General features: G+C 64.5%; 61 protein-coding genes, 1 pseudogene and 2 riboswitches (1 of these 64 only partly in view). Of the genes and pseudogenes, 43 read left to right on the forward strand and 19 right to left on the reverse strand.

Annotation, left to right across the window (positions count from 1 at the left end; all coding sequences use genetic code 11):
• The 4 genes from KO516_RS14540 to minE form a co-directional block, all read left to right on the forward strand.
• Positions 1-207, forward strand: a 207-nt coding sequence (locus tag KO516_RS14540; protein WP_216002816.1) for a transposase, incomplete at its 5' end; no start/stop codon positions are given.
• Between the two features lie 356 nt (positions 208-563).
• Positions 564-1,313, forward strand: a complete 750-nt coding sequence (minC, locus tag KO516_RS14545; RefSeq protein WP_216004508.1) for a septum site-determining protein MinC — start codon at positions 564-566, stop codon at positions 1,311-1,313.
• Positions 1,310-2,152 (forward strand): septum site-determining protein MinD, encoded by an 843-nt coding sequence (gene minD, locus KO516_RS14550; protein WP_216004509.1) that lies wholly within the window; start codon positions 1,310-1,312, stop codon positions 2,150-2,152. The genes minC and minD overlap by 4 nt, the downstream gene beginning before the upstream one ends.
• Positions 2,149-2,454, forward strand: coding sequence for a cell division topological specificity factor MinE (gene minE, locus KO516_RS14555; RefSeq protein WP_216004510.1), 306 nt, complete (start codon positions 2,149-2,151; stop codon positions 2,452-2,454). The genes minD and minE overlap by 4 nt, the downstream gene beginning before the upstream one ends.
• Before the next feature lie 51 nt (positions 2,455-2,505).
• Here minE and KO516_RS24320 read toward each other — a convergent pair.
• Together KO516_RS24320 and cobO are read right to left on the reverse strand one after the other, a co-directional pair.
• A pseudogene (locus tag KO516_RS24320) lies at positions 2,506-2,637 on the reverse strand (IS5/IS1182 family transposase); the annotation flags it as partial.
• A gap of 517 nt (positions 2,638-3,154) precedes the next feature.
• On the reverse strand, positions 3,155-3,766 hold the full coding sequence (gene cobO / locus KO516_RS14560; RefSeq protein WP_216004511.1) for a cob(I)yrinic acid a,c-diamide adenosyltransferase: 612 nt from the start codon (positions 3,764-3,766) through the stop codon (positions 3,155-3,157).
• A gap of 37 nt (positions 3,767-3,803) precedes the next feature.
• Positions 3,804-4,013: riboswitch (cobalamin riboswitch) on the forward strand.
• Between the two features lie 93 nt (positions 4,014-4,106).
• On the opposite strand from cobO, the gene KO516_RS14565 reads away from it, so the two are divergent.
• Genes KO516_RS14565 through cobJ form a run of 7 tightly spaced genes read left to right on the forward strand, consistent with a single transcriptional unit; the run spans position 4,107 to position 12,120 of the window.
• Entirely contained in the window at positions 4,107-4,526 is a 420-nt protein-coding gene (locus tag KO516_RS14565) for a DUF1636 domain-containing protein (protein ID WP_216004512.1), read from the forward strand.
• Positions 4,519-5,577, forward strand: a complete 1,059-nt coding sequence (cobW, locus tag KO516_RS14570; protein WP_216004513.1) for a cobalamin biosynthesis protein CobW — start codon at positions 4,519-4,521, stop codon at positions 5,575-5,577. Before KO516_RS14565 ends, cobW begins: the two co-directional genes overlap by 8 nt.
• A gap of 6 nt (positions 5,578-5,583) precedes the next feature.
• Entirely contained in the window at positions 5,584-8,889 is a 3,306-nt protein-coding gene (cobN, locus tag KO516_RS14575; RefSeq protein WP_216004514.1) for a cobaltochelatase subunit CobN, read from the forward strand.
• Positions 8,886-10,010 carry a cobalamin biosynthesis protein CobG gene (locus KO516_RS14580; protein ID WP_216004515.1) on the forward strand — a complete coding sequence of 375 codons (1,125 nt, stop codon included), beginning with the start codon at positions 8,886-8,888 and terminating at the stop codon, positions 10,008-10,010. Before cobN ends, KO516_RS14580 begins: the two co-directional genes overlap by 4 nt.
• Positions 10,011-10,016: 6 nt before the next feature.
• Complete coding sequence (locus tag KO516_RS14585; protein WP_216004516.1) at positions 10,017-10,646, forward strand: precorrin-8X methylmutase; 630 nt, start codon at positions 10,017-10,019, stop codon at positions 10,644-10,646.
• Entirely contained in the window at positions 10,643-11,371 is a 729-nt protein-coding gene (cobI, locus tag KO516_RS14590; protein ID WP_216004517.1) for a precorrin-2 C(20)-methyltransferase, read from the forward strand. Before KO516_RS14585 ends, cobI begins: the two co-directional genes overlap by 4 nt.
• A complete protein-coding gene (cobJ, locus tag KO516_RS14595; RefSeq protein WP_216004518.1) occupies positions 11,368-12,120 on the forward strand; it encodes a precorrin-3B C(17)-methyltransferase in 753 nt (250 codons plus the stop codon). Before cobI ends, cobJ begins: the two co-directional genes overlap by 4 nt.
• On the opposite strand, the gene KO516_RS14600 is transcribed toward cobJ, so the two are convergent.
• Positions 12,093-12,848 carry a cobalt-precorrin-6A reductase gene (locus KO516_RS14600; protein ID WP_216004519.1) on the reverse strand — a complete coding sequence of 252 codons (756 nt, stop codon included), beginning with the start codon at positions 12,846-12,848 and terminating at the stop codon, positions 12,093-12,095. The two genes, cobJ and KO516_RS14600, sit on opposite strands and share 28 nt — an antisense overlap.
• On the opposite strand from KO516_RS14600, the gene cbiE reads away from it, so the two are divergent.
• The 11 genes from cbiE to KO516_RS14655 all read left to right on the forward strand — a co-directional run bounded on the left by cbiE (position 12,847) and on the right by KO516_RS14655 (position 21,777).
• The gene (gene cbiE, locus KO516_RS14605) at positions 12,847-14,046 is read left to right on the forward strand and encodes a precorrin-6y C5,15-methyltransferase (decarboxylating) subunit CbiE (protein WP_216004520.1); all 1,200 of its coding nucleotides are present in this window, start codon (positions 12,847-12,849) and stop codon (positions 14,044-14,046) included. The genes KO516_RS14600 and cbiE overlap by 2 nt on opposite strands.
• Entirely contained in the window at positions 14,043-14,405 is a 363-nt protein-coding gene (locus tag KO516_RS14610; protein WP_216004521.1) for a cobalamin biosynthesis protein, read from the forward strand. The genes cbiE and KO516_RS14610 overlap by 4 nt, the downstream gene beginning before the upstream one ends.
• Positions 14,402-15,196, forward strand: coding sequence for a precorrin-4 C(11)-methyltransferase (cobM, locus tag KO516_RS14615; RefSeq protein ID WP_216004522.1), 795 nt, complete (start codon positions 14,402-14,404; stop codon positions 15,194-15,196). Before KO516_RS14610 ends, cobM begins: the two co-directional genes overlap by 4 nt.
• Entirely contained in the window at positions 15,189-16,523 is a 1,335-nt protein-coding gene (locus KO516_RS14620; protein WP_216004523.1) for a cobyrinate a,c-diamide synthase, read from the forward strand. The genes cobM and KO516_RS14620 overlap by 8 nt, the downstream gene beginning before the upstream one ends.
• A complete protein-coding gene (gene cobA, locus KO516_RS14625; RefSeq protein WP_216004524.1) occupies positions 16,520-17,245 on the forward strand; it encodes a uroporphyrinogen-III C-methyltransferase in 726 nt (241 codons plus the stop codon). Before KO516_RS14620 ends, cobA begins: the two co-directional genes overlap by 4 nt.
• Complete coding sequence (gene cobF, locus KO516_RS14630; RefSeq protein ID WP_216004525.1) at positions 17,242-17,997, forward strand: precorrin-6A synthase (deacetylating); 756 nt, start codon at positions 17,242-17,244, stop codon at positions 17,995-17,997. The genes cobA and cobF overlap by 4 nt, the downstream gene beginning before the upstream one ends.
• Before the next feature lie 46 nt (positions 17,998-18,043).
• Positions 18,044-18,238, forward strand: a riboswitch (cobalamin riboswitch).
• A gap of 144 nt (positions 18,239-18,382) precedes the next feature.
• The gene (locus tag KO516_RS14635) at positions 18,383-19,168 is read left to right on the forward strand and encodes a DUF4198 domain-containing protein (protein WP_216004526.1); all 786 of its coding nucleotides are present in this window, start codon (positions 18,383-18,385) and stop codon (positions 19,166-19,168) included.
• Positions 19,169-19,175: 7 nt separating this feature from the next.
• Complete coding sequence (cbiM, locus tag KO516_RS14640) at positions 19,176-19,787, forward strand: cobalt transporter CbiM (protein ID WP_216004527.1); 612 nt, start codon at positions 19,176-19,178, stop codon at positions 19,785-19,787.
• Entirely contained in the window at positions 19,784-20,344 is a 561-nt protein-coding gene (locus tag KO516_RS14645; RefSeq protein ID WP_216004528.1) for a cobalt ABC transporter permease, read from the forward strand. Before cbiM ends, KO516_RS14645 begins: the two co-directional genes overlap by 4 nt.
• Before the next feature lie 3 nt (positions 20,345-20,347).
• Complete coding sequence (cbiQ, locus tag KO516_RS14650; protein ID WP_216004529.1) at positions 20,348-21,136, forward strand: cobalt ECF transporter T component CbiQ; 789 nt, start codon at positions 20,348-20,350, stop codon at positions 21,134-21,136.
• Positions 21,127-21,777: an energy-coupling factor ABC transporter ATP-binding protein gene (locus tag KO516_RS14655; protein ID WP_216004530.1), complete on the forward strand. Its 651-nt coding sequence runs from the start codon at positions 21,127-21,129 to the stop codon at positions 21,775-21,777. The genes cbiQ and KO516_RS14655 overlap by 10 nt, the downstream gene beginning before the upstream one ends.
• Positions 21,778-21,904: 127 nt before the next feature.
• Here KO516_RS14655 and rplT read toward each other — a convergent pair whose 3' ends face one another.
• From rplT to KO516_RS24790, 5 genes are all read right to left on the reverse strand, one after another.
• Positions 21,905-22,270, reverse strand: a complete 366-nt coding sequence (gene rplT / locus KO516_RS14660) for a 50S ribosomal protein L20 (RefSeq protein ID WP_216004531.1) — start codon at positions 22,268-22,270, stop codon at positions 21,905-21,907.
• Between the two features lie 18 nt (positions 22,271-22,288).
• The gene (gene rpmI, locus KO516_RS14665; protein ID WP_092426082.1) at positions 22,289-22,489 is read right to left on the reverse strand and encodes a 50S ribosomal protein L35; all 201 of its coding nucleotides are present in this window, start codon (positions 22,487-22,489) and stop codon (positions 22,289-22,291) included.
• 119 nt (positions 22,490-22,608) lie between these two features.
• A complete protein-coding gene (locus KO516_RS14670; RefSeq protein WP_216004532.1) occupies positions 22,609-22,833 on the reverse strand; it encodes a hypothetical protein in 225 nt (74 codons plus the stop codon).
• 294 nt (positions 22,834-23,127) lie between these two features.
• The gene (pyk, locus tag KO516_RS14675) at positions 23,128-24,573 is read right to left on the reverse strand and encodes a pyruvate kinase (protein WP_216004533.1); all 1,446 of its coding nucleotides are present in this window, start codon (positions 24,571-24,573) and stop codon (positions 23,128-23,130) included.
• The gene (locus KO516_RS24790; protein WP_216004574.1) at positions 24,570-24,668 is read right to left on the reverse strand and encodes a hypothetical protein; all 99 of its coding nucleotides are present in this window, start codon (positions 24,666-24,668) and stop codon (positions 24,570-24,572) included. Before KO516_RS24790 ends, pyk begins: the two co-directional genes overlap by 4 nt.
• Positions 24,669-24,721: 53 nt before the next feature.
• Between KO516_RS24790 and KO516_RS14685 the strand changes: the two genes are divergently transcribed.
• Together KO516_RS14685 and KO516_RS14690 are read left to right on the forward strand one after the other, a co-directional pair.
• Entirely contained in the window at positions 24,722-25,468 is a 747-nt protein-coding gene (locus KO516_RS14685) for an N-formylglutamate amidohydrolase (protein ID WP_216004534.1), read from the forward strand.
• 33 nt (positions 25,469-25,501) lie between these two features.
• On the forward strand, positions 25,502-25,813 hold the full coding sequence (locus tag KO516_RS14690; protein ID WP_216004535.1) for a DUF1244 domain-containing protein: 312 nt from the start codon (positions 25,502-25,504) through the stop codon (positions 25,811-25,813).
• A gap of 20 nt (positions 25,814-25,833) precedes the next feature.
• Here KO516_RS14690 and KO516_RS14695 read toward each other — a convergent pair whose 3' ends face one another.
• Entirely contained in the window at positions 25,834-26,343 is a 510-nt protein-coding gene (locus tag KO516_RS14695; protein ID WP_371742090.1) for a DUF3576 domain-containing protein, read from the reverse strand.
• Positions 26,344-26,619: 276 nt separating this feature from the next.
• Between KO516_RS14695 and KO516_RS14700 the strand changes: the two genes are divergently transcribed.
• The 6 genes from KO516_RS14700 to KO516_RS14725 all read left to right on the forward strand — a co-directional run bounded on the left by KO516_RS14700 (position 26,620) and on the right by KO516_RS14725 (position 32,335).
• Complete coding sequence (locus tag KO516_RS14700; RefSeq protein WP_216004536.1) at positions 26,620-27,603, forward strand: porin; 984 nt, start codon at positions 26,620-26,622, stop codon at positions 27,601-27,603.
• Positions 27,604-27,699: 96 nt separating this feature from the next.
• Entirely contained in the window at positions 27,700-29,157 is a 1,458-nt protein-coding gene (locus KO516_RS14705) for a sulfotransferase (RefSeq protein WP_216004537.1), read from the forward strand.
• The gene (locus KO516_RS14710; RefSeq protein WP_216004538.1) at positions 29,148-29,801 is read left to right on the forward strand and encodes a YggS family pyridoxal phosphate-dependent enzyme; all 654 of its coding nucleotides are present in this window, start codon (positions 29,148-29,150) and stop codon (positions 29,799-29,801) included. Before KO516_RS14705 ends, KO516_RS14710 begins: the two co-directional genes overlap by 10 nt.
• A gap of 91 nt (positions 29,802-29,892) precedes the next feature.
• Complete coding sequence (locus KO516_RS14715) at positions 29,893-30,825, forward strand: bifunctional riboflavin kinase/FAD synthetase (RefSeq protein WP_216004539.1); 933 nt, start codon at positions 29,893-29,895, stop codon at positions 30,823-30,825.
• The gene (locus tag KO516_RS14720; RefSeq protein ID WP_216004540.1) at positions 30,822-31,292 is read left to right on the forward strand and encodes a YcgN family cysteine cluster protein; all 471 of its coding nucleotides are present in this window, start codon (positions 30,822-30,824) and stop codon (positions 31,290-31,292) included. Before KO516_RS14715 ends, KO516_RS14720 begins: the two co-directional genes overlap by 4 nt.
• Positions 31,292-32,335 (forward strand): low specificity L-threonine aldolase, encoded by a 1,044-nt coding sequence (locus KO516_RS14725; protein WP_216004541.1) that lies wholly within the window; start codon positions 31,292-31,294, stop codon positions 32,333-32,335. Before KO516_RS14720 ends, KO516_RS14725 begins: the two co-directional genes overlap by 1 nt.
• Before the next feature lie 57 nt (positions 32,336-32,392).
• On the opposite strand, the gene hspQ is transcribed toward KO516_RS14725, so the two are convergent.
• Complete coding sequence (hspQ, locus tag KO516_RS14730; protein ID WP_216004542.1) at positions 32,393-32,719, reverse strand: heat shock protein HspQ; 327 nt, start codon at positions 32,717-32,719, stop codon at positions 32,393-32,395.
• Between the two features lie 270 nt (positions 32,720-32,989).
• Between hspQ and KO516_RS14735 the strand changes: the two genes are divergently transcribed.
• Positions 32,990-33,583, forward strand: a complete 594-nt coding sequence (locus KO516_RS14735) for a lytic transglycosylase (protein ID WP_216004543.1) — start codon at positions 32,990-32,992, stop codon at positions 33,581-33,583.
• Between the two features lie 36 nt (positions 33,584-33,619).
• Here the strand turns inward: KO516_RS14735 and KO516_RS14740 are convergent, their stop codons facing one another.
• On the reverse strand, positions 33,620-34,204 hold the full coding sequence (locus tag KO516_RS14740) for an outer membrane lipoprotein carrier protein LolA (protein WP_216004544.1): 585 nt from the start codon (positions 34,202-34,204) through the stop codon (positions 33,620-33,622).
• Positions 34,205-34,750: 546 nt separating this feature from the next.
• Here KO516_RS14740 and KO516_RS14745 point away from each other — a divergent pair.
• From KO516_RS14745 to KO516_RS14765, 5 genes are all read left to right on the forward strand, one after another.
• A complete protein-coding gene (locus tag KO516_RS14745) occupies positions 34,751-36,904 on the forward strand; it encodes a YjbH domain-containing protein (RefSeq protein ID WP_216004545.1) in 2,154 nt (717 codons plus the stop codon).
• A gap of 11 nt (positions 36,905-36,915) precedes the next feature.
• Positions 36,916-37,548, forward strand: a complete 633-nt coding sequence (locus KO516_RS14750; protein ID WP_216004546.1) for a YjbF family lipoprotein — start codon at positions 36,916-36,918, stop codon at positions 37,546-37,548.
• 631 nt (positions 37,549-38,179) lie between these two features.
• A complete protein-coding gene (locus tag KO516_RS14755; RefSeq protein WP_216004547.1) occupies positions 38,180-38,413 on the forward strand; it encodes a hypothetical protein in 234 nt (77 codons plus the stop codon).
• Positions 38,414-38,571: 158 nt separating this feature from the next.
• The gene (locus KO516_RS14760) at positions 38,572-39,942 is read left to right on the forward strand and encodes a polysaccharide biosynthesis/export family protein (protein WP_216004548.1); all 1,371 of its coding nucleotides are present in this window, start codon (positions 38,572-38,574) and stop codon (positions 39,940-39,942) included.
• 67 nt (positions 39,943-40,009) lie between these two features.
• The gene (locus KO516_RS14765) at positions 40,010-40,783 is read left to right on the forward strand and encodes a metallophosphoesterase (RefSeq protein ID WP_216004549.1); all 774 of its coding nucleotides are present in this window, start codon (positions 40,010-40,012) and stop codon (positions 40,781-40,783) included.
• Between the two features lie 120 nt (positions 40,784-40,903).
• Here KO516_RS14765 and KO516_RS14770 read toward each other — a convergent pair whose 3' ends face one another.
• Both KO516_RS14770 and mscL read right to left on the reverse strand, forming a co-directional pair.
• A complete protein-coding gene (locus KO516_RS14770) occupies positions 40,904-41,791 on the reverse strand; it encodes a cation diffusion facilitator family transporter (RefSeq protein ID WP_216004550.1) in 888 nt (295 codons plus the stop codon).
• Between the two features lie 85 nt (positions 41,792-41,876).
• Complete coding sequence (gene mscL / locus KO516_RS14775) at positions 41,877-42,299, reverse strand: large conductance mechanosensitive channel protein MscL (RefSeq protein ID WP_216004551.1); 423 nt, start codon at positions 42,297-42,299, stop codon at positions 41,877-41,879.
• Between the two features lie 482 nt (positions 42,300-42,781).
• On the opposite strand from mscL, the gene KO516_RS14780 reads away from it, so the two are divergent.
• The 6 genes from KO516_RS14780 to KO516_RS14805 are packed head-to-tail and all read left to right on the forward strand — an operon-like array spanning position 42,782 to position 49,307.
• Positions 42,782-43,828, forward strand: coding sequence for a rod shape-determining protein (locus KO516_RS14780; RefSeq protein ID WP_216004552.1), 1,047 nt, complete (start codon positions 42,782-42,784; stop codon positions 43,826-43,828).
• Positions 43,829-43,867: 39 nt separating this feature from the next.
• Entirely contained in the window at positions 43,868-44,782 is a 915-nt protein-coding gene (mreC, locus tag KO516_RS14785; protein ID WP_216004553.1) for a rod shape-determining protein MreC, read from the forward strand.
• The gene (locus KO516_RS14790; protein WP_216004554.1) at positions 44,775-45,314 is read left to right on the forward strand and encodes a rod shape-determining protein MreD; all 540 of its coding nucleotides are present in this window, start codon (positions 44,775-44,777) and stop codon (positions 45,312-45,314) included. Before mreC ends, KO516_RS14790 begins: the two co-directional genes overlap by 8 nt.
• Positions 45,311-47,230, forward strand: a complete 1,920-nt coding sequence (gene mrdA / locus KO516_RS14795) for a penicillin-binding protein 2 (protein ID WP_216004555.1) — start codon at positions 45,311-45,313, stop codon at positions 47,228-47,230. Before KO516_RS14790 ends, mrdA begins: the two co-directional genes overlap by 4 nt.
• Positions 47,227-48,366, forward strand: a complete 1,140-nt coding sequence (gene rodA / locus KO516_RS14800; protein ID WP_216004556.1) for a rod shape-determining protein RodA — start codon at positions 47,227-47,229, stop codon at positions 48,364-48,366. Before mrdA ends, rodA begins: the two co-directional genes overlap by 4 nt.
• An 8-nt stretch (positions 48,367-48,374) precedes the next feature.
• Positions 48,375-49,307, forward strand: a complete 933-nt coding sequence (locus KO516_RS14805) for a glyoxylate/hydroxypyruvate reductase A (RefSeq protein ID WP_216004557.1) — start codon at positions 48,375-48,377, stop codon at positions 49,305-49,307.
• A gap of 20 nt (positions 49,308-49,327) precedes the next feature.
• On the opposite strand, the gene KO516_RS14810 is transcribed toward KO516_RS14805, so the two are convergent.
• The 6 genes from KO516_RS14810 to ccrA form a co-directional block, all read right to left on the reverse strand.
• The gene (locus tag KO516_RS14810; RefSeq protein WP_216004558.1) at positions 49,328-49,723 is read right to left on the reverse strand and encodes a PaaI family thioesterase; all 396 of its coding nucleotides are present in this window, start codon (positions 49,721-49,723) and stop codon (positions 49,328-49,330) included.
• Entirely contained in the window at positions 49,720-51,252 is a 1,533-nt protein-coding gene (locus KO516_RS14815; protein ID WP_216004559.1) for an ATP-dependent RecD-like DNA helicase, read from the reverse strand. The genes KO516_RS14810 and KO516_RS14815 overlap by 4 nt, the downstream gene beginning before the upstream one ends.
• A gap of 48 nt (positions 51,253-51,300) precedes the next feature.
• Complete coding sequence (locus tag KO516_RS14820) at positions 51,301-51,936, reverse strand: acyl-homoserine-lactone synthase (protein WP_216004560.1); 636 nt, start codon at positions 51,934-51,936, stop codon at positions 51,301-51,303.
• A gap of 179 nt (positions 51,937-52,115) precedes the next feature.
• Positions 52,116-52,844 (reverse strand): LuxR family transcriptional regulator, encoded by a 729-nt coding sequence (locus KO516_RS14825; RefSeq protein ID WP_216004561.1) that lies wholly within the window; start codon positions 52,842-52,844, stop codon positions 52,116-52,118.
• Positions 52,792-52,989 carry a hypothetical protein gene (locus KO516_RS14830; RefSeq protein ID WP_216004562.1) on the reverse strand — a complete coding sequence of 66 codons (198 nt, stop codon included), beginning with the start codon at positions 52,987-52,989 and terminating at the stop codon, positions 52,792-52,794. The genes KO516_RS14825 and KO516_RS14830 overlap by 53 nt, the downstream gene beginning before the upstream one ends.
• Before the next feature lie 216 nt (positions 52,990-53,205).
• Complete coding sequence (gene ccrA, locus KO516_RS14835) at positions 53,206-54,492, reverse strand: crotonyl-CoA carboxylase/reductase (RefSeq protein ID WP_216004563.1); 1,287 nt, start codon at positions 54,490-54,492, stop codon at positions 53,206-53,208.
• Positions 54,493-54,861: 369 nt separating this feature from the next.
• Here ccrA and KO516_RS14840 point away from each other — a divergent pair, with 369 nt between their 5' ends.
• Positions 54,862-54,876 carry the start of a protein meaA gene (locus KO516_RS14840; protein WP_256444181.1) on the forward strand. Its footprint extends 2,001 nt past the window's final position, so 15 of the gene's 2,016 nt are visible here — the first part of the coding sequence; the start codon lies at positions 54,862-54,864; the stop codon falls past the right edge of the window.

The following is a 54,876-nucleotide window of genomic DNA, read 5'->3' on the forward strand; positions in this document are numbered from 1 at the left end:
GACACCGGTCAAGTACCCCTCTCGGGACATTGCTTTGCAATGCCCTGCCGGGCAAGGGACAAGCGCAGATACAAGCGGCGCAACCGCATCGAGATCATGTTCGGCAGGCTCAAGGACTGGCGGCGGGTGGCGACACGCTACGATCGCTGTCCCAAGGTGTTCCTCTCCGCCATCGCTCTCGCGGCTCTAGTCATCTATTGGTTATGAATCCTGACCCTAGTGCGGTTTCGGGGGGAACAGCTTGCACGACGGCCGACATCATCCGCATCGCCTGATGTCCATGGCAGCCGGAGCCGGCCCACCTTGGGCAGGAGGTCTGCAAAACCGCCCATTCCATTTAGCGGCTCAACCTGAGCAGATTGCGCCCGGTTGACACAAATCAGCCCTCACAAAGATGCGCAAGAATTCGCCAGCGGTACAACTTTGCATATTGACGGCGAAGGCCTGCTGCCAAACTCTGTAGAGAAGGATTTCGGTGGCGCGCGGCGGCAAGATCTGTAGAAGCGGCGAAACGAAAAGCGTGGTCAAACGCAACAACCACAGAGCAGGAGCGCAGTTTCCCTGTGCAGGATAATGACGCAAGGCATTGGCCCACAGGTGGTTCGGTGCGAACAGAGCCGTTTCAGGTTCGCGGTCGCTTTCTTACAGCCATCGCGATCAGAATCGACGTCGAGTCGCCAGACGAGAGCTTTTATGCCGCGCTGGATGAAAAGATCAAAACCGCTGCCAATCTGCTGATCGGCGCCCCTGTCTTGCTGGATCTCGCTGCGGTGCCGGGACTGGTGAGCCGGGATCTTCTGCACAATGTGATCCGGGCGATCCGCTCCAAAGGGCTTTTGCTTTTCGGTGTGCAAAACGCCAATCCGCAGCAGAAGGCCCTCGCCGAAGAACTTGGCCTGATTCAGGTTCTGATCGGCCGGGACACGCCGCTGCAGCAGCCAACGCGTGCTGCGCCGCCGAGGCGGCAGCGTCTTGTTGAGCCCCCTGAAAACAAGATCATACGCAGGCATGTACGGTCCGGTCAGATGGTCGTGGCCGAACGTGGCGATCTGACGATTGTCGGTTCGGTCTCTTCCGGTGCGGAAGTTGTGGCCTCTGGCAATATCCACATCTATGGCACCCTGCGCGGCCGCGCCATGGCGGGCGCCACCGGCGACGCAAGCGCCAGAATCTTCTGCAGCAAGCTCGAGGCCGAGCTTCTTGCGATCTCGGGACTCTTCAAAACAAGCGAGACGATCGACTCTGACCTGCGAGGTTGCAACGTTCAGGCTTTTCTCGAAGACGAAACACTCTGCATTGAGAGGTTTGTATGACACAACTGAAAGATAAAGATCCGCTTGGCAAAGTGATCGTCATCACGTCGGGCAAAGGTGGCGTGGGCAAGACAACCTCTGCCGCAGCGATCGCTGCCGCACTGGCAAAACGCGGCCACAAGACGGTCGTGATCGATTTCGACGTCGGCCTGCGCAATCTCGACATGATCATGGGCTGCGAACGTCGCGTCGTCTTTGACTTCATCAATGTCATTCAGGGCGAAGCGCGCCTCAAGCAGGCGCTGATAAAAGACAAACGGCTCGATACGCTTTCGATCCTGCCGACCTCGCAGACCCGCGACAAGGACGCCTTGACTCAGGATGGCGTCGAGAAGGTGCTCAATGAGCTGAAAGAGCAGTTCGATTACATCATCTGCGACAGCCCTGCCGGGATCGAACGCGGCGCGCAACTGGCGATGTATTTTGCCGATGAAGCCGTTGTGGTCACCAATCCCGAAGTGTCGTCCGTGCGCGACAGCGACCGGGTTCTGGGCCTTCTGGCAAGCAAGACCAAGCGGGCCGAAGACGAAGGCACAGAGGTCAAGGCGCAGGTGCTTCTGACCCGCCATGACCAGCGCCGGGTCGATGCCGGCGAGATGATGACGATCGACGACGTGCTCGAAATTCTTGCGGTGCCGCTGCTGGGCGTTGTGCCCGAAAGCCCGGCTGTGTTGCGCGCCTCGAACGTCGGCATGCCCATCGTGCTGGATGAGCCCTCTGAGGCGAGCAGAGCCTACGAGGCTGCCGTGGCGCGTCTGCTTGGCGAAGAAGTCGACATGAGCATGAGCAAAGAGAAGAAACCCGGCTTCTTCAGCCGTCTCTTTGGAGCGCCGGCATGAGTCTCTTTGGTTTTTCGCTCAGACCACGCCGCGCCAAAACCGCGCAAACGGCAAAGGACAGGCTGCAGATCCTGCTTGCCCACGAGCGCCACGATGGGTCGGATGGGCCGGATTACCTGCCCATGCTTCAGGCCGACATTCTCGCGGTTATCGGCAAGTACATGCAGATCAAGGAAGATGACGTCGACATCCAGATGGAACGGAACGACGAGATTTCCAGCCTTGAGATCAACATCGAAATCCCGTCGGCAAAGCAGGAAAAACCCGTGGCCTCCGGGCTTAGAGGCAGAAGAGCAAGATAGCAGGGTTTTTGTCGCGCAGACCGGGTGAACTGCCCTCTTCCTCAGGCGGATTTATCCTACGGTCACGGTGACCGCTATGCCACGCGCACAATAACGTTTGAGCGCTGCGATACGCATTTGGATGTCCGCGACCTGGCGGTCGAAGTCCCGTGCCATGAAAGATTGGCCCATCCGTTTCCGGCAGAGCCTCCGCTGTCCGACCAGAACGAAGGGCGCGCATTGCATGGCAATGTCACGACAGGTTAGGTCTCTACCGTCTTCGGCAGGGATATCCGCTCCAGCATCGCCGAGGCAGTCCTGCGGCTGACGTCGACGGCTTGATGGGTGCCGGACGGCACGAGCGGGCTGACCGCCGCACGACGTGGCGCAATTCCCAGCGCGACACGGCGCTGGTGCCCCGTCTTCGCTGAACCTGCGGCCCGGGCCTGGGGCCGCCCGTGGCCGAGACCATCTGGACGGAGTTCCTGCGGTGGGTGTGCGTACCTCGCCCTGCTTTAATCGACGATGTGTAGAGCATCTTGAGCGTGGGAAGGTCTTTCCATCGGTCATACCGACCTGACTGCGGCACTCGTCGGGCAGCTTGCGCACCCCTTTCCGCGCCATCGAAACACCGCGATTACCAGCGGCGCGGCCCAGACACCGGCATGGAGGCGCCGAGGCCGGAGCCGGCGCCCTGAAGCCTCAATGCCTGCGCCATGGCTTACATCTCCACGCCGTTCTGCGCCTTGATACCATCGCGGAACGGATGCTTGACCAGCGTCATTTCGGTGACAAGATCCGCCGCCTCAATCAGTTCGGGTTTCGCGTTGCGCCCGGTCAGGCAGACATGGGTCATCTCCGGTTTCTGATGCAGCAGGAAATCGACGACCTCGTCGATATCCAGATAATCATACCGCAGGGCGATGTTGATTTCATCAAGCAGTACAAAGCGGATCTTGGGGTCGAGGATCTGCTCCTTGGCGAGTTTCCAGCCGTTTTGCGCCGCCGCGATGTCGCGTTCGCGGTCTTGGGTTTCCCAGGTGAAGCCTTCGCCCGAGACGAAGAACCGGCATTCATCGGCAAAGCGTTCGCGCAGGAACATCTTTTCGCCGGTCACCCAATTTCCCTTGATGAACTGAACCACGGCGCAGGGCATGCCATGGGCGATGCAGCGCATGATCATTCCGAACCCCGATGAAGACTTGCCCTTGCCGGTGCCGGTATGGACGATGATCAGACCCTTCTCTTCGGTTTTGGTCTGCATCATCTTGTCACGGGCCTGCTTGATCTTGCGCATCTTTTCCGCGTGGCGCGTGTTTAGCTCATCGGTCATTGACGGTCCTTGTTCTTGACAATGCAATCGGATTGCGAGCATCTGCACCCGTGTTGGTGCCTGTGTAAACAGGTGAAAAGGGAATGTGCACCCGAAGCTTTTCGGTCAAGCACAGCCGCCCCCGCGACCGTGAACGGAAGGACTGGGGATCACCGCCACTGGCCGATGGCTGGGAAGGCAGATCCACCGCAGGGCATTGCCCAAACCTCTGTGAGCCGGGAGACCTGCCAGCGCGTTTTGCCACGACCGGACGGGGTGTTCCGGTGTCGGGGATCGCTCTGCTGGTCAGTGCCGCCTCGCCATCAGACCCGCGTTCCATTTTAAAATGGGACCGAGGACCATGACAGACATACAAGACCCCGCCAGTGGGGATGGCCCGGCGACGCAGCTTCTGGTCTGCGTCAAATGCCGCCGGGGCCGGGATATGCCGCCGGACGGGCGCCGCCCCGGACAGGCGCTTTATGAGCGGATCAGGGCGCTGGAGCTGCGGCCCGGCATCAGCGTTGCGCCGGTCGAGTGCCTGCAAAACTGCGATCACGGCTGCACCGTTGCCCTGCGCGGCGGCGATGACAAATGGACCTACGTCTTTGCCAATGTCGACGAGGCGGATCATCCACAGATGATCCTCGACGGCGCCGCGCGCTATCACGCCACCAGCGACGGGCTGATCCCGTGGCGCGAGCGCCCCGAGCATTTCAAGCGCAATTGCGTCGCCCGTATCCCCCCGATGACCCTACCCGAAGAGGCCCTCAATGACTGATCTTGCGAAACTTCCCGTCACCGTGATCACCGGGTTCCTTGGCGCGGGCAAGACCACGCTGATCCGCGGGCTGATGCAGAACCCCGGCGGCAAGCGTCTGGCGGTGATCGTCAATGAATTCGGCGATGTTGGCGTCGATGGCGACATCCTCAAAAGCTGTGCGATCCCCGAATGCCCGGCGGAAAACATTCTCGAACTGGCCAATGGCTGTATCTGCTGCACGGTCGCCGATGATTTCATCCCGACCATCGAGGCGCTGATGGCGCTGACCCCGCGCCCCGATCACATCCTGATCGAAACCTCGGGTCTGGCCCTGCCCAAACCGCTGCTCAAGGCGTTCGACTGGCCCGATATCCGCTCGAAGATCACCGTGGACGGGGTGATTGCCCTTGCCGATGCCGAAGCGGTGGCGGCGGGCCGGTTTGCGCCCGACGTGGCGGCGGTTGATGCCCAGCGCGCGGCCGATGACAGCATCGATCACGAAACGCCCCTGTCCGAGGTGTTCGAGGATCAGATTTCCTGCGCCGACATCATCTTGCTGACCAAGCCCGATCTCGCCGGTCCCGAAGGCGTGGCCAAGGCCAAGGCGCTGATCGCGGCCGAAGTGTCGCGCCCCTTGCCGGTGATCGAGGTCGCGGAAGGCGCCATTGATCCGCGCATTCTCCTTGGGCTCGAGGCCGCTGCCGAAGATGACATGGACGCCCGGCCCAGCCATCACGATGACCACGGTGATCACGAGCATGACGATTTCGATTCCATCGTTGTCGATCTTCCCGAACAGGCCGATCCCGCCACGCTGGTCGCCGCCATCGAAGGTTTGGCACGCGATCACAACATCCTGCGCATCAAGGGCTATGCCGCCATCACCGGCAAGCCGATGCGCCTGTTGGTGCAAGCGGTGGGCGCGCGGGTGCGCCATCAGTATGATCGCCCGTGGCAGCCCGGCGAGGCCCGCCAAGGCAGGCTGGTGGTGATCGCCGAACATCACGACATCAACCCCGACGTGATCCATGCCGCCCTTGGCGCAGCCCGGCCCCGGGCGGCGGAGTAAACCCCGATGCATGTCGTCTTTCGCGAAAGCCACGGGCTGGAAGAGACCGAAACGCCAACCGATCTGGGGCAGGATGCCGCGGATCTGGTGGTGCTGTCGCTGTCGGATTCCGATCTCGGGGCCTTTGCGGAAGGCTGGCACAGGGGCGGCGGCCCCGAGGGCCGTCTGCCCTCGCTCAGGCTGGCCAATATCGCCGCGCTCAAGCATCCGCTGTCGGTCGATACCTATGTCGAGAACACGCTGTCCGGCGCAAAGGGCATCCTGATCCGGCTGATCGGCGGCGTGCCCTATTGGCCCTATGGGCTGCAACATATCCAGTCGCTGGCCCGCACCCATGGCATCGCGCTGGCGGTCCTGCCCGGCGACGGGCGGGCCGACAGCCGGCTGGACGAGCTGTCTACCCTGCCGATATCCACCCTGCGACGTCTGGCGCATCATTGTGACACCGGCGGGGCCATCGCCGCGCAGGCGGCATTGGCGCAACTGGCGCTGGCGGCGGGGCTCTACGCCGGCCCGGTGCAAGGCCCCAAGGCGCTGCCCTCGGTCGGGGCATGGACACCGGAAACCGGGCTGACCTGCCCTGCCGCAGTGCAGGCGCTGACGGGGCAGCGCCGCATCGTCATCGTGTTTTACCGATCCTATCTGGTCGCGGCCGATCTGGCGCCGATCAAGGCATTTTTCCACGCGCTTCGCGACCGCTGCTGCGATGTGGTGGCGCTGTTCGCCCCATCGCTCAAGGCACCAGAGGCCGCGGGCTGGCTGCGCCGCCAGATCGCGCGTCTGCGCCCGGATGCGATCCTCAACGCCACCGCCTTTTCCGGCAAGGGCGGCGATGGTCGCTCGCCGCTCGATGCCGCCGGGGTGCCGGTGTTTCAGGTGGCGCTCGCCACCTCGACCCGCGACGCATGGGCTATGGGCGAGCGTGGCCTGTCGCCTGCCGATCTGGCGATGCATGTGGTTCTGCCCGAGGTCGACGGGCGCATTCTGGCCGGGGTGGCCTCGTTCAAGCAGCCCGGCCCGCGCGATGCGCATTTGCAGTTTTCCCGCCACGCCCATCAGCCCGACCCCGAGCGGATCGACGCCATCGCCACCCGCGTCATGGGCTGGCTGGACCTTGCCGACAAGCCGCCGGTCGAACGTCGCGTCGCGCTGATCCTGTCGACCTATCCCGGCAAGGACTGGAACATGGGCCATGCGGTCGGCCTTGATGCGCCGCAATCGGCGCGGGTGATCTGCGAGGATCTGGCTGCTGCGGGATATGACACGGGCACTGGCAGCCCGCCCTGTGGCGATGTGCTTCAAACCGGGCTCGCCGCGCGCCAGACCCGCTGGCCTCTGGCGGAATACCAGAGCGCGCTGGCACGGCTACCGGCCGCGATGCAGGAGGCGCTGACCACCGCTTGGGGGGCGCCCGAGGATGACCCGGATGTCCATGACGGCGCCTTTCATTTTGCCGCCATGCCCTGCGGCAAGCTGTGGATCGCGCTGCAACCCGAACGCGGGCTGCCGGGCGGGCGCGAAGACAGCTATCACGACCTGTCGCGCGTGCCGCGTCATGCCTATGTCGCCTTCTATCACTGGCTTCAGCAGCAATGCGATGCGCTGATCCACATCGGCGCACATGGCACGCTGGAATGGCTGCCGGGCAAATCCGTCGCCCTGTCGGGAAGCTGCTGGCCCGAGGTGCTGACCGGTTCCTTGCCGGTGATCTATCCGTTCATCGTCAACGACCCCGGCGAGGCGGCTCAGGCCAAGCGCCGCATCGGGGCCGTGACATTGGGCCATATCCCGCCTCCCTTGCGCAACAGCGGCACACCGGACCGGCTGGCCCGGCTGGAGTCTCTGCTGGACGAATTTTCCAACGCCGACGGGCTGGACCCCCGCCGCCGCGACCGGCTGCAAAGCGACATCCGTGCCGAAGCGCAAACCCAAGGGATCGAGCGTGACCTAGGGCTCGATGGGGCGTCTTGCAGTGCCGAGGCGATCACCCGCATCGATCGTTTCGTCTGCGACATCAAGGACAGCCAGTTTGGCGAAGGGCTGCATATCTGGGGGCGCCCCCCGCGCGGCAAGGCGCCTTTTGCCACGGCTGGGTCCGTCGCGGCAGAGCGCCAATCGCTGCTTGATGCGCTCGACGGGCGGCGCATCGCCCCCGGTCCATCGGGGTCGCCCTATCGCGGGCGGCGCGATGTGCTGCCCACGGGCCGCAATCTGTTCACCACCGATCCGCGCGCGGTGCCGACCCGCGCGGCCCATGCTCAGGGCGCCCGGCTGGCGCAAGAGCTGATCCGCCGCCACCTTCAGGACGAAGGCGATTGGCCGCGCGGGGTGATCGTCGATCTTTGGGGTTCGGCCACCATGCGCACCGCGGGCGAGGATTTCGCCATGGCGCTGGATCTTCTGGGCGTGCGCCCGGTCTGGGATGCCGGGTCCGAGCGGGTCTCGGGCATCGAAGTGGTGCCGCTAAGCGAGTTGGATCGCCCCCGGATCGACGTCACCTTGCGGGTGTCCGGCCTGTTCCGCGATGTGTTTCCCACGCTCTCGGCGCTTTTTGCGCAGGCCGTGCGTGCGCTAGCCGCCCGCGACGAGGCAACGGACTGGAATCCCTATGTCGGGCGCGACGATCTTGCGCGGGTCTATGGCCCGGCCCCCGGCGAATTCGGTCTGGCGATGGGCGCGGCGCTTGAGGATTACACCGATGCCGGGCGGCGCATGGCGGGTGAGGCATGGCTGAGCGCCAGCAGCTGGGCGCTCGATGGCGAAACCGCCTCGCAGGACATCGTCGGCATCCGCAACCTTGTGGCACAGGCCGACGGCTTTGTTCACGCACAGGATCTGCCGGAAACCGATCTTCTGCTGGCCAGCGACTATGCCACGCATGAGGCGGGCTTTGCCGCGGCGCAACAGATCACCGGCGGGCGCGCCGCGCTCTATCATCTGGACAACACCCTCCCCGAGCGTCCCCGTGCCCGCGCCCTGACCGAAGAGATCGCCCGCGTGGTGCATGCCCGCGCCGCGCATCCCGGCTGGATCGCGGGGATGAAGCAACATGGCTTTCGCGGCGCCGCCGAGATCGCCGCGACGCTGGACAACATGGCCAGCTTTGCGCATCTGGCCGGAGCCGTTTCGCCGCATCTGTTCGACCTCTATCACGACGCCACGCTTGGCGATCCGGAAACCGACGGTTTTCTGCGCGATGCCAATCCGCAGGCGCACGCGGCGATGCAGGCCCGATTTGCCGACCTGCTGCGGGCCGGTCTGTGGCGCACCCGGCGCAATTCGGTTCTCGCCGATCTGGAGGATCTGCAATGACAGTGCCTCCCACCGTCAAGGGCTGGTGCCCCGGTGCCTACCGGCCAATGATGTCAGTCGATGGGCTGGTCGTCCGGGTGCGGCCAAGGCTGGCGCGGCTGACCGCCCTGCAAGCCGCAGGGCTGTGCGACATCGCGCTGCGGTACGGATCGGGATATATCGACCTGACCAATCGGGCGAACCTGCAAATTCGCGGCGTGGCTGACGCGGATCATGAACCGGTTCTGGCCGGGTTGAACGCACTGGGACTGCTCGACAGCGATCCAAAATTCGAGGCGCGCCGCAACCTTCTGATCGCGCCCTTCTGGGTCGAAGGCGACGTGACCGCCCGGCTTGCCCACGCGCTGCTAGATCGCCTTGCCGATCTGCCTGACCTGCCTGCGAAAATCGGCTTTGCGATCGACTGTGATCTGGCGGGTCCGCAGCTGACGCAGTGCTCGGCGGATATCAGGATCGAACAGGGCGAAACCGGGCTGATCCTGCGGGCGGATGGGGCCGCCCTTGGCCGCGCCGTGACCGAGAAAACAGCGATCCCCGCGCTGATCGAAATGGCGAACTGGCTGGCCGATCATGTCACGCCGCAGGCGCGCCGGATGGCCTCTGTCGTGGCCCACGCCCCCCTGCCCCCGGATTGGGCAAACCTGCCGCCCCGCGCCCCCGCGCGTGCGCCGAAAATCGGTCTGCATCCCCTTGGCGCGCTGGTCGGCGCACCCTTCGGGCAGATCGACGCGCGTGCCTTGGCCAAGGCCCTGACGGGCACAGCGGGGCTAAGGCTGACGCCGTGGCGCAGTTTCCTGCTCGAAGGCGCGGGGATGCCCGCGCCGGAGGAATTTATCACCGCGCCCGACGATCCGCTGTTGCGCATCGATGCCTGCCCCGGTGCGCCGCTTTGCCCCTCCGCCAGTGTCGAAACCCGCCGCCTTGCGCGGGCGCTGGCCCCAAAGGTGCAAGGCAGCCTGCATGTGTCGGGCTGCGCCAAGGGCTGTGCCCGCGCAAGGGCCGCCGATGTGACGCTGGTCGGGCGAAGCGGCAAATTCGATCTCGTGCAGGGGGGCTGTGCAGGCGACAGACCCCTCAAGACCGGGCTGCACCCCCAAGACCTGATGACCGGAGCATTCTGACACCCGATGCCGTATACCTATGAAACCGACGGGGCCGCGATCTATCGCCAGTCCTTTGCCACGATCCGGGCCGAGGCCGATCTGGACCGCTTTGCCCCCGCAGAAGAGCCCATCGTGGTGCGCATGATCCATGCCGCCGGGCTGGTCGGTCTGGAACGCGACGTGCGCCTGTCGCCGGAATTTGCCGAGGCCGCGCGCGCGGCGCTTGAGGGCGGCGCGCCGATCCTGTGCGATGCGCGCATGGTGTCCGAAGGCGTCACCCGCGCGCGCCTGCCGGCGGACAATCAGGTGATCTGCACGCTGCACGACGACGGCGTGCGCGATCTGGCGGCGCAGTTGGGCAATACCCGCTCTGCTGCCGCGCTGGAGCTGTGGCGCCCCCATCTTGGCGGGGCGCTGGTGGCCATCGGCAACGCGCCCACCGCGCTGTTTCACCTTCTGAACATGCTCGAAGACCCGGCCTGCCCGCGCCCCGCCGCGATCATCGGCTGCCCTGTCGGCTTTGTCGGGGCGCGTGAAAGCAAGGACGCGCTCTGGGCGGCGCAGCCGGTGCCCTGCTGTATCGTCGAGGGCCGTCTGGGCGGCAGCGCCATCACCGTCGCGGCGATCAACGCCATCGCGAGCCGCGCCGAATGAGCGTCGGCACGATCCACGGCGTCGGCCTTGGCCCGGGCGATCCTGACCTGATGAGCCTGCGCGCCCATCGGTTGCTGAGCAACGCGCGCCATGTCGCCTATTTCCGCAAGGCCGGACGCACCGGGCAGGCCCGCGCGATCATCGACGGGCTGCTGCCCCCGGACGTGATCGAATTCGCGATGGAATACCCGGTCACGACAGAAATCCCCCTGAGTGATCCGCGCTACAATCAGCTGCTCTCGGGCTTTTACGCCGACTGCGCCGGGCATCTGCGGGGCCTCGCCAATCGGGGCGAGGATGTGGTTGTCCTCAGCGAGGGGGATCCGTTCTTTTATGGCTCGTTCATGCATCTTTACACCCGGCTGAAGGATGAGGTTCCGATACAGGTCGTGCCCGCGATCACCGGGATGTCGGCCGCATGGACCGCCACGGGCATTCCGATCACGTGGGGCGACGATGTGCTGACCGTGCTGATGGGTACGATGAGCGCAAAGGACTTGACCGAGCGGATGAAAACCACCGATGCGCTGGTCGTGATGAAGATCGGGCGCAACATCGACAAGATCCGCGCCGCGCTGGTGGCCGCCGGGAAATACGACGATGCGTGGCTGATCGAATATGCCAGCATGCCGGGCCAGACCGTGCAGCGCCTGTCAGAGGCGGCGGGGCGGATCACGCCGTATTTCTCGATCATCGTCGTGCATGGACAGGGGCGCAGACCGTGACGGGCTGGGTAAAGATCGTCGGGCTGGGCCCGGGCGCGGATGAACTGGTAACGCCGCAGGTGTCCGATGCGCTGGCGGCAGCCAGCGATGTGATCGGCTATACTCCCTATGTCGCCCGCGTCGCGCCGCGCGCCGGGCTGACTCTGCATCCCAGTGACAACAGGGTCGAACTTGACCGGGCGCGCCACGCCCTGACGCTGGCTGCACAGGGGCACAGGGTGGCGGTGGTCTCCTCCGGCGATCCCGGAGTCTTTGCCATGGCATCGGCCCTGTTCGAGGCGCTGGAGCAGGGGCCGACCCATTGGCGCGACCTGCACATCGAGGTGCTGCCCGGCATCACTGCGATGCTGGCCGCCGCCGCGCGGGCCGGGGCACCGCTCGGGCATGATTTCTGCGCCATCAATCTCAGCGACAACCTGAAACCATGGGCCCTGATCGAAAAGCGCCTGCGCCTTGCGGTCGAGGGCGATTTCGCCATGGCATTTTACAATCCCCGGTCGAAATCCCGGCCCGAAGGGTTTGCGCGCGCGCTGGATCTGTTGCAGCAGGCCTGCGGCGATGCGCGCCCGGTGATCTTTGCGCGCGCCGTGTCCACGCCGGAGGAAGACATCCGCGTCGTGCCCCTGCCGGACGCGCAGCCCGAAATGGCGGACATGCGCACGGTGGTCGTCGTGGGCGCGTCGAACACGCGGGTGATCGACGGCGGGCAGCGGCCGATCGTCTACACGCCCCGATCGGTCCTGTCATGACCCAGCCAGCGCAGAACCGCTGCAACGTCATGCGTTTCAAGCCGCGCGGGCAAAGAAGGCCGGTCGATCATAACCACCGGAACGCCCAGCGCCCGCGCCGCCAGCAGCTTGGCCTGCGCCCCGCTGCCGCCGGAATTCTTGGAGACGACAAGATCAATTCGTTGCGTCTGCATCAGGGCAAGATCGCCCGCATAGGTGAATGGGCCGCGATCCTGTACGACCTCGCACTGCGGAAAGGGCAGCGGGGCATCCGGCGCATCGATCAGGCGCAGCAGGTAGAAATGCTGCGGATTGGGGGCGAATTCGGCAAGATGCATCCGTCCCACGGCCAGCATGATCCGCGCCGCGGGGCGGTTCAGCGCCGCGACCGCGCCTGCGATATCCGGCACATGGGTCCAGCTGTCGCCCGGCGCGGCGCGCCACGGCGCCCGGCTAAGCGCGATCAGCGGCACATCCGCCTCGGTGCAGGCGCGAACGGCATTACGGCTCATCTGTGCGGCAAAGGGGTGGGTGGCGTCGATCACATGACTGATGCGCTGCTCTTTCAGATAACGCACCAGCCCCGCCACGCCGCCAAAGCCACCGACGCGCTGCGGCAGCGGCTGGCGCACCGGACGCGCCACGCGCCCTGCAAAGGATATGGTGCCGCCAATGCCAGCCTCGCTCAGCGCAAGGCACAGCGCTGTCGCCTCGGTGGTGCCGCCAAGGATGAGGGGGTTTTGCGCCATGACTAAGGCTCCTTGGCTGACGATCATCGGGATTGGCGAAGATGCGCCGGACGGGCTGCCGCGCGCAAGCCTTGAGGCGCTTGAACAGGCGGAAATCATCATGGGCGCGCCGCGTCATCTGGCGCTGCTGCCGCCACTTGAGGCAGAGCTTGTGACCTGGCCGGTGCCCTTCGCGGACGGGATCGACATCTTGCTTAGCCATCGCGGGCGGCGCGTTGCCATGCTGGCCTCGGGTGATCCCTTCTGGTTCGGGGCGGGGACCAGTGTAACCCGCCACCTTGCGCCCGGGGACTGGCGCGCCCTGCCCGGTGTGTCGACCTTTTCGCTGGCGGCCAGCGTGATGGGCTGGCCGCTGGAAACGACGCGCTGTTTCGGGCTGCACGCGGCCCCGCTGACCCGGCTGCGCCCGGCGCTGGCGGCCGGCGTGCGGCTGATTGTGCTGCTGCGCGACGGGGCGGCAGTGCGGGCCTTGGCGCAGTATCTGAGGGCACAGGGCTGGGGCGAGTCCCGGATCAGCGTGCTGGAATCGCTGGGCGGGCCGCAAGCCCGGCGCAGCGATCTGCGCGCCGCCGACGGTGTGACCGGCGATCCTGCCCACCCGGTCTGCGCGGCCATCGAGATTGCCGGCACGGGCACGGCGGTGCCGCTGACCAGCGGGCGACCGGACGCGCTGTTTGACAGTGACGGCACGATGACGAAACGCCCCGTGCGGGCGCTGACCCTGTCGGCGCTGGCCCCGCGCCCGTTCGAACATCTTTGGGACATCGGCGGCGGATCGGGCTCGATCGCCATCGAATGGCTGCTGAGCGATCCGAGCCTGAGCGCCACGACCATCGAACGACACTCTGCCCGCGCCGCGCGCATTGCGCAGAACGCCGCCGCCCTTGGGGTGGACCGGTTGCAAATCATCGAGGGCGACGCCCCGACCGCGCTAGAGGGCTTGCAAACCCCCAATTGCGTCTTTGTCGGCGGCGGGCTGTCCGCGACGCTTCTGAGCTGGCTTGAGGCGCGCCTGAAGGTCGGCACGCGGCTGGTGGCCAATGCCGTGACGCTGGAAAGCGAAGCCTTGCTGATGCAAGCGCAGGCGCGGCTGGGGGGCGATCTGCTGCGCATCGATCTGGCCCGCGCCGCGCCACTGGGGCCGCGGCGCGGCTGGAAAGCCAGCTATCCCATCGCGCAATGGGCGGTGACGCTATGATCGTCGCAGGGTTTGGATTTCGCAGCGGGGCGGATGAAAGCAGCCTGCGCAGCGCGCTTGATCTGCACGGCATCGCCCCGGACCGCCTTGCCACCGCAGCGGCCAAGGCGCAGGCCGCGCCCTTCACCGGGCTTGCGCGGACGCTTGGCCTGCCCATGGTCGCGGTGCCTTCCGATCACCTTGAAAACCAGCCGGTGCTGACGCAATCCGACGCGTCGCGCGCCAGCTACCGCACCGGCAGCGTTGCCGAAGCGGCGGCGCTGGCCGCGGCAGGGCCCGGCGCGTGCCTGCTCTCGGCGCGGCTGATTTCCCCAGACAGGCTGGCAACCTGTGCAATCGCGATAGGAGACGCGACTTGACCGTTCACTTCATCGGCGCCGGTCCCGGCGCAGCGGATCTACTGACCCTGAGGGGCCGTGACATCATCGCGGCCTGCCCGGTCTGCCTCTATGCCGGATCGCTGGTGCCAGAGGCGATCCTTGCCCATTGCCCCGAGGGGGCAGAGATCATCAACACCGCAGCGCTGGATCTGGACGCCATCATCGGGCATATCCAGACCGCCCATGCCAAGGGGCAGGATGTGGCACGGCTGCATTCGGGGGATCTGTCGGTCTGGTCCGCCATGGGCGAGCAGATGCGCCGGTTGCGCGCGCTGGATATCCCCGTTTCCGTCACGCCGGGCGTGCCGTCCTTTGCCGCCGCCGCCGCCGCGCTTGGCACCGAGCTGACCTTGCCGGGGCTGGCGCAATCGGTGGTGCTGACCCGCACGAGCGGGCGCGCCTCGAGCATGCCCAAAGGCGAAACGCTGGCCAATTTCGCCGCCACTGGGGCGACGCTGGCCATTCACCTGTCGATCCAGAACATCGCCGCCGTCACCGCCGAGCTGACCCCGGCCTATGGCGCCGACTGCGCCGTTGCCGTGGTCTATCGCGCCAGCTGGCCCGATGAGCAGATCATTCGCGGCACACTGGGCGACATTGCCGGGCGGCTCGGCGCAGAGATCACCCGCACCGCGCTGATCCTTGTCGGCCCGGCGCTCGCTGGCGAAGGCTTTGACGAAAGCTGCCTCTATGCGGTGGATTACGACCGGCGCTACCGACCGCAAACGGCAGACAGCCCCTGGGCAGGATGGAGCCACGGCGATGATTGATCCAGCCGCCCTTCCGCCCGGCCTGCTGATCTCGGCCCCGTCTTCGGGCACTGGCAAGACCACGGTGATGCTGGGCCTGCTGCGAGCGCTGCATGACGAGGGGCTGTCGGTACAGCCCTATAAATCCGGCCCCGATTACATCGATCCCGCGTTTCACCGCGCCGCCTCTGGGCGAGCCTCGTTCAATCTGGATAGCTGGGCGATGGGGGCCGACCTTCTGGGCGCACTCACGGCGCAGGCGCAGGGCGCGGATATCTGTATCGCCGAAGGGTCGATGGGGCTGTACGATGGGGTCGCCACACGCGGCCAAAGCGGGTTTGGCAGTTCTGCCGAAACCGCGATGCACATGGGCTGGCCGGTGGTGCTTGTGGTCGATGTCAGCGGGCAGGCGCAATCCGCCGCCGCGACCGCGCTTGGGTTTTTGGCCTACCAGCCCGATCTGCCCTTTGCCGGGGTGATCCTGAACCGCGTGGCATCCCCGCGCCATGAGCGGCTGGCACGACTGGGGATGGAGCGGGCCGGAGTGAGGGTGCTGGGCGCCCTGCCCCGGCGCGGCGATCTTGCCCTGCCAGAGCGGCATCTGGGCCTTGTTCAAGCCGCCGAGCATCCCGATCTGGAGGCCGCGATCACCGCCTACGCCGCCTTCCTGCGCGCGCATGTCGATCTGGACGCGCTGCGAAGCGCCGCGCGGGGGCGGCATGGTCTAGCAGCCGCGCGCCCGCTGCCATCGGCACCGGCGGGGCGGATCGCGCTGGCGCAGGATGCGGCGTTTTCCTTTACCTATCCGCATCAGCTGCAAGGCTGGCGCGCGGCGGGCGCGGAAATACTGCCCTTTTCCCCCTTGGCCGACGAGGCCCCCGACGCCAGCGCCGATCTGGTCTGGCTGCCGGGCGGCTATCCCGAACTGCACGCCGGACGGCTGGCAGCAGCGCACAACTTTCGCGACGGGCTGATCCGCCACGCCCAGACGCGGCCCGTTCACGGCGAATGCGGCGGCTATATGGCGCTTGGCGCCGCGCTGATCGACAAGCAGGGCACCGCACATCAGATGGCCGGTCTGCTCGGCCTTGTGACCAGCTATGAAAAGCGCAAGTTTCATCTGGGCTATCGGCGCGTCGATCTGCTGGCCGCGATGCCGGGGCATGCTGTGGGGGCGCAGTTGATGGGCCATGAATTCCATTACTCGACCATCATCGAACAACCCGATGCGCCGCTGGCGCGGGTGACGGATGCCGATGGCGCGCCGGTGCCCGAAACCGGATCGCGCCGAGGCCATGTCACCGGCACGTTCTTTCACCTCATCTCCGCACAAGAGGCCCCGCGATGACCGGCTTTGTCAGCTTCGTGGGCTCTGGCCCCGGCGATCCCGAATTGCTGACGCTCAAGGCGGTGGACCGTCTGAAACGGGCCGATGCCGTGCTGTTTGACGATCTCAGCGCTGGCCCGATCCTTGCCCATGCGCGCAGTGGGGCCGACCTTGTCGGGGTCGGCAAACGCGCCGGGCGCGCCTCGCCCCGGCAGGATCACGTCAGCCGCCTGCTGGTGGATTACGCCCGGATCGACCAACGGGTGGTGCGGTTGAAATCCGGCGATGGCGGCCTGTTCGGTCGCCTCGAGGAAGAGCTGCTCGCCCTGCGCGCCGCCGGGATCCCCTATGAGATCATCCCCGGCGTCCCCTCCGCCGTGGCGGCGGCGGCGGCGGCAGGCATCCCCCTGACCCGTCGCCTGACGGCGCGCCGGGTGCAGTTTGTCACCGGCCATGACGTGACCGGCAAATTGCCGGGCGACATCAGCCTGACCGCGCTGGCCGATCCGGCCGCGTCGACCGTGATCTTCATGGGCAAGCGCACCTTTCCGGGGCTTCTGGCGCAGCTGCTGGCGCATGGGCTGCCGCCGGGCACGCCCGCAATCCTTGCCGAGGATGTCAGCCGCCCCGAACAGCGCATCACCCGGTCGGACGTCTCCGATCTGGCCGAGCGGCTGTCGCATGAGTTCGGCGACAGCGCGGCGCTGATCCTCTATGGCCCGCTGGCCGAGGCGCCGTCATGACGCCCGCGCCCCTCGATCTCTGGCTGATCGGCATCGGCACCGGCAGCCCGGCGCATGTCACCGGCGAGGGCATGCAGGCGCTGCGCGACGCGGCGGTGATCTTGGTGCCGCACAAGGGCGCGGGCAAGGATGATCTTGCCGCGCTGCGCCACGACATCCTGAGGGCCAGCGGCACGCAGGCGCAGGTCATCGGCTTTGACTACCCGCAGCGCGACCCTGCCCTGCCCTATCGCGAACGTGTCGCGCATTGGCATGACGAGATCGCCCGCCGCTGGCAGGGCGCTCTGGCCAAGGCAAAACGGTCCGGCCCGGTGGCGCTGCTGGTCTGGGGCGATCCGTCGCTCTACGACAGCACGCTGCGCATCGCGCGCCGGCTTGCCCCCGTGCCGCGCGTGCGCGTGGTGCCGGGCATCACCGCTATTCAGGCCCTGACGGCGGCCCATGCGCTGACGCTGAACACGGTGAATGGCCCCGTGACCATCACCACCGGGCGAAGCTTGCGCGATCACGGCTGGCCCGATGGCGCCGAGACGCTGGTGGTGATGCTGGATGGCGATTGCGCCTTTCAGACCCTGCCGCCCGAGACACATATCTGGTGGGGCGCCTTTCTGGGGATGCCCGAACAGATTCTGGACCATGGCCGGATCGGCGATGTCGCGCAGCGCATCATCGAGGCGCGGGCCGAGGCGCGTGCGCGCCATGGCTGGATCATGGACACCTATCTGCTACGGGCGCAAACCGCTGATCCCTAAGCCTCGCGCCACGCATTACCAATTGACGCGGCGCGGCTTGGTCTGTCAGGTAAGCGCCATGACCGGTCCCGTTTTTTCGGGCGAAAGAGGGAATGCAGTGCGGCGCCCGCGCCAAATCTGCAGCTGCCCCCGCAACTGTCAGCGGCGAGCAGGGCCAACATGCCACTGGAGCAATCCGGGAAGGCTGGTCCAACGCATTGACCCGCAAGCCAGGAGACCTGCCGGACATGTGCCCCATGGTAAACGGGGCGCATCCACCAGACGCCGGGGTGCGTGTTTGGCCGAGGCTCCGCGCGCCGATCCTTGGCGCATCGTCCCGGTCCGATCCGACCCCGCCGTTGTTACGCAAAGGCGCCGGGTGTGGCGCCATAAACGGGACGGATCGATGAAAAAGACCCTGATTGCCAGTGCCATTGCGCTATGCCTGCCTGCGATGGCCTCGGCGCATTTCCTGCTGGAATACACCACGCAGACCATGATCGAGCGGCCCGGCGATGTGCCGGTCAAGCTGATCTTCTGGCACCCGATGGACAACGGGCATGTGATGGACATGGCGCTTCCGCAGGAATTCTACGTGATCCATAATGGCGAGCGGACCGACCTGATCGACACGCTGACGCCCGTGCCCTTCACCGGCGGTGAAAACAGTGGCGATGCCTTCAAGGGGCATGTGCCGGTGAAACGCTCGGGCGATTACGTTCTGGTCACGGTGCCCACGCCCTATTACGAGGCCTCCGAGGATCTTTACATCCAGCAGATCACCAAGGCGTTCCTGAACCGCAACGGATTGCCGACCGACTGGATGACCCCGGTCGGGCTGCCCACCGAAATCCTGCCCCTGAACAAACCCTATAATATCCTCGCCGGGTCCACCTTTACCGGGCAGGTTCTGGCCAATGGCCAGCCGGTTGCGGGCGCCGAGATCGAAATCGAATACATGGCGGCCGAACCCGACATGGACAGCGCAGCCTCTAGCGCGCCGGTTGTCGGCGCCATGCCGGGGGGGACCATCGTCGCCATATCCGATGCCAGTGGTTATTTCACCTTTGGGATCCCCAAGGCCGGGTATTGGGGCTTTGCCGCGCTGGGAACCGGCCCTGCCAGCGAACATGACGGCAAGAACCTGAGCCAGGATGCGGTGATCTGGATCCGCGCCTGGGACATGGAGTGATCTTGCCATGCATATCGTAGATGGCGCGCTGTCCAATCCTGTGGTGATCGCCGGGGCGTTTGCTGCGGCGGGTGGCATCGCGCTTGGCTTGCGCAGCCTGACACTGGAACGCATCCCTGCCGCGGGGGTGCTTTCGGCCAGTTTCTTTGTGGCCTCGCTGATCCATGTGCCCATCGGGCCGTCTTCGGTGCATCTTATCCTGAACGGTCTGGCCGGGATCTTGCTGGGCTGGGCGGCGTTTCCGGCGCTGTTTGTCGGCCTTTTGTTGCAGACGGTGTTCTTTGGCTTTGGCGGGGTGACGGTGCTTGGGGCCAACACGGTGAACATCGCGCTGCCCGCGGTGCTGGCCTGGATGCTGTTCGGGCGGCTGATCGGGCGTGGCTCGCCGCTGGCGGGGGCGATCTGGGGCGGCATCGGCGGGGGTTTTGCCATCGCGGCCACCACGGCAATGGTCGCTGCGGCGCTGGCGCTGTCGGGTGACGCATTCCTGCCCGCAGCAAGACTGGTTTTCTTTGCCCATATCCCGGTCATGGCCATCGAAGCGGTGCTGACCGGCTTTGCCGTGCTGCTGGCCCGTCAGGTCAAACCCGAATTGTTCCAGACCGGAGCCTCCGCATGAAAGCCCTGATAGTTGCATTGGCGTTGATCATCGGCCCTGCGCCGGCGCTGGCCCATAAGGTGATCGCGGGCGTGTTTGCCGCCGGAAGCGCGATCGAGGGCGAAATCGGCTTTTCGAATGGCGACATGGCCGTCGAAGCGCAGGTTCTGGTGCTTGGGCCGGATGGCACTGAGCTGGGGCAGGCGATCACCGATGCGGACGGGTTCTTTACCTTTGTCCCGACGCAGCCAATCGCCCATCTGTTCCGCGCCGATCTGGGCGCAGGCCATCTGGCCGAGGTGACGATGCCCGCCGATGAGGTGGCCGCAATCCTTGGCCTCGCGCCCATAAAAAGCGCAGAGGTCACGGAAACCGCGCCCCCCTCATCCGCGCTGAGCAACGCCGAGCGGCAGGCCATCGCCGAGGCCGTGCGCAACGAAATCCGCCCCCTGCGCCGTGAGATCGCCGCCTACAAAGAGCACACCGGGCTTCAGACGATCCTTGGCGGCATCGGCTATATCGCAGGGCTTTTCGGCTTGGGCTTTTATCTAGCGGCGCGCCGCAAGCTGGCGGCTTGACGCGTGGCACATGCGCTTGGACCGAATGAAACGACTTTGACACACCCCGGCAGCCGCCGCATTGCAGGCTTGATCGGCAGCATCGATCCACGACTGCGCATTCTGGCCGCCATCCTGTTCGCCATCGTGGTGGTGGGGCTGTCATCGCTGATGACGCTGGGGATCGCGATGGGCCTGTCGCTTGGGCTTTTGGTCCTGTCGGGCCTGCCGTTGCGGGCAACCCTGAAGCGCATGGCGATGATGGACAGCTTCATTGTCTTCATGGTGCTGTTTTTGCCCTTCACCGTGCCGGGCGATCCAATGTTCATTCTGTGGGGCATGCCCGCCACGTGGCAGGGGCTGTGGCAGGGCGTGGACATCGCGCTGACCGCCAATGCGGTGATCCTTGCGCTGATGACACTAGTCGGCACAATGGAGCCAGTGACGCTGGGCCACGCGCTGCACGCGCTGCGCCTGCCCGAAACGCTGGTACATCTGCTGATGTTCACGATCCGCTATATCGAGGTTCTGCGCGAGGAATACCTGCGCCTGCGCGCCGCGATGAAGGTGCGCGGCTTTCGCCCCGGCACCAACTGGCACAGCTATCGCAGTTTCGGCTATCTGGTCGGAATGATGCTGGTGCGCGCGATCGAACGGTCCGAACGGATCTTGCAGGCGATGAAATGCCGCGGCTTTTCCGGGCGCTTCCACCTGTTGCAGGATTTTACCCTGACGGCGAAGGATCGCCGGTTTGCAACGGTGTTCGCGGGCGCATTGGGTCTTCTGATTTGTCTGGAAATCGCATGGCATTGATCGAGCTTGAGGATATCCATATCCGCTATCCGGGGCAGGCTGCGATCCTGTCGGGGGCGGGTTTGCGATTGCTTTCGGGCCAGCGCCTGTCCTTGATTGGGCCGAACGGCTCGGGCAAATCCACGCTGCTGCGGGTGATCCTTGGGCTTCAGACACCGCAGCGCGGCGTGGTGCGCGCCTTTGGCCAGTCGCGCGCACGCGAGTCCGACTTTCACGAGGTCCGGCGCCGCATCGGGTTGGTGTTTCAGGATGCCGACGACCAGCTTTTCTGCCCCACCGTCGCCGAGGACATCGCCTTTGGCCCGCTGAACCTTGGCAAATCAAAAGCCGAGGCGCTGAAGATCGTCGACGCGCTGCTGTCGGTCCTTCGGCTCACCCATTTGCGCGACCGCATCACCCACAAGCTGTCGGGCGGCGAAAAACGTCTGGTGACACTGGCAACCGTTCTGGCGATGCAGCCAGAGGTGCTGTTGCTGGACGAGCCGACGAATGGGCTGGACCCCGAGAACGAGGCGCGGCTGATCGACATTCTGCAAGCGCTGCCTCAGGCGATCCTTCTGGTCAGCCACTCTGCCGAATTCCGGGCACAGATCACCAGCGCAGAGGTCGAAATCCGCGACGGTCTTGTCCATCCCGTCTGATGCTGTCTGTTCGGGATGGCCGTTTAACCGCGGCAGTTCTGCCGCAAGATGGCTCATCCGGTCTATCGACATGAAAAAACCGCGCCGGGGTCCCGGCGCGGTTTCAATCTGCTCACAGGGGCTTGGCTCAGGCAGCCAGCGCGCCCTTTGCCTGCTCCACGATGGCACCGAATGCTTCGGGCTCGTGCACGGCGAGATCGGCGAGAACCTTGCGGTCAACCTCGATCCCGGCCTTGGTCAGACCGTTGATGAACTTGGAGTAGGTCAGAGCCTCGTCATGCGAGCGAACGGCCGCATTGATCCGCTGGATCCACAGGGCGCGGAAGTTGCGCTTGCGGTTCTTGCGGTCGCGGGTCGCGTACTGGTTGGCCTTGTCGACGGCCTGGGCTGCAACCTTGAAGGTGCTCTTGCGGCGGCCATAATAGCCTTTTGCCTGATCGAGGACCTTCTTGTGACGGGCGTGGGTAACCGTACCACCTTTGACTCGTGCCATTTGTCAGCTCTCCTTCGTTCAGCGGTCGTAGGGCATATAGCCCTTGACGATCTTGGCGTCGGGGGCCGACAGCGTGGTGGTGCCGCGCGCGTCGCGGATGAACTTGGTGGTGCGCTTGATCATGCCGTGGCGCTTGCCGGCCTGACCTGCGACGATCTTGCCGGTCGCTGTCACCTTGAAGCGCTTCTTGGCGCTCGACTTGGTCTTCATCTTGGGCATTTCCGTCTCCTTGACGTACTGCGGTGAACGCGCGACTCGGCATGCCACTTCGGGCCGGCCACACGGTAGGAAGCGCTCCTATAAGGCGGTGCGCCCTGCGATGCAAGAGGCGCTATCGTCTAGCGGATCACCTGCGCAATGACGCCATAGATCGCCTCGGGAATGTCGGCGAGGCGATAGCCTCCGGGCGCCTGCAGGTTGCCATACAACAGCACCGCAAGCCCGGCCACCGCCACCACCGCCCCGACGCGCGGGGCCTGCCCGTCGGACCATGCGGAAATGATTGCGGGAATCGAAATCGCCACGAGGAAAAGCCCGAGCACAAGATATTGGTCTGGCTGCATCAATCCACGCCCTGTCAGGTTTAACGCCAGCCTAGCACGGGCGCCTTTCTGGCGACACCCGTCCCGCCGCTTTGCCGATCGACAGGGCAGGCTGTGCCGAGGGATGGCAGCTGGATAATTGAGAAATTGGTTCAAAGCCTCGGCATAGCCGCAGGGCCAGGCCGGATCGCGAAACCACCCCGAGGTGACGGCACGCCGGTCTCTTGATCCGCCTTGGTCGCGGAAGGCGGCGGTCAAGGATGGGGCGCCCCGTCACCATGTCCGGAGCGCCCCAGTTTTAGATGAATCCGCGCATCACTCGGGATCGGTGGTGTAGATCAGCCGTTCGTTGCAGGGCGCCACGCGCAGGATGTTGGTGGTGCCGGGCATGTTGAAGGGCACACCGGCGGTCACGACAATCTGGTCCTCGGTGCCGGCATAGCCCTGCGCGCGCGCCGCACGGGCGGCATTCACCACCGCCTGCTTGAAGCGTTCCAGCTCTCCGGTCATCACGCAATTCACCCCCCAAGTCAGCGACAGCCGCCGTGCGGTGCCCCGCAGCGAGGTCATGGCGATGATCGGCACGCGGGGCCGCTCGCGCGCCACCTTGGCGACCGTGGTGCCCGACGAGGTAAAGCAGCAGATCACCTTGATGTTGCCCGATTCCGCGATCTCACGGGCGGCGGCAACGATGCCATCGGCAATGCTCTTCTTATCGATGTTGCGGCTGGCTTCCATGACCTCGGTGTAGGTGGGGTCATTCTCGACGGCGATGGCGGTGTTGTTCATCGTGGTCACCGCCTCGACCGGGTATTGCCCGGCGGCGGATTCCGCCGACAGCATCACCGCATCGGCGCCCTCGTAGATGGCGGTCGCCACGTCCGAAACCTCGGCTCGGGTCGGCATCGGGCTTTCGATCATCGATTCCAGCATCTGCGTCGCAACGATCACCGGCTTGCCCGCCTTGCGGCACATGCGGATCAGCTGCTTCTGGATCGGCGGCACCGAATGCACCGGCAGCTCGACGCCCAGATCGCCCCGCGCAACCATCACCCCGTCGGAAACTTCGAGAATCTCGGCGAAGCTCTTCACCGCCGAAGGCTTTTCGATCTTCGACAGGATCGCGGCGCGGCCATCGGCCAGCTTGCGGGCCTCGATCACGTCTTCGGGGCGCTGCACAAAGCTGAGCGCCAGCCAGTCGACACCAAGCGCGGCGGCGAATTCCAGATCCTTGCGGTCTTTCTCGGACAGCGCCGCCAGCGGCAGCAGCACGTCGGGCACGTTCACGCCCTTGCGGTTGGAAATCGTGCCCCCCGCCTCGACGACGCAATTGGCGAAATCCTTGCCGCATTCCTCGACCCGCAGGCGGATCTTGCCGTCGTTCACCAGCAGATGCGCCCCGACGCCAAGCGCCGCGAAGATTTCGGGATGCGGCAGGCAAACGCGCTTTTTCGTGCCGGGCGCCGGGTCGAGATCAAGCCGGAAGGTCTCGCCCCATTCCAGCTCTTCTTCCTTGTTGGCAAATTCGCCCACGCGCAGCTTCGGCCCCTGAAGGTCGGCCAGAATGGCGATCGGGCTGTCCAGATCCTTTTCCACCTGACGGATCAGGCGGTGCATCTTGGTGATGTCGTCGTGGGTGCCGTGGCTCATGTTGAGGCGGAAGACGTCGGCGCCGGCCTCGTGCAGCGTCCGGATCATCTCGTAGGTGTTGCTCGCCGGGCCGAGCGTGGCCACGATCTTGACTTTGCGCAGTCGTCTCATCTTCCGTCTCCCCTGCCCGGTCGGTACCGGGCGCTTCGTGATTGTTCAACGCTGAACGCGTTACCGCTAACGCTCGCATCGAGGTATCGCGCAATTCCATTTGTCGTGCAACTGCTCTAATCCAAGGCACAGCAGCACGACGGATACCATGACTTATACACCCTGCACGATAGAAGGAGAGGACCGGAAAAGTCGCTTTCTGGTCACCTGTGATCACGCCACGAATACCGTACCGCCCGACCTCGGGGGAAGCCTCGGCTTGCCCGAGGCGGACATGGCGCGGCACATCGCCTATGATATAGGCGCCCTTGGCACGGCGCGGGCGCTGGCACAGGCGCTTGACGCGCCACTGGTGGCGTCGAATTTCTCGCGACTGGTGATCGACCCGAACCGCGGCGAAGACGACCCGACGCTGTTGATGCGGCTGTATGACGGCTCGATCATTCCGGGAAACCGCCATGCCGATGCGGGCGAAAAGGCGCGCAGGCTCGATGCCTACTGGCACCCCTACCATGCCGCGATCGAGCGGATGGCGGCGGGGCGGCATGACATCGCCCTGATCGCGGTGCATTCCTTTACGCCGCAATTGCGGGGCCGGGGCCCCCGCCCGTGGCATGTTGGCATTCTGCATGCATGGGATTCGCGCCTGTCGGATCCGCTGATCGCGCAGCTGAGCGCCGAGCCGGATCTTGGCCCCGAGCGCGTCGGGCGTAACCAGCCCTACCCCGGCCATCTGCCCGGCGATGCGGTTCACCGCCATGCCCTGCGCCACGGGCGCAACAACACCCTGCTTGAACTGCGCAGCGACCTGATCGCCGAGCCAGAGGCGCAGCAGGCATGGGGCCGCAGGCTGGCCCCGCATCTGCAGGCCGCGCTGGACGCGGTCGCCCCTTGACACCCTGCCCCTGACATCCACAAGGAGACCCCGATGGACGACGCAACCCGCACCGAAATCGAAGCCGCGGCTTTCCGCAGACTGCGCCAGCACCTGATGGAAGATCGCCCCGATGTGCAGAACATCGATCTGATGAACCTCGCCGGATTCTGCCGCAACTGCCTGTCACGCTGGTATCAGGAGGCCGCCGCCGAGCGCGGCATCGAGATCGCCAAGGACGAGGCGCGCGAGATCTATTACGGTATGCCTTATGATCAGTGGCGCGCGCAGAACCAGACCGAAGCGGACGACGCGAAAAAGGCCGCCTTCAAGACGGCCTTCGACGAAAATGTCCTAAAGAAGTAACGCCCCGCGGGGCAGCAGGCTTACAGCTTGCTGTCCTGCTGGCGCAGTTGGCGGGCACGGGTCAGAATGGCATCCTCGACCGTGCGCGTGGTCGCCGCCGCAACTGGCCCCGAGCGCGACATCAGCGCCACGTTGAGCGAGCGGGCGTCCAGCGCCGGATCGGAGACATAGATCGTGGCGCGATAGGCCTGCCCGCCGCCCGGAGGCGTGCCGTAGCCGGTGATGATCACCCCGGTGAACGGATCGACCGATTCCACCGGCAGGAAATCCAGCACATCCAGCGACGCATCCCAGATGTAGCGGTTGACCGCGCCAACCTTGCCCGCATCCTCGCGCGCCTTGAAGATGTCCCAGATCGTCGAGGTCGGCTTGCCCTCGCGGCCATAGATCTCTTCTTCGATGATCCGCTGCGATGTTTCGGCGTTGCCCGGCGGCACGACCAGCGTATCGTCGCCCTTCCGGTCGAACCAGCCGCAGCCTGCCAGCGCCAGCATCCCGCAAAGAAGCGACAGCCTCGCCATGTCACGCATCAAAGTCATTCGCCCAAGCTCCTGCCCGTCCGGTCCGTAAATCTGCTCCCTGCATACCCATGCGCCGCGGGCGCGACAAGTCGTCAATGGCTTGCCCGCCGCGCAGGCCCTCGCAAGGGACAAAAACCGTTGTGGCAGAATCGCATCACTGCCTAGCTTGTTGCCGGGCCCACCCCGGCATCAGTTGCCAACCCAAGGCCCCGGGGCGCATAGAGAGGCACATCAAGGCCGGGCAACCCGGATTGAGACGTGCCTTACGAACACATGAGGGAAACAATGAAAAAGATTCTGTTTGCGACTACCGCACTGGTCGCGACCGCAGGCGTCGCTTCGGCTGATGTTGCACTGACCGGCTCCGCCGAAATGGGTGTCTTTGGCGGCAACCAAGCTGACACGCAGTTCTTCACCGACCTCGACGTCACCTTCACCATGACCGGTGAAGCAGACAACGGTCTGACCTTCGGCGCGACCATCGACCTCGACGAAGCAACCGATTCCGAGCTTTCGGCCGACTTCGAAAACCCCGCCGTTCAGGGCGGCGAGAACATGTTCATCAGCTTCGGCGGCATGACCCTCACCATGGGTGACACCGACGGCGCGCTGGACAAAATCGTCCCCGAGATGGCGCTTGCAGGCGGCTCGCTGGCTGACGACGAAACCATCCACGCTGGTTTCCAGCACGCAGACGGTGGCGCATCCTTTGCTGGCGTTGCAGCTGCATACGGCCTCGACGGTTACGGCGACGGTCAGATCGCTCGCCTCGACTACGCCTACGACGCATTCACCTTCTCGCTGTCGGCTGAGCAGGTTGCAGACGGCGCAGACGTCTCCGGCGGCGACACCATCTGGGGTCTCGGCGTTGGTTACAGCGGCATGATCTCGACTGTCGACCTGACCGCTGGTCTCGCCTATCAGGCGCTTGACGACGCCGCAGCAACCACCGGCTTCGGTGTTGTTGGTAGCTTCGGCGGCGGCTTCTCCGCCGGCATGGACTACTCGCTCACCGACGTCGACGGCCGCTCGGACGACATCACCCACTGGGGTCTCGGCCTTGGCTACGAGATGAACGCACTGGCAGTTGGCTTCAACTGGGGTAAGTTCGACTACGGCGACGGTTACGAAGACAACGGCTACGGTCTCGCAGCTTCCTACGACCTCGGCGGCGGTCTCTCGGCCAAGTTTGGTTATGGCCACTCGGACGGCGACTCGTTCTCCGACGAAGTCAACACCTACTCGCTGGGTCTGGCGATGTCCTTCTGATCTCTCACGAGATACAGATACGAGGGAAGAGCGGGCATTGCCCGCTCTTTTCTTTTGTGCGACCCACAGGGCGCATAGCCGACCGGAGCCGACCCCATGTTGCCGCTTTCTCCCCAGCGCCTCGCCACCCTGCGCCAGCAGGCTGCAAGCGCCATGGCGCGCGGACAGCTCGCGCAGGCCAAGACCGCGCTGCAACAGATCGACCTTGTCGATACCACCAGCGCCGACACCCCGTTTCATTTGTCTCGCATCGCCTATGAAGAGGGCGACCGCGATGCCTGCCTGTCGCATCTGCGCCGCGCCGCGCAGCGCGCACCGGCCAACGCCAAGCTACTGATCCACGCCGCCGAGCGATTTCGCGCACTTGGCGCCGCAGACGAGGCGCTGCCGCTCTACGATGCGCTGGCCGCCTTGCCCGGTCAGGCCGTGAAGGCGCGCGCCGACAAGGCCCATACCCTGCAATTGCTCGGCCGTTTTGACGAGGCCGAGGCGATCTTTCGCAAGCTGATCCGCGCCCACCCGCGCGAGGCGCAGCTGTATCGCATTTTTCTGGCCGCGCGCAAAACCCCGCCAGGCGATCCGCTTCTCAAAGCGATGGAACAGCTCTGGGCGCGCAAGGATCTGGCGCCCGATCAACGGGTGCATCTTGGCTATGCGCTTGGCAAGGCGCTGGATGAAACCGGCGATCCGGCCCGCGCCTTTGCCTGCTGGTCGCGCGCCAATGCCGCCCAGCGCGAGGCCGCGCCGTTTGACTCTGCCGCGCAGGATCGCGAATTCGACGCGGTGATCGCGGCGCAATCCGCCCTGCCCCAAGGCACGGCCAGCGGCGCACCCGCTCCGATCTTTGTCACCGGGATGCCACGCTCGGGCACCACCCTTGTCGAGCGTATCCTGTCGGCCCATTCCAGCGTCGGCGCGGGCGGAGAGCTCGGCCATGCGCTGCGCCTGTCCTATCAGGTCTTCGGCGCTGGCGAGGCGATGCAACCGATCACCGACGCCGCAAAGATGCGCGCCTTTGCCGAGCGCTATCGCAGGCTTGCCCGCCGCGACGTGCCCGGCGAATCCCCGGTGATCACCGACAAGTCGATCTTGTCCTATCTGGTGATCGGCCTGCTGCACGCCGCGATGCCGGATGCGCGCTTTGTCGTGGTGCAGCGCGATCCGCGCGACATTGCCCTGTCGATCTGGCGCAACCATTTCGTCACCGGCACCCATAGATACGGCAACGATCTGGCCGATCTGGCCCATAGCATCAAACGCTTTCGCGCCATCGTGGCGCAGTGGCAGACCGCCCTGCCCGGGGTGATTCACCAGATCCGTTACGAAGACCTCGTGACCGATCCAGAACCGCAATCGCGCGCTTTGATCGCGGCGGCCGGGCTGGAATGGCAGGACGCCTGCCTTGCGCCGCAAAACAGCAGCGCCGCGGTCAAGACGCTGAGCGTGGCGCAGGTGCGCCAGCCGATCCACGCCGGCCGCGCCCGCGGCTGGCAGAAGTATGAACAGCAACTGGCGCCCTTTATCCGGGCCTGGGGAGACGATCCATGGGACTGACCGACATTCGCGAGCGCATCGCCAAAGCCTGCGCCGCCGCCGAGCGCAACGCCGAAGACGTGCAGCTGATCGCTGTCAGTAAGGTGCAGCCGAACGCCCGCGTCGAGGCGGTGCTGGATCAGGGCCACCGCCTGTTCGGTGAAAACAAGGTGCAGGAAGCGCAGGGCAAATGGCCCGAGTTCATGCAGCGCTACGACGGCGTGCAGGTGCATCTGCTCGGCCCGCTTCAGACCAACAAGGCCCGCGCCGCGATGGAGCTGTTCTCGGCCATTCATTCGGTCGACCGCCCCAAGCTGGCGCAGACCCTTGCCCGGCTGGCGCAGGAAACCGGCGCCTGCCCCGATCTGTTCCTTCAGGTGAACACCGGCGAAGAGGAGCAAAAGGCCGGGGTGCTGCCCGCAGATGCCGATGCCTTCATCGCCGAGGCCCGCGCGCTTGATCTGCCGGTGGTTGGCTTGATGTGCATCCCGCCGGTGCATGAGACACCCTCGCTGCATTTTGCCCTGCTGCGCAAGATCGCAGAGCGCAACGGGCTGGCCGGGCTGTCGATGGGCATGAGTTCGGATTTCGAAGAGGCCATCGCACTCGGGGCAACCCATGTGCGCGTCGGCTCGGCGATCTTCGGAGAACGCGACTACAGCTGATGCCCAGAGCTTCGGCATAGCTTGTGTGCGTATGATCAAAGCCGCCGCTGGCGACTTGCGCCTGCGCGCGGGCGCGGCTAGGGCTTGGCCCATGCGGATCGTACGAGACTACCAGTTCGTCGAAGATCAGGACCGGGGCGCCAGCGTCGCCATCGGCAACTTCGACGGTGTGCACATTGGTCATCAGGCCGTGATCGGCCTTGCGCGCAAGATGGGCGGCGATGCGCCTCTTGGCGTGCTGACCTTCGAGCCACATCCGCGTGAATATTTCGCGCCCACATTGCCGCCGTTCCGCCTGATGTCACCGCAGGCGCGGCTCAGCCGTCTGGAAAAGCTCGGCGTCGATCGGCTGTATGAGCTGAATTTCAACGCGGCGCTGGCCTCGCTGACCCCGCGTGAATTTGCCCAGAACGTCATCGCCGATGGGCTGGGCCTGAGCCATGTCGTGGTCGGGGCCGATTTCTGCTTTGGCCATGACCGCGCGGGCACCACCGACGCCTTGCGCGCCTTTGGTGACGAGATGGGCTTTGGCGTCACCATCGCCGACCTGCTGGCCCAAGGCGAGACCCGCGTCAGCTCCACCGCGATCCGGCAGGCGCTGAGCGATGGCCGCCCCCGCGATGCCGCCGCGCAGCTTGGCCACTGGCACCGCATCGAAGGCGTGGTGATCGGCGGCGAACAGCGTGGCCGCGTGCTGGGCTATCCCACCGCCAACATGTCGATCGACGGGCTGCACCAGCCAAAACTGGGCGTCTACGCCGTCCTGGTCGAGGTGATGAACGGCCCGCACAAGGGGCAGTATCACGGCGCCGCCTCGATGGGGGTGCGCCCGATGTTCGGCGAGAACACCCCGAATCTCGAAACCTTCCTGTTCGACTTCTCGGGCGATCTTTACGGCGCGACCCTGTCGGTCGGGCTGGTCGACTATCTGCGCCCCGAACAGAAGTTCGACGGGCTCGAGGCGCTTGTCGCCCAGATGGATCGCGACTGCGACCGCGCGCGCGGCATTCTGGCAGCCCTATGACAGATCCGATCGCCCGCCCCGGCCTTGCCCCCCGTTTCTGGGAAAACAAGCCGCTGACCAAGATGAGCGACAAGGAATGGGAAGCGCTGTGCGACGGCTGCGGCAAGTGCTGTCTCAACAAGCTCGAAGACGAAGACACCGGCGCGGTGGCGCTGACCTGCGTCGCCTGCCGCCTGCTCGATGACGAGACCTGCCGCTGCTCGCAATATCCCATCCGCCACCAGTTCGTGCCCGAATGCATCGTGCTGAAGCCGACGAACATGGAAGACAACCTGTACTGGATGCCCGAGACCTGCGCCTACAAGCTGCTGTGGGAAGGCAAGCCTCTGTTCAAGTGGCACCCGCTGATCTCGGGCGACCCGGATTCGGTGCATCGCGCCGGGGTCTCGATGCAGGGCCGCACGGTTTCCGAATTCGAGATCGATGACGACGACTGGGAAGACTATATCATCGAGGAGCCGACCTGATGTTCTTTGCCTCCGACAATTCCGGCCCGGTGCCGCCGCAAGTATTTGAGGCCATGGCCCGCGCCAATGACGGCCATGTCAGCGGCTACGGTGCCGACGCGCTGTCGCTGGACGTGGCCGACCGGCTGCGCGATCTGTTCGAAGCGCCGGAGGCGGCGGTCTACCTCGTGCCCACCGGCACGGCGGCGAACGTGCTGTCGCTGTCAGTGCTCTGCCCGCCCTATGGCACGGTGTTCTGCTCGCCCGTGGCACATATCCATGAAGACGAGTGCAACGCGCCGGAATTCTTTACCGGCGGCGCCAAGCTGACGCTGGTGCCCGGAGCCGACCGCATGACGCCCGAGGCGCTGCGCGCCAGCATCGAAGGCGAAGAAAGTCGTGGCATCCATGGGCCGAAGCGCGGCCCGGTGTCGATCACGCAAGTGACCGAGCGCGGCAACGTCTATGCGATGGATGAGCTGCGCGCGCTCACCGCCGTGGCCCGCGAGTATGGCCTGCCGGTGCATCTGGACGGGGCGCGGTTTGCCAATGCCGCCGTCAAGCTGGGGGTGAGCCCGGCCGAGATGAGCTGGAAAGCCGGGGTCGATATCTGCGTCTTCGGCGGCACCAAGAACGGGCTGATGGGCGTTGAAGCGGTGATCATCTTTGATCCTGCCAAGGCGGAAGAGTTTGAATACCGCCGTAAGCGCGGCGCGATGCTGTTTTCCAAACATCGCTACCTTGCGGCGCAGATGGATGCCTATCTGCGCGATGAGCTCTGGTCCGATCTCGCGCAGCGCGCCAATGCGCGCGGCGATCAGCTGGTGCAGGGGATGAAGGGCATGGGCGTGACCATCCGGCACGACACCCACGCCAACATGGTGTTCTTTGATGCCACGCGTGCGGTGCATCGCGCGCTGCACGATGCGGGCGTGGCCTATAACATCTGGGGAACGCTCGACGGAGCCCCGAAACAGGAACTGATGGGCCGCCTTGTCTGCGACTGGTCGCTGGAGCCGGCGCAGGTGTCCGAATTTCTTGACGTGCTTGGCCGCGCCATCTAGCGCGGCCTCTCTGCCAGCGTCAGACCGGCAGCCCATGGCACGCCGGTCGGCGTCAGATCAGTTGAGCGCGAAATGCAGCTGGTAGCTGCCGTCCGAGAACGCCCCGAACAGGTCGGCAATGTCGGGATGGTCCACCGGCTCGCCGGAGTAATCCGCGATCAGATTCTGCTCGGAGACGTAGGCAACGTAAAAGCTCTGCTCGTTTTCGGCCAGCAGGTGATAGAACGGCTGGTTCTTCACCGGACGCGCGTCCTCGGGAATCGCCTCGTACCAGTCATCGGTGTTGCTGAACTCGGGGTCGACATCGAAAACAACCCCGCGAAACGGGTGCTTACGGTGGCGAACGACCTGGCCCAGATAATATTTTGCGCGGAGTGTGTGCATTAGATACCTCTTGGTCCAAGTGTTGTCATCATTATGGCGGAAAGTCCAACTTTAGGGCATAATTTAGCGGAAACACTCTGTGTTCCCCCACCCAACAGTCCTAAAGGCGAGCAGTTCCGCTGACATTCGCCCGGCGTGTGTATGCCTGCGGCGTGAGCGCGCCGCAATTCCGATTCCATCAGAGGGATTGATGCGGTATCGTCACCGAAGGCAAGAAACCCATAACGACAAGCCGATTCACGGCGAAAAACCAAGAAGAGCGAGAGGCAGATGAGCAGATGGCTGCGCGCGCTTGTGCTCGTGTTGCTGGCGGCATCCTGCGGGGGTGGCGGTGGCAACGGGACAGCACCACGCGATTTGGAAAACGCCTGTGCAATCCTGAACGAACGCCCCCATTACGCCCGCGCCTTCCGCGCCGCAGAGCGCAAATGGGGGGTTCCGATGCATGTGCAGATGGCGACGATCTATCAGGAAAGCAAATTCATTTCCGACGCGCGGACACCGTTCCGCTATGCGCTTGGGGTGATTCCCTATGGGCGGCAAAGCTCAGCCTTCGGCTACAGTCAGGCGCTCGATGGCACCTGGGATGAATATCTCGAAGACACCGGCCAGCGCCGGGCCCGGCGCGACGACATCCGCGATGCCGTCGATTTCATGGGTTGGTACATGAGCGGAACCAACGCCTCGCTCGGGATCAGCAAGTATGATGCGCGCAACCAGTATCTGGCCTATCACGAAGGCCGGACGGGCTATAAGCGCGGCACCTACAACAGCAAGGCGTGGCTGGTGCGGGTGGCCGACGATGTTGGCAAGCGCGCGCTGGTCTATCAGGTGCAGCTGGCAACCTGCCGCGCCGCGCGCTGATCGCAGGGCGGCGCCCGCCGGGCGCCGCCGCCGGTATCAGTTGCCGACCCGGTTCACATCGAAGGTGGCATTCGACAGCTTCGTTGCCGTCAGACCGCCCAGCACCACCGTCGTGGTCTGACCATTGCCATCGCGCACGATCCACTGACGCAGCTCCACCGGGTTCGCGGTGAACTTCATCTGGATCGAGCCGTATTCCGGGCGGGCCGGATCCTGTGCGGTGACCGTTGTCGCGGTGCCATCATAGCTGTGCCCCGTCACCATCCCGGCCCGGCCAAGATTGACGTTACGATCAAGGATGATCGACAGCGGCGTCTGGGTCAGCGGATAGGTCTCGGGCTGCCCGCCGACCTTCTTGTCAAAGATATACACCGCGCCGGACCATGCCAGCACCATGGCCTGTTCGGGCGGGTTGTATTCGAAACGCATCTTGCCGGGGCGCTTGATATAGACCGTCCCGGTCGAGATCGTGCCATCACCGTTGATCTGGGTGAACGGGCTTTTGGCCGACTGGATGGTGTTGAGATACTGCGAGATCTGGCCAAGCGACAGCTGGTCTGCGGCCACCGGAACGGCGGTCAGCGCAAGCGCGGTCAGCGCGGCGAGGGCGGTGCGGAGCATAAATCGTCCTTCCTGCTCTGGTCGATGGCGGCAGACATGGCACCGGCTGTCCGGTTATGCCATATCCGCCGCGCCTTGCAGGGATAGATAGGCGCTAACCGCGCCCAGCCAAGGCTCAGCGTGCCAGCACACCGGCGAGGGATCGCCTGTAGTCCGCCTTTCGAAACATCCCGGCGCGCGCCTCGCGGTCAATCCAGCCCTGATCAAAGGCGATCTTCAGGGGCAACCGGTCAGCGGTCCGTGCGCGAGCTGCCCTGTCCTGCCGCCCGCGCCAGCTTGGCCTGCGTATCATGTGTGCGGCGTGGCAAAAGCGACTGGAGAAGCAGTCCGCAAGGCCGCGCCAACCCAAGGCTGCTAAACAATTGTTCATCCGTGGCGGCCCATTAGCCCAGCCTGTGTGAACAATGCCACGCTTACCCGCCGAACCCTGCGCGATCCGGGCTGGAGGTTGGCAGCGATTGCGCGGGCGGGCAAAGGTGGCGCAAACACAACGACGACGGTGGCCGTTTGCGCCCGCCGCAAGACAAGACACCGTGGAGAATGGACATGCCGGTTTTGAACAGGGCTGGGCGAGGTCGAGTCGCCGCGCGTGCCTGTGTGCTGGCGGCAACGACCTGCGCCCTGTCCGCCGGGGCGGCCCTGCCACAGGAAAGCCCGTGGATCTGGAATCGCCCGGTGCTGAACTTCATGGGCGTGCCCGGCATCATCGACATGCCAACGGCGCATTCGGCCCGCGATGCCGATATCGACGTATCGCTATCGATCCTTGACGGCAGCCGCCGCCTGACCGGGCATTTCCAGATCACGCCGCGCCTGTCGGGCGTGTTCCGCTACGCCAATCTGGACAGCTATCAGGGCATTGACCCCTATTACGACCGCAGCTTCGATTTGCGGTTCCTGCTGCACGAAGAAACCGCCCGGATGCCCGCCGTGACGGTGGGGCTTCAGGATTTCGGCGGCACCGGCATCTATGCCGGCGAATACCTCGTTGCCACCAAGACCTTCGGGCGGCTGCGCGCGACCACCGGGCTTGGCTGGGGGCGTTTTGCCGGTCGGGACGGGTTCGACAACCCGCTCGGCCTGTTCAGCGATGAATTCAAAACCCGCCCGTCGGGGCCTTCGGGCGTGCAAGGCACCGGCCAACTCGACGCAAAGCAATGGTTCCGCGGCGACGCCGCGCTGTTTGCCGGGCTGCAATACGCGGTGAACGACCGGCTGACGCTGTCTGCCGAATACTCGACGGATACCTATTCCAATGAAGAGCAGTACACGTCATTCGAATACCGCTCGCCCGTCAACGTCGGGCTGTCCTACCGCTATAGCAACAGCCTGTCGATCAGCGGCGCGTGGCTTCACGGCTCTGCCGTGGCCGCCGGGCTGACCTATACGTTCAACCCAAAGACGCCGAACCGCTATCCCGGCGGATTCGACCGCGCGCCTTTCCCGGTGACTCCGCGCCCCCCCGGCAGCGCCGCCGATCTTGGCTGGACGCAGCTGGCCGACGCAGACGGCATCCTGCGCGACAACATGCAGCGCTATCTGGCCATCGACGATCTGCTGCTCGAAGGCTTCGACGTCGGGCCGCGCAGCGCCCGGATCTCGTTGCGGATGGGCCGCCAGACCGCTCCGGCGCAGGTCATCGGCCGGGTGGCCCGGATGATGACCAACAACCTGCCGCCCTCGGTCGAACGCTACGATATCACCCTGATCGACAACAACGGTCTGGCGGTCAGCACGGTGACGCTTACCCGCTCCGACCTCGAAGAACTCGAGCACGCGCCCGATGGCGCATGGCAAAGCTTTGCCCGCGCCAAAATCGTGTCAGCGCAGGATTTGCCCACCGTTGTCGATGCCGCCTACCCGAAAGCCAGCTGGCGGTTGGGGCCGTATCTCGAGGCGAGCTATTTCGACCCCGAAAGCCCGATCCGCCTGACCTTCGGCGCCGAACTTAGCGGCCGTTACGAGCCAGCCCCCGGGCTGGTGCTGCAAGGCGCGCTGCGCCAGAAGCTTGCGGGCAATGCCGGCGATCTGCCCACATCGAACTCGGTGCTGGAACATGTGCGGTCCGACAACGCGCGCTACGCCGATCAGGACGGCATCACGATGCCGAGCCTGACAGCGGCGAAATTCTTCCGGCCGGGCGAGGATGTTTTTGGCCGCATCACCGCTGGCTGGTTCGAGCCGATGTTCGGCGGCCTTTCCGGAGAGGTGCTGTGGAAGCCGGTCGACAGCCGCCTCGGCCTCGGGCTTGAAATCAACTATGCCAAGCAGCGCGAGTACGAACAGGGCTTCGGTTTTCAGTCTTATGACGTCTGGACCGGCCACGCCTCGGCCTATTGGCAAGGCGATGGCGGCTTTGCCTACCAGCTTGATGCCGGGCGCTATCTTGCCGGCGACTGGGGCGCGACACTAGGCATAGACCGCACCTTCGGCAACGGCATCAGCATCGGCGCCTTTGCCACGCTGACCGATGTCAGCTTCGACGATTTCGGCGAAGGCTCGTTCGACAAGGGCATTCGCTTCGACATTCCGCTGTCCGCCCTCACAGGCCAGCGCACCCGTGCCAGCATCTCGCGGACGATCCGTCCGGTGCAGCGGGACGGCGGCGCTCGACTGGAGGTCGACGGACGTCTTTACGAACAGGTGCGCGATTTCCAACAACCGGCGCTGCAATCCGACTGGGGGCGGTTCTGGCGATGAAAATAGCATCCATGGCATTGCTCTGCGCTCTGGCGCTTGCCGCCTGCAGCAGCGATGGCGCAACGAAAAAGACGTTCACCGAGCTGAGCGCTCTGATCAGGGTCAGCAAAGCGCCCGCGGTCAATCTGCGCGCGCAGCTGACCCCCGAGATCGCCGCCCAGACCGACGCTCCGCTGTTCCTGCTGACGCTGCCACAGCGCGACGCGGCGCAGGCGCTGTTCGCGCAGGAACAAACCAGCGGTGCCAATACGTCGTGGCGATCCGGATCTGGTGAAGGCATCGTGCTGCAAGGCGGTGTGCTGCAGGCGACACGGGGTCTTGGCGGCGACCTGATCACTTCGGATGTGGCGGATGTGCGCGCCGCGCTGGCCGGTCGCATCCATCGGGGCGAGCGGGTGCACCGGCATCTCGACGGCGAAGACAAGCTGATCGCCGAGGCCTATGTCTGCGACTACACCCGCAGCGCAGACAGCACGCAGGCCTATTTCCAGACCCTGCCCGCGACGCGAATCAACGAAAGCTGCACCGGACTGGTGCAGGAGTTCGACAATACCTACTGGGTCGACGGCACTGGCCGGGTTCTGCGCGCAATCGAATGGGCCGGCCCGGCCATCGGCTATATCGAGCGCGAACAGCTTCAATAGGCCGACACTCCGCCGCCCCGGGCGGCGGAGACATCGAATCCACCAAAAACTCATTCTATTGTGCTGAAACTCTGCGCGACAAGACCGCGCGCCGGGCAGTTGGCATTGCAGCACCGGCCAAAGGCTGGCAAAAGCAGCCACAAGGGGTTGCGAATATCTGTACCTGTGCAACCTTGGTGATGTGTAACGAGTTCATTGTTGGAGTTATGACATGGTTCATGTCAGATCTGCGCCCTGCCGCGTGCCTTTTCTGGTTGCGGCGCTTCTTCTGCCTGCAACAGGCAGCCAAGCGCAGGACGTTGTCCCGAGATATCCCGAAGAGCCAAGCGAAGCATCGCCGCTGCTTCCAACCCCGTCGTTGACCACGACGGCGCTGCTGACTGCCACTTCGACGTCGGACGGAGGGTCCTCCGGCAGTACCAGCAGCACCAGCAGCACCAGTTCGACCGTCCGCGACTAAGTTCGGACACCGCGCGCCGCACTCACAACGGCGCACGGATTGGGCATTGGCCGATTTTCAAGCACCGGGACAACACCCGGCGCAATAATTTTGCTTGCCTTCACAACACGCTTTGCGTGCAGCCCTCTGAAATGTTATCGGAAGGAAACGTCTTTCAGAGGAAATCTCGCAATGACTCGCATTCTTGCACTCGCCGTCGCAGGCCTAATTACCCTCGCACCGATCGCTCAGGCTCAGGAAGTCGCAACGCGCGACCCCAATATCAGCACGCAAAGCACCCTGCTGCTGCCTACGACCACGCTGATCGCAGGCTCCATGGCTGCCGTCGTGGTTCTTGCTGTCTCCAGCAGTCAGTCGACCTCTTCAACCTCGTCAACCAGCACCAGCACGACCTCCCGGCAGTAAGCGCCAAAACACTTTGCACAAAAACAATACCGACTGAGGCGAACCTGCATCGGGTTCGCCTTTTCGCTGCCGGTTTGGTGGCGTGAAGACCCTTTTGACAGTACTGCTTTCGAAAGAAGAAGCGGCTCACCGACAGACCATCGAGACGAGGACGAGACATGGCCAAGAACACTTTCAGGGGACTCGCCGCAGCGAGTCTGTTGGCGCTAGGGGCCTGCGGCGTTGCCTACCAGTCACCCTCGGTGAACCCGGTGCGTGGCAGTGATGCCAAGGTCCGGGTGCTCAAGATCACGCCCGAAAGCACCATCGTTGCCAATCGCTCGGACTATGCGCCCAAGGAATTGCCGCCGTTCTTCTTCAACACCGCCGGGGGTGGCAATGTCCGGCCCGGCGTGGGCAGCGCCCCTGCCCCGGTGGTCGAATATCAAAGCAAACCTTCCTCGCTTCAGACCCGCGTTCCCCCTGCGCCCGCAACCGGCCCCTACCAGATCGGCGTCGGTGACGTGCTGCTGCTTGCCACGCCGCAGGCCGGCTCGACCGTCGAGCAGCTGACCGGCCTTCTGGCCGCCACCAACTCGCGCCAAGGCTATACCGTGCAGGACGATGGCGCGATCGCGATCCCCAATGTCGGGCGGATTCAGGTCGCCGGATTGACCATCGACGAGGCCGAGAACAGCCTGTTCCAGCGGCTTGTCGAGAATGACATCGAACCGACCTTCAGCCTTGAAGTCACCGAGTTCAACTCGAAGAAAGTGTCAATCGGTGGCGCCGTCGCGAACCCGACCGTTGCGCCGATCACCCTGACGCCGCTGTACCTCGACGAGGCGCTTGCCGCTGCCGGGGGCGTCAACGCCGCCGATCTCGATTATGCGTCGGTGCGGATCTATCGCGACGGCACGATCTACCAGATTCCGCTTGATGAGCTGTATTCCAACCGCAGCCTTGCACGGGTGCAGCTTGCCGACGGCGACGCCGTGTTCGTCGATACCCAATACGAGCTGACCCGGGCGCAGGCCTATTTCGAGGAACGCATCCGCCTTGCGGAATTCCGGCAATCCTCGCGTATTTCCGCGCTGAACGAGCTGTCCGCGGAGGTCTCGCTGCGCCGTCAGGACATGTCCGAAGCACGCACGAACTATACCACCCGGCTCGAGCTGGATTCGGTGGACCGCGATTACGTCTATCTTGCCGGCGAGGTCGCAAACCAGTCGCGCTACACGCTGCCCTTCGGCAAGACGGCCTCGCTGGCCGACGCGCTCTATTCCAATGGTGGCATACCGACCCAATCCGGAAACGTGCGCGAAATCTACGTGCTGCGCGGCTCTGCCGATGCGCGGGAATTCGGCGCGATCACCGCTTGGCAGCTTGACGCGCGCGATGCGACGAACCTGCTTCTTGCCACCCGCTTCGAGCTGCGCCCGAACGATGTGGTCTTTGTTGCAGAGCAACCGGTCACACGCTGGAGCCGCGTGGTCAACCAGATCACCCCGTCGCTGATCGTCAGCGCCACGAACGCCGCAACGAATTAAGCAAGACTGGCCGGGCGTTGTTCTACAGCGCTCTGGCTTTTTCGCACAATCGTGCCAGATCCAGCTCATGAGACTGTTTTCACGGCGCAAGCCCGCCCCCACCCTTGCCCGGCCCTGCCGGGTATTCGACACCCCCATCGCCCCCGAAGCGCCGTTCTGGGCGATCGGTGACGTTCACGGCTGTGCCGGGCTGCTCGATGGTCTGTTCGACCGGATGTTCGGCCAAGGCAGTCCGGCATCGATGCTGATCATGCTTGGCGACTACGTAGATCGCGGTGACGACAGCCTTCAGGTCCTGCGACGCCTGCACGGCATCCATGCAGAGCTTGGCCACAAGGCAGTGGTCTGTCTGCGCGGCAACCACGAGCAGATGTTTATCGACTTTCTCGACCGCCCCGACACCACCGGGCCGCGATGGGTCCGGCATGGCGGGCTGCAGACTCTGGCCAGCTTCGGTGTCCCCGCCCCGCGTCCCAGCGCCGAGCCCGCGCAGTGGAACGAGGCACGCGACCGGGTGCGCGAGACGATGGGCGCGCCGATGGAACGCTGGCTGCGCGCCCTGCCCTCTAGCTGGATGTCGGGCAACGTCTTCGCCTGCCACGCCGGGGCCGATCCGGCGCGTTCGGTGGAGCATCAGGATGAGTCGGTGCTGACATGGGGCCATGCGGATTTCGAAAAGGAAGTCCGCGACGATGGCATCTGGGTTCTGCATGGCCACACCATTGTTACCACGGCCAACGCGACGTCGGGGCGTATCGCGCTCGATACCGGGGCCTATGCCACCGGCAAACTGAGCGCGGCGTTGATCGAACCCGGCAACGTCACGTTCGTCTCGACCTGAGCGAAGGCAGGCGCTCGGCGCCGGATAGCCGCCCGCCTTGGCGTGCTTACAGCACTTCCACGCCGGCGCGCTTACAGCAGTTCTTACTTGGCGTGCTTACAGCACTGTTTCTTGGCGTGCTTACAGCACGACGATCCCGCTGTGCTTTGCCTTGTGCTCGGGTTCGACGTGGATGGTAACGCGGCTGCCCTCAAAGGCATTGTGCAACGCTGTCTCGATCCGGTCGCAGATGTCATGCGCCGACTCGACGCTCATCTCGCCCGGCACCACGAGGTGGAACTCGACAAACAGCGCCCGCCCGGCACGGCGCGAGCGCAGATCATGCGCCTCGACCGCGCCCTCGGCATTGGCCGAGATCAGCACCCGCAGCTGCTCGATCTCGCCTTCCGGGGCGGCTTCGTCCATCAGCCCGCCGACGGAATGGCGCATCACTTGCCAGCCAGACCACAGGATGTTGAGCGCCACCAGCGCCGCCAGCAACGGATCGAGCCACGCCCAGCCGGTCAGCACCGCCGCAACCACCCCGATTGTCACCCCCACCGACGACACCACGTCGGTCAGCAAATGCTTGCCATCCGCCTCGAGCGCGGGCGAGCGCAGCCGCCGCGCCGTGCGCAGCAGAATCATGCACCAGAGCGCATTGATCATCCCGGCCACAAGGTTGATCGCGAGCCCCGTCCAGGGCGCGTCGATCATGCGCGGGTGCTGCCAGCCGTCCCACGCCTCGCGCAGGATGAGAATGGCAGCGACCACGATCAGCACACCTTCAAGCACGGCGCTGAAATACTCGGCCTTGTGATGGCCATAGGGGTGATCGGCATCGGCCGGCATGGCCGAAATGCGCAGCGCCACAAGCGCCGCAAGCGCGGTGGCGACATTGACGATGCTTTCCAAGGCGTCCGACAACAAGGCGACCGATCCGGTCAGCCACCATGCCAGCGTCTTCAGGGCAAGAACCGCGATACCCACGACAACGCTGCCGTAGGCGATTTTCAGGACCTGGCTCATGACTGCCTCTGTGCCGTCTTGTCGGGAATGCCGCTGATAGCGAAGCGGTCCCGAGTGCGCAACAGTGCACCCGGATCGCGGTGGCCTACTTTTTCAGCGCATCCCGGATATCGATCAGGATGTCGAGCTGCGACGGCCCGGTCTCGACCTCGGGGGCGACCTCATCGGGCTTTTCGGCGGCGGATTTGACCCGGTTCACCATCTTGACCAGCATGAAAACCACAAAGGCGATGATGAAGAAGTTGATGATCGCCGTGATGAACGAGCCATAGGCAAACACCGTCGCGCCAGCTTCACGCGCGGCATCAAGGCTGGCGTAGCTGGCATCGCCCATCGTCCAGTACAGGTTGGTGAAATCAATGCCGCCAGTGAACAGCCCGACGATGGGGTTGATCATGTCCTGAACAAGCGATTGCACGATGGCGGTAAAGGCGGCGCCGATGATGATGCCCACCGCCATGTCCATGACATTGCCCTTGGCGATAAAATCCTTGAATTCCTGAATCACTGGCCGTCTCCCTCGCTGAGCGTGTTGCATTGCGGCATGAACCGCCATTGACGTGATTGTGACATGAAATGCCACGTCTCCAGAGAGAAATTGCGCAGCGGGGCGCGGTTCGGTCTTCAGACGTTGCGCCGTGTCCGCACCAAGATGCCCGCCGGGCAGTTGCGCAACCCGCCTTCGCGCCGGGGGTTAACACCGGGAAACGCGGCATCACGCATGCGGGTCGGCTGCTGCGGCGCAGCGCCGGTTTTGCGCAAACGCCGGGCCATCGCGGGCCGGGGCCCTGACCTGGCCGCGCAATGCAGAGAATTTCCCCGAAAACTCATCACCTTCGCGCGCGGCGGCGATATCACGCGCATTTGCGGGGGCGATGCCCTTTCGCGCCCCTGCAAGCAGTCCTATAAGGGCCACGGCTTGGGCTCGGAGAGTCGCAGGCCCGTAATGTTATTACGCGCTCACACAAGACGATTGGGGACAGGCACGGCATGTTTGGATTGGACAGACTCATGGGCGTCTTCTCGGCGGACATGGCCATCGACCTCGGCACCGCGAACACGCTGGTCTATGTCAAGGGACGGGGCGTCGTGCTGTCCGAACCATCGGTGGTGGCCTATCACATCAAGGACGGCGTCAAGAAGGTGCTGGCCGTAGGCGAGGACGCCAAGCTGATGCTCGGCCGCACCCCCGGCAGCATCGAGGCGATCCGTCCGATGCGTGAAGGCGTGATCGCCGATTTCGACACCGCCGAGGAAATGATCAAGCATTTCATCCGCAAGGTGCACCGGCGGTCGACCTTTTCCAAACCCAAGATCATCGTCTGCGTGCCGCACGGCGCGACCCCGGTCGAAAAGCGCGCCATCCGCCAGTCGGTGCTGAGCGCTGGCGCCCGCAAGGCAGGCCTGATTGCCGAACCGATCGCGGCGGCCATCGGCGCCGGGATGCCGATCACCGACCCCACCGGCAACATGGTCGTGGACATCGGCGGCGGCACCACCGAGGTGGCCGTGCTGTCGCTGGGCGATATCGTCTATGCCCGCTCGATCCGCGTCGGCGGCGACCGCATGGACGAGGCCATCGTCAACTACCTGCGCCGTCAACAGAATCTGCTTGTCGGCGAATCCACCGCAGAGCGGATCAAGACCTCTATCGGTACCGCGCGGATGCCCGATGACGGGCGCGGCAGCTCGATGCAGATTCGCGGCCGTGACCTGCTCAACGGCGTGCCCAAGGAAACCGAGATCAGCCAGGCGCAGGTCGCCGAGGCGCTTGCGGAACCGGTGCAGCAGATCTGCGAAGCCGTGATGACCGCGCTCGAAGCAACCCCGCCGGATCTGGCCGCCGACATCGTCGACCGCGGCGTGATGCTGACGGGCGGCGGCGCGCTGCTGGGCGATCTCGATCTGGCGCTGCGCGAGCAGACCGGGCTTGCGGTGTCGATCGCGGATGAACCCCTCAATTGCGTGGCGCTTGGCACCGGCAAGGCGCTGGAATACGAAAAACAGCTGCGCCACGCCATCGATTACGATTCCTGACCTTTCAGCCGCGCCCAAAGCGCGGCAAACTAGGACCGAATGGCGAAGAACGGCTCGCATTCCGAACATTACTCCGGCCCGCTGAAGCGCCTGCTTCTGGCGGTTCTGATGTTGTGCCTTGTCGGGCTGTTCATCTTCTGGCGCATCGACAGCCCGCGCGTCGAGCGGTTCCGCGCGCAGGTGGTCGACCGGGTCATTCCGGGATTCGACTGGGCGATGGCCCCGGTCAGCGGCGCGGTCCGGCTGCTGCGCGATTTCCAGAGCTACCAGCGCATCTATGATCAGAATCAGGAACTGCGGCGCGAATTGCGCCAGATGACCGCGTGGAAAGAGGCCGCGCTTCAGCTGGAACAGGAAAACGCCCGGCTGCGCGATCTCAACAATGTGCGGCTCGATCCACGGCTGACCTATATCACCGGCGTGGTGCTGGCCGATTCCGGTTCGCCGTTCCGGCAGTCGGTGCTGATCAACCTCGGCTCGCGCGATGGCATCGTCGATGGCTGGGCGGCTATGGATGGCATCGGCCTTGTGGGGCGGATCTCGGGCGTGGGGCCGAACACCAGCCGGGTCATCATGCTCACCGATACCACCAGCCGCATCCCGGCGGTGATCCAGCCGTCAGGCCAGCGGGCGCTGATCACAGGCGACAATTCCGCCGCCCCGCCGATCGACTTTCTCGAAGACGACGATCAGGTGCGCCCCGGCGATCGGATCGTCACCTCCGGCGACGGCGAGGTGTTTCCGCCCGGCCTGCTGATCGGGCAGGTGGCCGAAGATCCGGGCGGGCGGCTGCGCGTACGCCTTGCCGCCGATTACGAACGGTTGGAATTCTTGCGGGTGCTGCGCGACCATGGCGCGCGGCAGGTCAGCGCCCCATCGGCGCTGATCCTGCCCGACGTGACACCGGGTATGGATCTGCCCGCGCCCAACGTGCCGGAGCCGAACGGTGGCTGAGGCGCGCCCCGGCAGGATCTGGCTGATGCGGCTGAGCTTTGTCGCTCTGGCCGTGCTGATCCTGTTCTACCACCTGCTGCCGCTCGACCTGATGCCGCCGCGCTATGCCGGTCCGGATCTGCTGGTGTCGCTGTGCTTTGCATGGTCGTTGCGCCGCCCCGATTACGTGCCCGCGCTGTTGATCGCCGCTGTGATGCTGCTGGCCGATCTGATGCTGGGGCGGCCCCCCGGCCTGTGGGCGGCGCTGGTGCTGCTGGCGAGCGAAATGCTCAAGCGGCGCGACCGGCGCGGCCCGGAAACCACCTTTGTCATGGAATGGATCGCCGTAGCCACCATGTTGATGGCCATCACCCTTGTCTATCGGCTGGTGCTTGGCCTGCTGCTGGTGCCTGCCGGCCCGCCCTTCCTGTCGCTTATGCGATTTGCCATGACCGTGATATGCTACCCGCTTGTGGTCGTGCTATCGCAGGTCCTGCTTGGGGTCCGTCGCATGGCCCCTGGAGATTTTGACCACGCCGGGAGAAGCCTGTGAGACGCACGCCCCGCGAGACCGCCGAGAGCAGCCGCAAGATCGCCCGCCGGGGCCTTTTGCTTGGCGGCAGCCAGCTGGCATTCGCCGGGGTGCTGGCCCTGCGCATGCGCCACGTTCAAGTCGATCAGGCCGATGAATTCCGCCTTCTCGCCGAAGAAAACCGCATCAACATCCACCTGATCCCGCCGTCGCGCGGGCGGATCTTTGATCGCGAAGGCCGGGTCATCGCCGACAACGAGAACACCTACCGCATCACCATGCGGCGCGAGGATGCGGGCGATCTCGAGGACACCATCGGCAAGCTGGCACAACTTGTCAGCCTCGATCCCGAAGATGTCAGCCGCGCGCTTGACGAAATGCGTCACTCGCCGCCCTTTTTGCAGGTTGCGGTCGCGGATCGGGTCAGCTGGGATGAAATCTCTCGTGTGGCGGTGAACGCCCCTGCCCTGCCCGGCGTCACCCCCGAGGTCGGGCTGAGCCGGGTCTATCCGCAGCACGAGACCTTTGCCCATGTGGTGGGCTATGTCGGCCCGGTGTCGGAACGCGACCTTGCCCGCTATGAGGACCCCGAGCCGGTGCTGCGTATCCCACGTTTTCAGATCGGCAAGGTCGGGATCGAGGCGAAATTCGAAGAAGCCCTACGCGGCTCTGCCGGGGCCAAGCGGGTCGAGGTCAACGCCGTGGGCCGCGTCATGCGTGAACTCGACCGGCGCGAGGGCACCGCTGGCGCCGATCTGCAACTGACCTTGGACAGCGATCTTCAGGATTACATCAAGGCGCGGCTCGGCCCGGAAAGCGCCTCGGCGGTGGTGATGGAGGTCGAGACCGGCGACATCCTCGCCATCGCCTCGTCGCCGTCCTATGATCCCAACAAATTCGTGCGGGGGATCTCGACGAGGGATTACAGCGCGCTGCGCGACAACAATCACCGCCCACTGGCGTCGAAGACCGTGCAGGATGCCTACCCTCCGGGATCGACCTTCAAGATGGTCACCGCGCTGGCCGGGCTGGCTGCCGGGGTGATCGGCCCCGACGATACCGCCTATTGCCGTGGCCATATCGAGGTCGGCTCGCGCCGGTTCCACTGCTGGAAGCGCGCCGGCCACGGCCATGTGAACCTTGAAAACAGCCTGCGCGACAGTTGTGACGTCTATTATTACGAACTGGCGATGAAGGTCGGTATCGAGAACATCGCCGCGATGGGCCGCAAGCTCGGCCTTGGCATCGCCCCCGATGTGCCGATGTCGGCGGTGACCCCCGGGCTGATGCCCGACAAGGACTGGAAGCGGCGCGAGCGTGGCGCGGAATGGCTGGTGGGCGATTCGGTGAACGCCTCGATCGGCCAGGGCTTCGTGCTGACCTCGCCCCTGCAGCAAGCGATCATGACAGCCCGCCTTGCCACCGGGCGCGAAATCATGCCCCGCCTCGTGCGCAGCATCGGTGGTGTGCAAACCCCGATCGAGGGCGGCGGAGACCTCGGCATCGACCCTCGGCACCTGAAATGGGTGCGCAAGGGCATGATCTCGGTGGTCAACAGCCCACGCGGCACCGCCCGCAGCTCGCGCATCGAAGCCGATGACATGCGCATGGCCGGTAAGACCGGCACCAGTCAGGTGCGCAACCGCGTCGTAAAGAATCAGGACGTGCCGTGGGAAGAACGCGACCACGCGCTGTTCGTCTGCTACGCGCCGCTTGATAACCCGCGCATTGCGGTTTCAGTGGTGATCGAACATGGCGGTGGCGGTTCTGCCGAGGCAGCGCCGGTGGCGCGCGACGTCATGCTTCAGGCGCTGTATAAGGGCACCCCGCCGCTCGAGGCTTACCCCTCGTCCGACCGCGGCAGAATCCGCGAGCAGCAGGAACGCATCGCCCACGAACGCGCCAAACGCCACGAAGCCGAGGGCCGCCGCGCATGAGCTATCTTGAATATTCCGTCAAGACGGTTCCGACCGGCTGGCGCAAGATCCTGTTTCTGAACTGGCCGCTGGTGGTGCTGCTGAGCGCGGTGGCCAGCGTCGGTTTCCTGATGCTGTATTCCGTCGCCGGAGGCTCGTTGCAGCCATGGGCAGAGCCGCAGATGAAGCGCTACCTGCTGGGGCTGGGCGCGATGTTCTTCGTGGCGATGGTGCCGATCTGGCTGTGGCGCAACCTGTCGGCGCTGATCTATCTTGGCGCGCTGGGGCTGCTGATTTTGGTCGAGCTGTTCGGCGCAATTGGCATGGGCGCCCAGCGCTGGATCGACATCGGCTTCATGCGGCTGCAACCGTCGGAACTGATGAAGGTCTCGCTGGTGATGGCGCTGGCCGCCTATTACGACTGGCTGCCGCTGAAACGGGTCTCACGGCCGATCTGGGTGCTGCTGCCGCTGCTGCTGATCCTTGCGCCGACCATTCTGACGCTGATCCAGCCCGACCTTGGCACCGCGCTTTTGCTGATGATCGGGGGCGGTGCGATGATGTTCATGGCCGGGGTGCACTGGGCCTATTTCGCCGTGGTGATCGCGGCAGGCGTCGGCACGGTGTACACGGTGTTTCTGTCGCGCGGCACGCCGTGGCAATTGCTCAAGGACTATCAGTTCCGCCGCATCGACACGTTTCTGGACCCCTCGACCGATCCGCTTGGCGCCGGGTATCACATCACCCAGGCCAAGATCGCCATGGGGTCTGGCGGCTGGACCGGGCGCGGATTCATGCAAGGCACCCAGTCGCGGCTCAACTTTCTGCCCGAGAAACACACCGATTTCATCTTCAACACGCTCGCCGAGGAATTCGGCTTTGTCGGCGGGCTGTCCTTGTTGCTTCTTTATGTGCTGATCGTCATCTTCTGCGTGTTCGCGGCAATCCAGAACAAGGACCGTTATTCGTCGCTGCTGATCCTTGGGGTCGGGCTGACCTTCTTCCTGTTCTTCGCGGTGAACATGTCGATGGTGATGGGGCTTGCCCCGGTGGTCGGCGTGCCGCTGCCGCTGGTCAGCTACGGCGGCTCTGCCATGCTGGTGCTGATGATCGCCTTCGGCCTCGTACAAAGCGCCCATATCCACAGACCACGTTAAGGCTTCTTATGATCAATATTCTCTTCGCCGCCACCGATAGTCGCTGGCCGGAATACGCGGCGCCGCTGCGCAAGGCGCTGGACGCGCTCGGCCTGCACTATGTGCTATCGCGCGAGCTTGCGCCCGAGGACGTGGATTACATCGTCTACGCACCCAATTCCGACGTGCAGGATTTTCGCCCCTACACCCGCCTGAAGGCCGTTCTGAACCTCTGGGCCGGGGTCGAGAAAGTGACGCAGAACCCGACCCTGACGGTGCCGCTGGCCCGCATGGTCGATGACGAAGGTCTCACGCAGGGCATGGTAGAATACGTTACGGGGCACGTTCTGCGGCATCATCTGGGGATGGATGCGCATATCGTCAATCCGGGGCACGACTGGCCAAAGCTGACACCGCCGCTGGCGAGCGAGCGCCCGGTGACCATCCTTGGCCTTGGCACGCTGGGGGTCGCCTGCGCCAAGGCGCTTCGCACCCTTGGGTTCCCGGTGACCGGCTGGTCGCGCAGCCCAAAGCAGGTTGACGGCGTGCGCTGCCTGCACGGCATGGACCAGCTTGATAAAGCGCTGGAAACCGCGCAGATTCTCGTGCTGTTGCTGCCGGACACCCCGGCGACGACAGACCTGCTGAACGCCGAGCGCCTTGCCCGCCTGCCCAAGGGGGCGATGATCGTCAACCCGGGGCGAGGGCCGCTGATCGACGATGCCGCGCTCGTTGCCGCGCTTGATGGCGGGCAGATCGCGCACGCGACGCTGGATGTCTTTCGCATCGAGCCATTGCCGCAGGATCACCCGTTCTGGGCCCATCCCAAGGTGACGGTCACGCCGCATATCGCCTCGGAAACCCGCGCGCCCAGCGCCGCCCGGGTCATCGCCGAGAACATCCGTCGCGGCGAAGTCGGCGAGCCCTTCCTGCATCTTGTCGACCGGACTTCGGGCTACTGATCTTACGGCGTGTTCATGCGTCAGACCTGACGACGCTTGAACACGCCGGTTCCCTTGGCGACCAGCGTGCCAAGATCGTCGGTCAGGGTCGCCTCGGCGTAATAGATGCTGCGCCCGCCACCCGTAAGATGCGCCTCGCAGATCAACCGGCTGCCTTGCGCCTTGCCGATATACTGCACGTTCAGCGACAGGGTCAGCGACGTCATCCGCAGCTCGGCATCGCCAGTCCAGCAGCCGGAAATCCCCATGGCGCTGTCGATCAGCGTGGCATGCACCCCGCCGTGCGGAATGCCTTGCCGGTTTCCCAGCTTGTCCGTGATGTCCATCTCGTAGCGGGCAAAACCCTCGCGCCAGTCGGTCAGCTCATAGCCCAGCAGCGTGGCAAAGGCGCTTGGCGGATCGGTGATGTCGCTCATGCGTCGGGGGTCTCCTGTTGCAGCTCAAGCGGCGCGGCCGGCGCTTTGAGATCGTCGATCCGCAATGGCCCGCTCGGACGCGACAGCCTCGGGCGCACCACCCAGTACAGCCGCTCCGAAGCCCGCGTGATCGCCACATAGGCCAGCCGTTTCCACAGAGGTTGCCCGGCCTCGACCCGGCCCATCCGCGCGGCGGCGTAAAGATCCGGAGCGAACACCTGCACCTGCTCCCATTGCGAGCCCTGCGCCTTGTGGATCGTCACCGCTGCGCCGTGCAGAAAGGTCGCGCCCATGCGCGCGGCGAAGGGAATGAACGGCTCGGCCTCGTCAGGCTTTTCGATCTTGACGATCGAGGCTGCCGACAGCTGCGGCTCTGCTGCGCCCATCACATGCAGACGCGAGAACCCCGGCTTCTTGCCCGGCCCGAGATAGATCACCTGCGCGCCCTTGATCAGGCCGCGCGCCTCGAGATCGAGCCGCTTCTTGCGATGCTTGAGCGGCAGTTCAAGCCCGTCGCAAATCAGCGGCTCGCCCGGCAGAAGCTCGGTTTCGGGGGCTTCGAAGACGTTGCGAAAGGCGTTGATCAGCCGGATGCGCGTGGCATTGCGCCAGACCAGCACCGGAGAGCGCGCCATCAGGTCAACCTCAACGCGATTTGCCCAGACCACGCGATCATCCTGCGCCGCCTTTTCTTCGACCATGCGTTCGAAATCGTGAAATTCCAGCGCCGGGTCGGCCAGCGCGTGGGCCAGATCCAGAATCGGGTTTTCCGCCTGCTGGCGGTGAATGCGGTGCAATTCGATCTTGTTCACATCGGCGATGGTGTCGAACACCATCTTGCCCGACTGGTTCACCGGCGCCAGCTGCGCGGGGTCGCCGAACAGCACCAGATTGGGAAAGATCTCGCGCAGATCGTCGAACTGCCGCTCATCGAGCATCGAGGCCTCGTCAACAAAGCCGATGTCCAGCGGCTCTTCGCGCCGTTTCCAGCCGGTGATGAAATCGCTGCCCCGCAACCCGGCCGAGGCCAGCGCAGCAGGCACCGATCCGTGGGTCTGAAAGCTGGCAAAGGCGCGGTCGAGCGCGTCTTCGCCAAGATCTTCGATCTCGGGCTTTTCGCCCTCGCCCATCAGCCATTCGGCGATGCGCTCGTATTGCGGATCATAGACCGGGGTATAGATGATGCGGTGGATCGTCGTCGCGGGAACGCCGCGCATCCGCAACACGCTTGCCGCCTTGTTGGTCGGGGCCAGCACCGCGAAACTGCGCTTTTCCGCCAGCTTGCGTGGCTCGTAATCGCCCGAGACCAGATCGAGCCCCGCCGCCTTCAGCGACTTGCAAAGCTCTGACAGCAATAGCGTCTTGCCCGAGCCCGCCTTGCCCATCAATGCCATGACACGGTTGCGGCCCTCGATTGCGGGCTCGGCTGTCCCGTCGTCAAGATCGACCCCGGCGCCGCGCAGCATGTCCGCCACGCGGTCCCATGCTTCGGCCTGGTCTTCGGAGAATGTAACGGCGGGCAAATCCATGCGCCGGACCCTACCCGCCCGCTGTGCCAGATGCCAGATGCCAAGCGCTCAGGCGGCCACCGAAAGGCACGGGGAATCGGCGCCAAACGCCGCCTCGAACCATGCCCGCGACTGGGCCGGGTCGATCCCGGCGCTGGCCGCCACGCGCGCCTGTGCATCGGCGCTGAATTCCCACAAGCCGACCGAGATCCGCTCGCGCCCGTCGCCCTCGCTGCCCAAGACGTCCGGCGATGCGCCGATGCGATTGTAGATCCGCACCATGCGGGCATCGAACACGCCGACGTAATGTTCGACGCCAAAGCCCTTCATGACCTCGCCGCCGGCCAGCATCAGCGCCGCCGCTGCGCCTGGATCGGTGTTACGGGCCAGACAGAAGCGGGTGCATTCCCAGATGATCGGGCTTTCGATATGCACCCCGCCCGTCAGGTTCAGGAAATGCTCGTTCACCATGCAGCGCCCGACCGTCGGCAGCAGCCGCATCGATCCGCCATGGGTACCGTCGGCCTTTTCCCAGATCACGTAAAGCGGTCTCAGATCATCGTATTCGTCGCGCTCATAGCCTTGGCTGTCGACGGTGACATCCCATCCAAGGCGGGTCTTGAACTGGTCCGCCCGGTCGCGAAACATGGTCTGTGCGAGAAGCGGAAAGTGCTGAAGCTGGTCTGCGTAAAGGTAGCGGATCATGTCGTTTCTCCCGTTGTCCGATAGGATCAGACTGCGAGACGACGGTTAACCGGGTTCCCCAGCGCCGTTCGGTCGGCTTAAACGAAGACGACAGCACCGTGCGCTGCAATTAACAAGCGGTAAAAACGACAACGCGCCCGGCGAAGACCGAGCGCGCAGCAACGACTTGATATGCGTGACTAGACGACGATCAGCCCCCGAGACAGCGCGCGGGCAACGGCGTGGGTGGTGTTCATCGCGCCCAGCTTGAACCGGGCGCTTTCGATATAGACCCGCAGCGTGTGCTCCGAGATGTTCAGCGTCTCGGCGGCCTGCGCCCGGCTGTAGCCCACGGCCAGCAGCGTCATCGCCTCGACCTCGCGCGGGCTGAGCGGTTGCGCGGGTTCGGGCTTGCGCCCCGGCTCGAGTTCGAGCGCCTTTTGATTGAAGGCGTGTGAGATCAGGATCAATTCGCGCCGGTTGGTTTCGGTGAACACTTGCCACGAGTCGTCATCGCAATGGTGGCTGACGCTGAATAGCGCGAACTGCCCGTTTGGCCCCCGGATCGGAATGGAATACCCCTGATTGCCGACCCTGTGCGCGATGGCGTCCTTTTGAAACGCCCGCGCCGCTCTCGACGACCAGTCGAGCCGTTTCCAGTCGACCGGGTGGAAGCGTTGATAGCACCCCTGGATCACCGGGTCGATCCGCAGATATCCTTTTTCGAGGTAGCGCTGGACCCAGACCGGGTCATACGTGCCGCAGCCGAATTGTTCGCCAGCTGCGCTGACCCAATGATAGACCAGATGGTCGATCGCGTAATAGTCTCTCAGCGCAACGGCCACCGCCTGAAAATCCTCGGGCTTCGAGGATTTCTCAAGCTGCTCCAGTAACCCGTCCGTTGCGGGGAAGTTCGCCGCATATCCCAAAGGCACCCCCTTCGGCGCCCGACGCGATTTCCAGCTGCGCGATGAGTTGTGCCTCATCGAGCTGCTCGGCCAGCGCGTTCATTGCGTTGGCACGGGCAAAGGTCTTCAGGTCCGTCAAGACGTCGATGATCCAGTCATGTGTCATGGCTAGCCTTCCCTTCGAGAGTTAACAAATTGTTAAGAACAACTATAGCATGCGCCGATCTGGTAAGAAATTCACGGATTCCACATCCCCAGAAATGGCGATGGTGTGATTTGCAACCTCTTGATCGACTTATCCACAACCCTGAAACGCAAGATGTTCGCGGACCGACAGAACGATCCGCGAACATCTAATACCAACCGAATCCTGAAGCTTCGGTTAACTACGTGCCGCCAGCGCCTCTTCAAAGGTGCGCAGCCCGGTCTTGGGCGCCTGCACCAGCACCGACATGTTGCCGGGCTTGTGCTCGTTGCGCAGCATCTTCATGTGCGCCTCGGGGATCTGCTCCCATTCGAACACCTCGGACATGCACGGATCGAGCCGCCGCTCGACCATCAGGCGGTTCGCCGAGGCCGCCTGCTTGAGATGGGCGAAATGCGAGCCCTGAAGCCGCTTCTGATGCATCCACATGTAGCGCACGTCGAAGGTGCAATTGAAACCGGTGGTGCCAGCGCAGATCACCACCATGCCGCCTTTCTTGCAGACAAGGCAGGACACCGGGAACGTCGCCTCGCCCGGATGCTCGAACACCATGTCGACGCTGACGCCCTTGCCGGTGATATCCCAGATCGCCTTGCCGAACTTGCGCGCTTCCTTGAGCCACGCGTTGTATTCCGGCGTATTGACCGTGGGCAGCTGGCCCCAGCACTTGAAATCCTTGCGGTTGATCGCGCCCTTGGCGCCAAGGCCCAGAACGAAATCGCGCTTGTCTTCCTCCGAGATCACCGCAATGGCGTTCGCCCCCGCCGTGTTGATCAGCTGGATGGCATAAGAGCCAAGACCGCCCGAGGCGCCCCAGACCAGCACATTCTGGCCGGGCTTGAGCTCATGCGGGTGATGGCCGAACAGCATCCGGTAGGCGGTGGCCAGCGTCAGCGTGTAGCAGGCGCTTTCTTCCCATGTCAGATGCTTGGGGCGCGGCATCAGCTGCTGCGCCTGCACGCGGGTGAACTGGCTGAACGAGCCATCGCCGGTCTCGTAGCCCCAGATGCGCTGGGTGGGCGAGAACATCGGATCGCCGCCGTTGCATTCCTCGTCGTCGCCATTGTCCTGATTGCAATGGATGACAACCTCGTCACCGACCTTCCAGCTGGTGACCTTGTCGCCCACCGCCCAGACGATGCCAGACGCATCGGACCCCGCGATATGATACTCGGCACCATGCACATCAAACGGTGAGATCGGAATGCCCAGCCCGGCCCAGACACCGTTGTAATTGACCCCGGCGGCCATGACGAGCACCAGCACCTCGTGGCTGTCGACCTGCCATGTATCGACGACTTCCTTCTGGAACGACGTGTCGGGCTCGCCGTGACGTTCGCGGCGGATCGCCCAAGCGTACATCTTTTTTGGCACGTAGCCGAGAGGCGGCATTTCACCGATCTCGTAAAGATCTTTTTCGGGCGCGTCGTAGGGCGCAATACCAATTTGCGTGTCCAGAGCCATTCGAGGCCTCCTTCCTCAAGCGATCCTTGCGGATCTGTGTCCTCTCTCTCGACGCCGCAGTGCAGAATCGCGGCCCCGGTCTACGATTGAGATAACTTTCGTCGCGCAACAATGCAACATCATTACCATGCATTTTGTAATTTTATGACCGAGCGGATGCAGCATCACCGCAAGCGGGCCAGCCAGAACCGCCTGCTCAGGCAAAATCTCCAAGTATCTGGATTAAAATACATGGTGCGCCGCGATTCCCTTCACGGAACCGACTGACGCGGGCGTAAACTGCCTCAAAACGCCGCGAAACCTGCCCAAGATCGTAACGCCGCCGCGTTGCGGCGAATTGACGAGACATTTTCTTTCTCATATGACGACATGAACGCAACAAGC

The sequence above is a fragment of the Citreicella sp. C3M06 genome (assembly GCF_018860705.1).
In the GTDB taxonomy this organism is placed as follows: Bacteria; Pseudomonadota; Alphaproteobacteria; order Rhodobacterales; family Rhodobacteraceae; genus Salipiger.

Excerpts from the sequence above, each read along its gene's own strand:
- minD (WP_216004509.1), top strand. The coding sequence starts at position 1,310 with ATGACACAACTGAAAGATAAAGATCCGCTTGGCAAAGTGATCGTCATC.
- minE (WP_216004510.1), top strand. The coding sequence starts at position 2,149 with ATGAGTCTCTTTGGTTTTTCGCTCAGACCACGCCGCGCCAAAACCGCG.
- cobO (WP_216004511.1), bottom strand. The coding sequence starts at position 3,766 with ATGACCGATGAGCTAAACACGCGCCACGCGGAAAAGATGCGCAAGATC.
- KO516_RS14565 (WP_216004512.1), top strand. The coding sequence starts at position 4,107 with ATGACAGACATACAAGACCCCGCCAGTGGGGATGGCCCGGCGACGCAG.
- cobW (WP_216004513.1), top strand. The coding sequence starts at position 4,519 with ATGACTGATCTTGCGAAACTTCCCGTCACCGTGATCACCGGGTTCCTT.
- cobN (WP_216004514.1), top strand. The coding sequence starts at position 5,584 with ATGCATGTCGTCTTTCGCGAAAGCCACGGGCTGGAAGAGACCGAAACG.
- KO516_RS14580 (WP_216004515.1), top strand. The coding sequence starts at position 8,886 with ATGACAGTGCCTCCCACCGTCAAGGGCTGGTGCCCCGGTGCCTACCGG.
- KO516_RS14585 (WP_216004516.1), top strand. The coding sequence starts at position 10,017 with ATGCCGTATACCTATGAAACCGACGGGGCCGCGATCTATCGCCAGTCC.
- cobI (WP_216004517.1), top strand. The coding sequence starts at position 10,643 with ATGAGCGTCGGCACGATCCACGGCGTCGGCCTTGGCCCGGGCGATCCT.
- cbiE (WP_216004520.1), top strand. The coding sequence starts at position 12,847 with ATGACTAAGGCTCCTTGGCTGACGATCATCGGGATTGGCGAAGATGCG.
- KO516_RS14600 (WP_216004519.1), bottom strand. The coding sequence starts at position 12,848 with ATGGCGCAAAACCCCCTCATCCTTGGCGGCACCACCGAGGCGACAGCG.
- KO516_RS14610 (WP_216004521.1), top strand. The coding sequence starts at position 14,043 with ATGATCGTCGCAGGGTTTGGATTTCGCAGCGGGGCGGATGAAAGCAGC.
- KO516_RS14620 (WP_216004523.1), top strand. The coding sequence starts at position 15,189 with ATGATTGATCCAGCCGCCCTTCCGCCCGGCCTGCTGATCTCGGCCCCG.
- cobA (WP_216004524.1), top strand. The coding sequence starts at position 16,520 with ATGACCGGCTTTGTCAGCTTCGTGGGCTCTGGCCCCGGCGATCCCGAA.
- cobF (WP_216004525.1), top strand. The coding sequence starts at position 17,242 with ATGACGCCCGCGCCCCTCGATCTCTGGCTGATCGGCATCGGCACCGGC.
- KO516_RS14635 (WP_216004526.1), top strand. The coding sequence starts at position 18,383 with ATGAAAAAGACCCTGATTGCCAGTGCCATTGCGCTATGCCTGCCTGCG.
- cbiM (WP_216004527.1), top strand. The coding sequence starts at position 19,176 with ATGCATATCGTAGATGGCGCGCTGTCCAATCCTGTGGTGATCGCCGGG.
- KO516_RS14645 (WP_216004528.1), top strand. The coding sequence starts at position 19,784 with ATGAAAGCCCTGATAGTTGCATTGGCGTTGATCATCGGCCCTGCGCCG.
- KO516_RS14655 (WP_216004530.1), top strand. The coding sequence starts at position 21,127 with ATGGCATTGATCGAGCTTGAGGATATCCATATCCGCTATCCGGGGCAG.
- rplT (WP_216004531.1), bottom strand. The coding sequence starts at position 22,270 with ATGGCACGAGTCAAAGGTGGTACGGTTACCCACGCCCGTCACAAGAAG.
- rpmI (WP_092426082.1), bottom strand. The coding sequence starts at position 22,489 with ATGCCCAAGATGAAGACCAAGTCGAGCGCCAAGAAGCGCTTCAAGGTG.
- KO516_RS14670 (WP_216004532.1), bottom strand. The coding sequence starts at position 22,833 with ATGCAGCCAGACCAATATCTTGTGCTCGGGCTTTTCCTCGTGGCGATT.
- pyk (WP_216004533.1), bottom strand. The coding sequence starts at position 24,573 with ATGAGACGACTGCGCAAAGTCAAGATCGTGGCCACGCTCGGCCCGGCG.
- KO516_RS14685 (WP_216004534.1), top strand. The coding sequence starts at position 24,722 with ATGACTTATACACCCTGCACGATAGAAGGAGAGGACCGGAAAAGTCGC.
- KO516_RS14690 (WP_216004535.1), top strand. The coding sequence starts at position 25,502 with ATGGACGACGCAACCCGCACCGAAATCGAAGCCGCGGCTTTCCGCAGA.
- KO516_RS14695 (WP_371742090.1), bottom strand. The coding sequence starts at position 26,343 with ATGCGTGACATGGCGAGGCTGTCGCTTCTTTGCGGGATGCTGGCGCTG.
- KO516_RS14700 (WP_216004536.1), top strand. The coding sequence starts at position 26,620 with ATGAAAAAGATTCTGTTTGCGACTACCGCACTGGTCGCGACCGCAGGC.
- KO516_RS14705 (WP_216004537.1), top strand. The coding sequence starts at position 27,700 with ATGTTGCCGCTTTCTCCCCAGCGCCTCGCCACCCTGCGCCAGCAGGCT.
- KO516_RS14710 (WP_216004538.1), top strand. The coding sequence starts at position 29,148 with ATGGGACTGACCGACATTCGCGAGCGCATCGCCAAAGCCTGCGCCGCC.
- KO516_RS14715 (WP_216004539.1), top strand. The coding sequence starts at position 29,893 with ATGCGGATCGTACGAGACTACCAGTTCGTCGAAGATCAGGACCGGGGC.
- KO516_RS14720 (WP_216004540.1), top strand. The coding sequence starts at position 30,822 with ATGACAGATCCGATCGCCCGCCCCGGCCTTGCCCCCCGTTTCTGGGAA.
- KO516_RS14725 (WP_216004541.1), top strand. The coding sequence starts at position 31,292 with ATGTTCTTTGCCTCCGACAATTCCGGCCCGGTGCCGCCGCAAGTATTT.
- hspQ (WP_216004542.1), bottom strand. The coding sequence starts at position 32,719 with ATGCACACACTCCGCGCAAAATATTATCTGGGCCAGGTCGTTCGCCAC.
- KO516_RS14735 (WP_216004543.1), top strand. The coding sequence starts at position 32,990 with ATGAGCAGATGGCTGCGCGCGCTTGTGCTCGTGTTGCTGGCGGCATCC.
- KO516_RS14740 (WP_216004544.1), bottom strand. The coding sequence starts at position 34,204 with ATGCTCCGCACCGCCCTCGCCGCGCTGACCGCGCTTGCGCTGACCGCC.
- KO516_RS14745 (WP_216004545.1), top strand. The coding sequence starts at position 34,751 with ATGCCGGTTTTGAACAGGGCTGGGCGAGGTCGAGTCGCCGCGCGTGCC.
- KO516_RS14750 (WP_216004546.1), top strand. The coding sequence starts at position 36,916 with ATGGCATTGCTCTGCGCTCTGGCGCTTGCCGCCTGCAGCAGCGATGGC.
- KO516_RS14755 (WP_216004547.1), top strand. The coding sequence starts at position 38,180 with ATGACTCGCATTCTTGCACTCGCCGTCGCAGGCCTAATTACCCTCGCA.
- KO516_RS14760 (WP_216004548.1), top strand. The coding sequence starts at position 38,572 with ATGGCCAAGAACACTTTCAGGGGACTCGCCGCAGCGAGTCTGTTGGCG.
- KO516_RS14765 (WP_216004549.1), top strand. The coding sequence starts at position 40,010 with ATGAGACTGTTTTCACGGCGCAAGCCCGCCCCCACCCTTGCCCGGCCC.
- KO516_RS14770 (WP_216004550.1), bottom strand. The coding sequence starts at position 41,791 with ATGAGCCAGGTCCTGAAAATCGCCTACGGCAGCGTTGTCGTGGGTATC.
- KO516_RS14780 (WP_216004552.1), top strand. The coding sequence starts at position 42,782 with ATGTTTGGATTGGACAGACTCATGGGCGTCTTCTCGGCGGACATGGCC.
- mreC (WP_216004553.1), top strand. The coding sequence starts at position 43,868 with ATGGCGAAGAACGGCTCGCATTCCGAACATTACTCCGGCCCGCTGAAG.
- rodA (WP_216004556.1), top strand. The coding sequence starts at position 47,227 with ATGAGCTATCTTGAATATTCCGTCAAGACGGTTCCGACCGGCTGGCGC.
- KO516_RS14805 (WP_216004557.1), top strand. The coding sequence starts at position 48,375 with ATGATCAATATTCTCTTCGCCGCCACCGATAGTCGCTGGCCGGAATAC.
- KO516_RS14810 (WP_216004558.1), bottom strand. The coding sequence starts at position 49,723 with ATGAGCGACATCACCGATCCGCCAAGCGCCTTTGCCACGCTGCTGGGC.
- KO516_RS14815 (WP_216004559.1), bottom strand. The coding sequence starts at position 51,252 with ATGGATTTGCCCGCCGTTACATTCTCCGAAGACCAGGCCGAAGCATGG.
- KO516_RS14820 (WP_216004560.1), bottom strand. The coding sequence starts at position 51,936 with ATGATCCGCTACCTTTACGCAGACCAGCTTCAGCACTTTCCGCTTCTC.
- KO516_RS14830 (WP_216004562.1), bottom strand. The coding sequence starts at position 52,989 with ATGACACATGACTGGATCATCGACGTCTTGACGGACCTGAAGACCTTT.
- ccrA (WP_216004563.1), bottom strand. The coding sequence starts at position 54,492 with ATGGCTCTGGACACGCAAATTGGTATTGCGCCCTACGACGCGCCCGAA.